Source organism: Naumannella halotolerans, assembly GCF_004364645.1.
Classification (GTDB): domain Bacteria; phylum Actinomycetota; class Actinomycetes; order Propionibacteriales; family Propionibacteriaceae; genus Naumannella; species Naumannella halotolerans.
The window spans coordinates 1,090,998-1,147,920 of the sequence record NZ_SOAW01000001.1; the positions used below are offsets into that span (position 1 = coordinate 1,090,998).

Annotated in this window: 52 protein-coding genes, 2 tRNA genes, 2 pseudogenes and 1 riboswitch (2 of these 57 only partly in view); of the genes and pseudogenes, 22 read left to right on the plus strand and 34 right to left on the minus strand. The window is 68.7% G+C overall.

Annotation, left to right across the window (positions count from 1 at the left end):
* Positions 1-990 carry the 5' portion of a site-specific integrase gene (locus tag CLV29_RS05095; protein ID WP_133753931.1) on the minus strand. The gene continues 258 nt to the left of window position 1, outside the view, so only the first 990 of its 1,248 coding nucleotides appear in the window; its start codon is at positions 988-990; its stop codon lies beyond the left edge, outside the window.
* A gap of 823 nt (positions 991-1,813) precedes the next feature.
* Between CLV29_RS05095 and CLV29_RS17185 the strand changes: the two genes are divergently transcribed.
* The 5 genes from CLV29_RS17185 (at position 1,814) to CLV29_RS05120 (ending at position 6,973) form a co-directional block, all read left to right on the plus strand.
* Positions 1,814-2,041 carry a helix-turn-helix transcriptional regulator gene (locus CLV29_RS17185; protein WP_133753932.1) on the plus strand — a complete coding sequence of 76 codons (228 nt, stop codon included), beginning with the start codon at positions 1,814-1,816 and terminating at the stop codon, positions 2,039-2,041.
* Positions 2,038-3,615 carry a DNA primase family protein gene (locus CLV29_RS05105; protein WP_133753933.1) on the plus strand — a complete coding sequence of 526 codons (1,578 nt, stop codon included), beginning with the start codon at positions 2,038-2,040 and terminating at the stop codon, positions 3,613-3,615. The genes CLV29_RS17185 and CLV29_RS05105 overlap by 4 nt, the downstream gene beginning before the upstream one ends.
* A 59-nt stretch (positions 3,616-3,674) precedes the next feature.
* Positions 3,675-4,157 carry a hypothetical protein gene (locus tag CLV29_RS05110; RefSeq protein ID WP_133753934.1) on the plus strand — a complete coding sequence of 161 codons (483 nt, stop codon included), beginning with the start codon at positions 3,675-3,677 and terminating at the stop codon, positions 4,155-4,157.
* Between the two features lie 394 nt (positions 4,158-4,551).
* Entirely contained in the window at positions 4,552-4,926 is a 375-nt protein-coding gene (locus CLV29_RS05115; RefSeq protein WP_133753935.1) for a MobC family plasmid mobilization relaxosome protein, read from the plus strand.
* A gap of 4 nt (positions 4,927-4,930) precedes the next feature.
* Positions 4,931-6,973 carry a relaxase/mobilization nuclease domain-containing protein gene (locus CLV29_RS05120; protein ID WP_166649132.1) on the plus strand — a complete coding sequence of 681 codons (2,043 nt, stop codon included), beginning with the start codon at positions 4,931-4,933 and terminating at the stop codon, positions 6,971-6,973.
* A gap of 49 nt (positions 6,974-7,022) precedes the next feature.
* Here CLV29_RS05120 and CLV29_RS05125 read toward each other — a convergent pair whose 3' ends face one another.
* Complete coding sequence (locus CLV29_RS05125; protein ID WP_133753937.1) at positions 7,023-8,009, minus strand: hypothetical protein; 987 nt, start codon at positions 8,007-8,009, stop codon at positions 7,023-7,025.
* A gap of 110 nt (positions 8,010-8,119) precedes the next feature.
* Between CLV29_RS05125 and CLV29_RS05130 the strand changes: the two genes are divergently transcribed.
* Entirely contained in the window at positions 8,120-8,386 is a 267-nt protein-coding gene (locus CLV29_RS05130) for a helix-turn-helix domain-containing protein (RefSeq protein WP_133753938.1), read from the plus strand.
* A gap of 5 nt (positions 8,387-8,391) precedes the next feature.
* Here CLV29_RS05130 and CLV29_RS05135 read toward each other — a convergent pair whose 3' ends face one another.
* The 4 genes from CLV29_RS05135 to cmtR form a co-directional block, all read right to left on the minus strand.
* Positions 8,392-8,958, minus strand: coding sequence for an antirestriction protein ArdA (locus CLV29_RS05135; RefSeq protein ID WP_133753939.1), 567 nt, complete (start codon positions 8,956-8,958; stop codon positions 8,392-8,394).
* On the minus strand, positions 8,955-9,278 hold the full coding sequence (locus tag CLV29_RS05140) for a hypothetical protein (RefSeq protein ID WP_133753940.1): 324 nt from the start codon (positions 9,276-9,278) through the stop codon (positions 8,955-8,957). Before CLV29_RS05140 ends, CLV29_RS05135 begins: the two co-directional genes overlap by 4 nt.
* A 282-nt stretch (positions 9,279-9,560) precedes the next feature.
* The gene (locus CLV29_RS05145) at positions 9,561-10,163 is read right to left on the minus strand and encodes a cadmium resistance transporter (protein WP_133753941.1); all 603 of its coding nucleotides are present in this window, start codon (positions 10,161-10,163) and stop codon (positions 9,561-9,563) included.
* Positions 10,160-10,519: a Cd(II)/Pb(II)-sensing metalloregulatory transcriptional regulator CmtR gene (gene cmtR, locus CLV29_RS05150; RefSeq protein WP_133755041.1), complete on the minus strand. Its 360-nt coding sequence runs from the start codon at positions 10,517-10,519 to the stop codon at positions 10,160-10,162. The genes CLV29_RS05145 and cmtR overlap by 4 nt, the downstream gene beginning before the upstream one ends.
* A gap of 1,021 nt (positions 10,520-11,540) precedes the next feature.
* A riboswitch (TPP riboswitch) is annotated at positions 11,541-11,637 on the plus strand.
* Here cmtR and thiM point away from each other — a divergent pair.
* The 4 genes from thiM (at position 11,629) to CLV29_RS05175 (ending at position 14,640) form a co-directional block, all read left to right on the plus strand.
* Positions 11,629-12,456 (plus strand): hydroxyethylthiazole kinase, encoded by an 828-nt coding sequence (gene thiM / locus CLV29_RS05160; RefSeq protein ID WP_072626064.1) that lies wholly within the window; start codon positions 11,629-11,631, stop codon positions 12,454-12,456. Its footprint overlaps the riboswitch before it by 9 nt.
* Positions 12,457-12,467: 11 nt before the next feature.
* A complete protein-coding gene (thiE, locus tag CLV29_RS05165; protein ID WP_243831734.1) occupies positions 12,468-13,100 on the plus strand; it encodes a thiamine phosphate synthase in 633 nt (210 codons plus the stop codon).
* Complete coding sequence (gene thiD, locus CLV29_RS05170; protein WP_166649133.1) at positions 13,097-13,942, plus strand: bifunctional hydroxymethylpyrimidine kinase/phosphomethylpyrimidine kinase; 846 nt, start codon at positions 13,097-13,099, stop codon at positions 13,940-13,942. The genes thiE and thiD overlap by 4 nt, the downstream gene beginning before the upstream one ends.
* Positions 13,939-14,640 carry a TenA family protein gene (locus CLV29_RS05175; protein ID WP_017824196.1) on the plus strand — a complete coding sequence of 234 codons (702 nt, stop codon included), beginning with the start codon at positions 13,939-13,941 and terminating at the stop codon, positions 14,638-14,640. Before thiD ends, CLV29_RS05175 begins: the two co-directional genes overlap by 4 nt.
* 219 nt (positions 14,641-14,859) lie before the next feature.
* Here the strand turns inward: CLV29_RS05175 and CLV29_RS05180 are convergent, their stop codons facing one another.
* Entirely contained in the window at positions 14,860-16,098 is a 1,239-nt protein-coding gene (locus CLV29_RS05180) for an HAD-IIA family hydrolase (protein WP_133753943.1), read from the minus strand.
* A gap of 290 nt (positions 16,099-16,388) precedes the next feature.
* A complete protein-coding gene (locus CLV29_RS05185; protein ID WP_133753944.1) occupies positions 16,389-17,021 on the minus strand; it encodes a recombinase family protein in 633 nt (210 codons plus the stop codon).
* 59 nt (positions 17,022-17,080) lie between these two features.
* Here CLV29_RS05185 and CLV29_RS05190 point away from each other — a divergent pair, with 59 nt between their 5' ends.
* The 4 genes from CLV29_RS05190 to CLV29_RS16690 are packed head-to-tail and all read left to right on the plus strand — an operon-like array spanning position 17,081 to position 21,273.
* Complete coding sequence (locus CLV29_RS05190) at positions 17,081-18,949, plus strand: HsdM family class I SAM-dependent methyltransferase (RefSeq protein WP_208292757.1); 1,869 nt, start codon at positions 17,081-17,083, stop codon at positions 18,947-18,949.
* Positions 18,946-19,920 (plus strand): restriction endonuclease subunit S, encoded by a 975-nt coding sequence (locus CLV29_RS05195; RefSeq protein WP_133753945.1) that lies wholly within the window; start codon positions 18,946-18,948, stop codon positions 19,918-19,920. The genes CLV29_RS05190 and CLV29_RS05195 overlap by 4 nt, the downstream gene beginning before the upstream one ends.
* A gap of 2 nt (positions 19,921-19,922) precedes the next feature.
* Positions 19,923-20,486: a recombinase family protein gene (locus CLV29_RS05200; protein WP_133753946.1), complete on the plus strand. Its 564-nt coding sequence runs from the start codon at positions 19,923-19,925 to the stop codon at positions 20,484-20,486.
* Positions 20,479-21,273, plus strand: a complete 795-nt coding sequence (locus CLV29_RS16690) for a hypothetical protein (protein WP_243831735.1) — start codon at positions 20,479-20,481, stop codon at positions 21,271-21,273. Before CLV29_RS05200 ends, CLV29_RS16690 begins: the two co-directional genes overlap by 8 nt.
* 107 nt (positions 21,274-21,380) lie before the next feature.
* Here CLV29_RS16690 and CLV29_RS05210 read toward each other — a convergent pair.
* The 10 genes from CLV29_RS05210 to CLV29_RS05255 form a co-directional block, all read right to left on the minus strand.
* Positions 21,381-21,454: transfer RNA gene (locus tag CLV29_RS05210), tRNA-Pro, on the minus strand.
* 107 nt (positions 21,455-21,561) lie between these two features.
* Complete coding sequence (locus tag CLV29_RS05215; protein ID WP_133753947.1) at positions 21,562-22,359, minus strand: MerR family transcriptional regulator; 798 nt, start codon at positions 22,357-22,359, stop codon at positions 21,562-21,564.
* A gap of 57 nt (positions 22,360-22,416) precedes the next feature.
* On the minus strand, positions 22,417-23,715 hold the full coding sequence (locus CLV29_RS05220; RefSeq protein WP_133753948.1) for an MFS transporter: 1,299 nt from the start codon (positions 23,713-23,715) through the stop codon (positions 22,417-22,419).
* An 88-nt stretch (positions 23,716-23,803) separates the two neighbouring features.
* Positions 23,804-25,144, minus strand: coding sequence for a ribosome biogenesis GTPase Der (der, locus tag CLV29_RS05225; RefSeq protein ID WP_243831736.1), 1,341 nt, complete (start codon positions 25,142-25,144; stop codon positions 23,804-23,806).
* Between the two features lie 66 nt (positions 25,145-25,210).
* A complete protein-coding gene (gene cmk, locus CLV29_RS05230; RefSeq protein ID WP_243831737.1) occupies positions 25,211-25,882 on the minus strand; it encodes a (d)CMP kinase in 672 nt (223 codons plus the stop codon).
* Between the two features lie 44 nt (positions 25,883-25,926).
* Complete coding sequence (locus CLV29_RS05235; RefSeq protein WP_133753950.1) at positions 25,927-27,243, minus strand: serpin family protein; 1,317 nt, start codon at positions 27,241-27,243, stop codon at positions 25,927-25,929.
* 102 nt (positions 27,244-27,345) lie between these two features.
* A complete protein-coding gene (locus CLV29_RS05240) occupies positions 27,346-28,440 on the minus strand; it encodes a prephenate dehydrogenase (protein WP_208292758.1) in 1,095 nt (364 codons plus the stop codon).
* Positions 28,437-29,150 (minus strand): proteasome subunit alpha, encoded by a 714-nt coding sequence (gene prcA, locus CLV29_RS05245; RefSeq protein ID WP_133753951.1) that lies wholly within the window; start codon positions 29,148-29,150, stop codon positions 28,437-28,439. Before prcA ends, CLV29_RS05240 begins: the two co-directional genes overlap by 4 nt.
* A 72-nt stretch (positions 29,151-29,222) precedes the next feature.
* A complete protein-coding gene (prcB, locus tag CLV29_RS05250; protein WP_243831869.1) occupies positions 29,223-29,969 on the minus strand; it encodes a proteasome subunit beta in 747 nt (248 codons plus the stop codon).
* A gap of 122 nt (positions 29,970-30,091) precedes the next feature.
* Positions 30,092-30,286, minus strand: a complete 195-nt coding sequence (locus CLV29_RS05255) for a ubiquitin-like protein Pup (protein WP_133753952.1) — start codon at positions 30,284-30,286, stop codon at positions 30,092-30,094.
* A gap of 319 nt (positions 30,287-30,605) precedes the next feature.
* Here CLV29_RS05255 and CLV29_RS05260 point away from each other — a divergent pair, with 319 nt between their 5' ends.
* Positions 30,606-32,090 carry a DEAD/DEAH box helicase gene (locus tag CLV29_RS05260; RefSeq protein WP_243831738.1) on the plus strand — a complete coding sequence of 495 codons (1,485 nt, stop codon included), beginning with the start codon at positions 30,606-30,608 and terminating at the stop codon, positions 32,088-32,090.
* A 183-nt stretch (positions 32,091-32,273) separates the two neighbouring features.
* Here the strand turns inward: CLV29_RS05260 and CLV29_RS16695 are convergent, their stop codons facing one another.
* The 7 genes and pseudogenes from CLV29_RS16695 to CLV29_RS05295 all read right to left on the minus strand — a co-directional run bounded on the left by CLV29_RS16695 (position 32,274) and on the right by CLV29_RS05295 (position 39,709).
* Positions 32,274-32,624, minus strand: coding sequence for a cupin domain-containing protein (locus tag CLV29_RS16695; RefSeq protein ID WP_133753953.1), 351 nt, complete (start codon positions 32,622-32,624; stop codon positions 32,274-32,276).
* 28 nt (positions 32,625-32,652) lie between these two features.
* Complete coding sequence (gene dop / locus CLV29_RS05270; protein WP_133755048.1) at positions 32,653-34,167, minus strand: depupylase/deamidase Dop; 1,515 nt, start codon at positions 34,165-34,167, stop codon at positions 32,653-32,655.
* 2 nt (positions 34,168-34,169) lie between these two features.
* Positions 34,170-34,541, minus strand: coding sequence for a DUF3054 domain-containing protein (locus CLV29_RS05275; protein ID WP_208292759.1), 372 nt, complete (start codon positions 34,539-34,541; stop codon positions 34,170-34,172).
* 61 nt (positions 34,542-34,602) lie between these two features.
* Positions 34,603-36,387, minus strand: coding sequence for a proteasome ATPase (gene arc / locus CLV29_RS05280; RefSeq protein ID WP_133753954.1), 1,785 nt, complete (start codon positions 36,385-36,387; stop codon positions 34,603-34,605).
* Positions 36,388-36,530: 143 nt separating this feature from the next.
* Positions 36,531-37,421: pseudogene (locus CLV29_RS05285) on the minus strand (tRNA (adenine-N1)-methyltransferase); the annotation flags it as partial.
* Positions 37,422-37,544: 123 nt separating this feature from the next.
* Positions 37,545-38,984, minus strand: coding sequence for an ABC transporter substrate-binding protein (locus CLV29_RS05290; protein ID WP_166649135.1), 1,440 nt, complete (start codon positions 38,982-38,984; stop codon positions 37,545-37,547).
* A 20-nt stretch (positions 38,985-39,004) separates the two neighbouring features.
* On the minus strand, positions 39,005-39,709 hold the full coding sequence (locus CLV29_RS05295) for an HAD family hydrolase (RefSeq protein WP_133753957.1): 705 nt from the start codon (positions 39,707-39,709) through the stop codon (positions 39,005-39,007).
* A gap of 75 nt (positions 39,710-39,784) precedes the next feature.
* On the opposite strand from CLV29_RS05295, the gene metH reads away from it, so the two are divergent.
* Positions 39,785-43,510, plus strand: coding sequence for a methionine synthase (metH, locus tag CLV29_RS05300; protein WP_208292760.1), 3,726 nt, complete (start codon positions 39,785-39,787; stop codon positions 43,508-43,510).
* Positions 43,511-43,667: 157 nt separating this feature from the next.
* The gene (locus CLV29_RS05305) at positions 43,668-44,531 is read left to right on the plus strand and encodes a PAC2 family protein (protein WP_133753959.1); all 864 of its coding nucleotides are present in this window, start codon (positions 43,668-43,670) and stop codon (positions 44,529-44,531) included.
* 24 nt (positions 44,532-44,555) lie between these two features.
* Here CLV29_RS05305 and CLV29_RS05310 read toward each other — a convergent pair whose 3' ends face one another.
* The 6 genes from CLV29_RS05310 to CLV29_RS05335 all read right to left on the minus strand — a co-directional run bounded on the left by CLV29_RS05310 (position 44,556) and on the right by CLV29_RS05335 (position 49,557).
* The gene (locus tag CLV29_RS05310) at positions 44,556-45,410 is read right to left on the minus strand and encodes an alpha/beta hydrolase (protein ID WP_166649136.1); all 855 of its coding nucleotides are present in this window, start codon (positions 45,408-45,410) and stop codon (positions 44,556-44,558) included.
* Between the two features lie 46 nt (positions 45,411-45,456).
* Positions 45,457-46,122: a ribulose-phosphate 3-epimerase gene (rpe, locus tag CLV29_RS05315; RefSeq protein WP_133753961.1), complete on the minus strand. Its 666-nt coding sequence runs from the start codon at positions 46,120-46,122 to the stop codon at positions 45,457-45,459.
* A 28-nt stretch (positions 46,123-46,150) separates the two neighbouring features.
* Complete coding sequence (locus CLV29_RS05320; RefSeq protein WP_133753962.1) at positions 46,151-47,566, minus strand: RsmB/NOP family class I SAM-dependent RNA methyltransferase; 1,416 nt, start codon at positions 47,564-47,566, stop codon at positions 46,151-46,153.
* The gene (gene fmt, locus CLV29_RS05325; protein WP_133753963.1) at positions 47,559-48,488 is read right to left on the minus strand and encodes a methionyl-tRNA formyltransferase; all 930 of its coding nucleotides are present in this window, start codon (positions 48,486-48,488) and stop codon (positions 47,559-47,561) included. Before fmt ends, CLV29_RS05320 begins: the two co-directional genes overlap by 8 nt.
* A 71-nt stretch (positions 48,489-48,559) precedes the next feature.
* Positions 48,560-49,063: a LacI family DNA-binding transcriptional regulator gene (locus CLV29_RS05330; RefSeq protein WP_166649137.1), complete on the minus strand. Its 504-nt coding sequence runs from the start codon at positions 49,061-49,063 to the stop codon at positions 48,560-48,562.
* A complete protein-coding gene (locus tag CLV29_RS05335; RefSeq protein ID WP_133753965.1) occupies positions 49,054-49,557 on the minus strand; it encodes a LacI family DNA-binding transcriptional regulator in 504 nt (167 codons plus the stop codon). The genes CLV29_RS05330 and CLV29_RS05335 overlap by 10 nt, the downstream gene beginning before the upstream one ends.
* A gap of 220 nt (positions 49,558-49,777) precedes the next feature.
* Here CLV29_RS05335 and CLV29_RS05340 point away from each other — a divergent pair, with 220 nt between their 5' ends.
* The 4 genes and pseudogenes from CLV29_RS05340 to CLV29_RS05355 all read left to right on the plus strand — a co-directional run.
* Entirely contained in the window at positions 49,778-50,686 is a 909-nt protein-coding gene (locus CLV29_RS05340; protein WP_208292761.1) for an alpha/beta hydrolase, read from the plus strand.
* A complete protein-coding gene (locus CLV29_RS16960) occupies positions 50,673-51,278 on the plus strand; it encodes an alpha/beta hydrolase fold domain-containing protein (protein WP_133753966.1) in 606 nt (201 codons plus the stop codon). Before CLV29_RS05340 ends, CLV29_RS16960 begins: the two co-directional genes overlap by 14 nt.
* Positions 51,275-51,637 carry an alpha/beta hydrolase fold domain-containing protein gene (locus CLV29_RS16965; RefSeq protein ID WP_133753967.1) on the plus strand — a complete coding sequence of 121 codons (363 nt, stop codon included), beginning with the start codon at positions 51,275-51,277 and terminating at the stop codon, positions 51,635-51,637. Before CLV29_RS16960 ends, CLV29_RS16965 begins: the two co-directional genes overlap by 4 nt.
* Before the next feature lie 140 nt (positions 51,638-51,777).
* A pseudogene (locus CLV29_RS05355) lies at positions 51,778-52,709 on the plus strand (MFS transporter); the annotation flags it as partial.
* A gap of 264 nt (positions 52,710-52,973) precedes the next feature.
* Here CLV29_RS05355 and CLV29_RS05360 read toward each other — a convergent pair.
* The 3 genes from CLV29_RS05360 to metK all read right to left on the minus strand — a co-directional run bounded on the left by CLV29_RS05360 (position 52,974) and on the right by metK (position 56,473).
* Positions 52,974-53,047 (minus strand) — tRNA-Gly (locus CLV29_RS05360).
* 153 nt (positions 53,048-53,200) lie between these two features.
* Entirely contained in the window at positions 53,201-55,261 is a 2,061-nt protein-coding gene (locus CLV29_RS05365; RefSeq protein ID WP_133753968.1) for a primosomal protein N', read from the minus strand.
* 21 nt (positions 55,262-55,282) lie between these two features.
* Positions 55,283-56,473, minus strand: a complete 1,191-nt coding sequence (gene metK / locus CLV29_RS05370; RefSeq protein WP_133753969.1) for a methionine adenosyltransferase — start codon at positions 56,471-56,473, stop codon at positions 55,283-55,285.
* A gap of 202 nt (positions 56,474-56,675) precedes the next feature.
* Here metK and CLV29_RS05375 point away from each other — a divergent pair, with 202 nt between their 5' ends.
* Positions 56,676-56,923, plus strand: partial view of a LuxR C-terminal-related transcriptional regulator gene (locus tag CLV29_RS05375; RefSeq protein WP_166649138.1) — the 5' portion only. 748 nt of this gene lie beyond the right edge of the window; only the first 248 of its 996 coding nucleotides appear in the window; the start codon lies at positions 56,676-56,678; the stop codon falls past the right edge of the window.

The following is a 56,923-nucleotide window of genomic DNA, read 5'->3' on the forward strand; positions in this document are numbered from 1 at the left end:
AGGATCCCATGCCTTGCTCGGGTCCGATGGAGCCGGGAAGAGCTGATCGCCCTTGGCGGTCTTCAGTCGAGCCGCGAGCCGGGCACTCACTCGGGGGTCGAGGACTGGGACCGGTCGGCCTCTGCGGGTCTTCACCGCCGTGTCGGGCAGCCAGAAGATGAAGGTCCCATCTTTGTCGATCGAGCACTCGGAAACCGGGCGCGTGGCCAGCTCGCTGGTTCGCAGGCCGGTGTTCGCTTGGGCCAGCACGACGTCGATCACCTGGGCGCGCTGCAAGATCTGAGTGTCGTGGCTCCAGCGCCCACGCTTGGGCCGGGGCACGTCCTCGGGGTCGGCCACGAGGAGATACTCGATGACGCGTTGGTACTCCTCCAAGGTCAGGGCGTGCCCTCCACGGCTGACCGCAGGCCGCTTCGCACGACTGAGGTCGACGTCGAGGTCGGCCAGCGGGTTGACCTCGATGAGCTCGTCGACGCGCAGAGGGCCAGCCAGATACTTCTTGGCCACGGTCTTTGCATGTTTGACGTTCTTCGCTCCGTGCAGCTCGCCGATCTCCTCCAGGCAGCGGGTCAGGTTGCGCGGCCGCATCGCGTCATGGATCGAGAGGCCCGCAAGCGAGTGGAGGTGCTTGTGCTTCTGGCGGCATTCCCCGCGCAGCAGCCGGTAGGCCAGCTCGTAGCGCCGGGTGGTGGCCTCGGCGAGCCGTTCGGCTCGGATGGCCGGGAGCGTGACAGCTTCCATGTAGGCGAGCACTGGGGACGTGGGGGTCCAGTCAGCGTTGCCGGGTGACTTGAGCAGCGAGTCGGCGGTGCGGCGCGCTCGGGCGCGGACCTCACCCTTCGTGGGGGCTTTGGTGGTCTTGTCCAGCAGTTTTCCGCCGGGGAGGCGCAGCCTCCAGCGCAGCGCCCAGCCGTCGCCGTGCGGGAACGGCTTGGCGCGGTCGATGGAGTGCTGGCCGGGTTCGAGGCGGGTGGTTGCTGCGCGAGCCATGCGGTGACTTCCTCTCAGGGTCAAGATGAACGGTACGGTGATCTGCACCCGGGTTCAAGTGGGTTGTGGGGCTGTCTTCTCAGGGCAGGACCCCTCCGGGCAGTCAGCAGGCCTGCTCGCTCGGGGAGGGCAATCGGTCAGGCCGGGTGGTCGATGGCGCTCGGTGCCGGCGCGGTGGCGCGGCTGTCTTCTCAGGGCAGGACCCCTCCGGGCAGTCAGCAGGCCTGCTCGCTCGGGCAGGGCAATCGGTCAGGCCGGGCCGCCACGTGCAGTGCTGTGTGAAGTTTGTGCAGTTTGCTGCACTACTTTCCCGCGCGCCCGGGAGGAAGTGCGGGGGTGAACTGCACAAACTTCACAACCCCTGGTCAGAACACATTTAGGCTCCAGGGGCTTCTGCCCACCCCATCGACCACCCCTGCTGACCGCCTCGTCTATTGAATGAGTGGGGTCCCTCCTGATGGGGAGGATCTCTCGACTGGAGAGGGCGGGCCCGCAGCGTCTCCTCGGCCGAGCGAGGCGCAGATGCCGCCGTCGCGCGAGGCCGAAGACCTGCGAGTTGCCAAGGTCTGGGGTAGCGCAGGGTTGACAGGAGTGATAGGCTCGTTCCCATACCGCCGACGAGCCCTGAGGGGTTGCGGCGGGCCGTCTGGCGTCCGACCTGGGCGGCACCACAGTAGATCTTCTGGTCCTCCTGTCGGCGTGAGGGGACTCGGGGCCTGAGCGCCCTGACGTGGAGCTTCCGAAGGCACCACGCGTGTATTCGTCTTGATCGGGATTCGGTGAGCCCGACGGTCCCCCGTCGCCTCCTGAAGGACTCACGATCATGTCCCTGTCACCGAATACTGTGGATTCCGGTCCCACCCTTCCCCCGGCCGCACTCGACACTGACGAAGCCGGGCGGTACATCGGCGTCGCTCCGAAGACTCTCGCCAACTGGCGTGGCCGCGGCCAGGGGCCCCGATACGTCCGTGCGGGTGCCCGGGTCGTCTATCGCGTCGCCGATCTGGACGCCTGGCTGGTGGAAAACCTCGTTGGAGGTGGACCGCGATGAGCGAACAAGAAAGCCGCCCCACCCAGGCAGGTGGAGCGGCTCCTGAAGAGTTTGCCGACTCTAGGGCCCAGATTAGCATTGCGGAGCAGCGCACGATATTGCTCGACGACGCCCGCAAGCACCGCAAGCACGTCAGGGCTGCGCATGAGTTCGCTGCCCAGTGGCTCGGCAAGTTGTTGTACGTGGTCGGCATCGGCTGGCACCACTGGGACGGCAAGCGCTGGGCCGAGGACAAGGGCGGTACGCGCGCCAAGGCTGCGGCGATGGAGACGCTCAAGGCCATGTGGGGGCTCGCCCTCGGCGACAAGGACCTGGCCTCCGACGTGATGGCGTGCAGCACGGCCTCCGGGGTTCGGGGGGTACTCGAACTCGCGGGGTCCCTGGAGGGCATGTGCGCCGCTGCTGCGGACATGGACGCCGACCCCTACCTGCTCAACTGCGCGAACGGGACGCTCGACCTGCATGGTCTGGAACTGCGACCCCACGACCCCGATGATCGGATCACGAAGGTCACCCGGGCCGCTTACGTCCCTGGGGCTCGTAGCGAGCTGTGGGAAGACTTCCTGGAGCAGGTACTGCCGGATGACCACGTTCGGTCCTACCTCGCGCGGTTCTTCGGGGTGGGTCTTGTGGGGAAGGTTTTGGAGCACGTGTTCCCCATCGCGACCGGGACGGGGCGCAATGGCAAGGGTGTGGCGTACACGTCGGTTCTCCACGCTCTGGGTGATTACGGCGGGGTGGCTGACCCGGCGCTGATGGAGGTCGTCAAGTCGAATCCGAACGCGCCGTCTCCGGCGTTCTTCGACCTGCGGGGGCGTCGGATGGTGGTGCTCTCGGAGACCGACACGAAGATCCGTTTGTCGGCGTCGGTCCTCAAGAGGTTGACCGGCGGCGATCCGATCAAGGCGCGTGCGCTGCGGAAGGACCCGATCGAGTTTCTCCCGTCGCACAGCTTCCTCATGGTGACCAACCATTTGCCCGAGCTGCCGTCTAAGGTCGCGGACCCTGCGGTGTGGTCGCGGGTGCGCGCGGTGCCTTTCAATGTCGTGATCCCGCCGGACGAGCAGGACCCCCGCCTTCCGGAGAAGTTGGAGCTCGCGGCCGACGCGATTCTGACATGGATGGTGGCTGGCCTCGGTGAGTACTGGGAGCGCGGCCTCGATGAGCCGGAGGCGGTTCAGGAGAGGACGAGCGAGTACGCCGAGGGCCAGGACGATGTGCGCAGGTTCGTGGCCGAGCAGTGCGAGACGGGGGGCATCGGCGACACGACGACGGTGCTGCACGAGGCGTACAAGGACTGGTGCACAGCGGAAGGGATCTACCGCCGCGACCAGCTCGGGCGGTCGGCGTTCGCCGATGCGCTGGCTCGGCTCGATTACCCGTCGGTGAAGGAGCGCCGCGGGATGGTGCACCAGGGGTTGAACGTCCTGCGCGAGGCGCTGACCGTGTCCAAGGAGCCGATGGTAGAGCTCCCTCCCGGGCAGCGCCCTGCTGCGGTACCGCAGCAATCTCCGAAACCCCAGACGTCGGTCTGGGACGAGGTCGCGGACGCCCCGGGGATCATGCTGCTCTGACTTACCGGCCCACCACCGGGGATGGGTTCCCGAACAACGACGCCTAAGGAGGCATCACTATGACCGACAACATGACCATGACTCGGCGCGAGCGGCGGGTTCAGCGGCTCGCCGATCTCGTCGCCGAGCGGAAGGCCTTCGAGGCCGAGCTGGCCGCGAAGAAGGCGGCCATCGAGGCCGAGGAGAGGGCCGACGCGAAGGCCGTCAAGGACGCGCTCAAGTACGCCGGTGAGGCGCGCTGTGCCGCTGTCGAGGAGTTGTACGAGCTGTTCGGTATCACCGAGGAGGTGACCGAGCGGATGACGAAGGACGGCACGGTGCGCCGGGTCCGCAAGGACCGCGGAGAGGCCAAGCGGGCCGCGCGCCTCGTCGAAGCCGTCGTCGCGCTGAAGGCGCGCGGGGTCGCGAGCGAGGCCGGCATCGAGCAGGCCGAGGAGCCCGTCCTCGAGGACGGGGAGACGGTCGCCTACGGTGCCATCCACGAGGGCGACGAGGAGCGTGAGGACGCGCACGAGCGGGGCTTCTCGGTCTACGGCGCGTAGGCGTCGTGGACGGTGACGAGGACCCCGGTTCCGCGCAGCGGGCCGGGGTCTTTCCGTGCCGTCGGGAGGGGCCCCACCGGAGCGCAGCAGAGGTGGGGAGGGCGGTAGCCCTGTCCCCCGAGGAGGCGGAGCCGACGAGGGGCGGGCAGCAACTGGGAGGGGGTTTGGCGGAGCCAAACACCCGTACAGTTGAACTGCTCGCCGTAATGCTGCAACCGGGTATAGTGAAGGGGGTGCGCAGCCCCCTGCCGGAGGGGGTACGCACCCCACCGGACAACCCGGTTGCAGCATTACCGAGGGGAGGTCGGCCGACGTGGTGACGATGCCGGACGAGGCGCAGCGGAGGCGGCGAGGAGGTAGGCGGGCGATCTACCCGAAGCGGGTCGAACTCAGGATGACGCAGTCATCGTTCGACCTCGCCGAGGAGTCCGCGAAGCGGGCGAGTGAGGCGACGGGCCGGGCCGTCACCGTCTCGGACATCATCCGCGAAGCGGTGGAGGACGGATGCCGACGGCTGGCCCGCGAGCAGGCCCAGGCATCGGCCCGAAGGGGCGGTGCCGATCCCGGGGTGGTGGACGGCCTGATCGACGACGTCCAGGAGCTGAGGACCGAGATGAGGAAGGTCGGTCACAACGTCAACCAGATGGCCAAGGTCGCCCACCAGACGGGTCAGGTGACCGGCGACCTCGACGACGTGAAGCGCCAGCTCGAAGCGATCGACGGCAGGCTGGTGGAGCTGGCCGGGCGCATCGCGGGAGTGGATGACTGAGGTCGTGGTGAAGCCCATCGCAGCGGTCGTGATGTCCAGCCCGACGAGGAACTCGGCGCGGCTGATTGCGTATGCGCTCACTGAGAAGGACGGTCAGGCCAAGGGCGACCGGTTCGTGGCTGCGAGCGGCATCAACGGCTGCGTCCCGGAGTTCGCCGAGGGGCAGTTCCGGGACAACCGGAAGCGCTGGCGCAAGGACGGGACGAGGACGGTCAAGGTGCAGTGGGGCACCGACAAGGCGACGGGCCAGCCGACCTACCGCGACGTCACCGAGGGCGCCTATGTGCAGGCGTACCATGTTATCCAGAGCTTCGCGCGGGACGGTGCGGGGGCGCTCGACCCCGACGATCCCGACGACTGGGAGGAGGGGCACCGGCTGGGCCAAGAGCTGGCCCGCTCGCTCGCCGGTGATCACCGCCGCGCGCTGGTCGTCACCCAGGTCGACGGGAAGACCGGCTGCGTCCACAACCACATCGTGATCGACTCGATCGACAAGGCGACGGGGAAGAGCTTCGCGTCGTCCAACGTGAAGCACTCGATTCTGTCCAAGACTCATGACGCCGTGCTCGCCGCGCAGGGGTACGAGCAGCGCAACGAGCTGACATCCACGGGCTGGGAGCTGAAGGAGAAGTCCGAGCGGCGGGGGCTGGACAAGCACCAGAAGTGGAGCGCCGGGGCCTCGTCGAGCGAGCCGGAGCCGTTCAGCTTCGCGGTGCTGAAGGACCGCATCCGGACTGCGCTCGAGGCCACGGGCTACACCGACTTCGACGGGTACGCCCAGGTGCTGGCCGAGGTCGGCGTCGTGGTCGAGCAGCGCGGCGAGAAGGGCCGCGGGCTCACCTACCAGATGAAGCGCCGCGGGGCGGACGGTGAGTACATCGAGCCGAGTCCCGGCGACCGGCGACGGGCCAGCAGGCTCGGCCGCTTCGCCATGCTCGACCAAGTCGAGGAGACGATCCAGCGCAACGCCCAGCTGGCTGCGCAGGCCGCGCCGAAACCGGCCATGTCGGCGGCGCAGATGCGCGCGGCGATGGCGAGCAGCCTCGACGACGCCCTGGCTGAGCGGCGCAGCGAGAGCGCCGCGGCGCTGGCGGCCCAGTGGGAGCAGGAGCGCCGCGCAGAGGAGATGATGGCCGAAGCCCGGCGGGCTGGGTTCGAGGCGGCCATGGCGCCCGCGGAGCCGTCGCCCGAGAGCGCAGACGACGGCGTCGCCGTGGCGGATGGATCCGATGCGGATGGACCGGACGCGAAGCTGGCCGACAAGGTCGTCCTCGACGCCTGGGACCTCCAGAAGCGGCGGCTGCGCACGCCCGATCGAGGTGCGATGCGCAGGGCCGGGATGGGCTACGCGGAGGTCGACGCCGCCATCGCCGCGTGGCGCGCGCTCGACGAGCCGAAGACCGCCTGGGAGCGCGAGCAGGAGGCCGAGCAGCAGCGTGCCGTCGAGACGGTCGAGGACGTGGCCGAGGTGAGCGCGTCGGCTGCCGCCGACACGACTCCGGCCCCAGCCCCGGCTACCGCCGGGTCCAGGGCCGAGGCGTCCTCGACCTCCGAGGTGAGGACCGCTGCGCCCCACGAGTCACCGCTGCGGAAGAGGAGGCCGACGCGCGAGCGCGAGGTGGCTGCCTGGGAGCAGATGGTCCAGATCGACGAGCGCTGGCACGTGCAGCTGGCCGCCGGGGAGCCGCTGGACGGCGCGCTGGCCAAGGGGCTCAGGAGCGCCACGCTGGAGCGCTACGAGGACGCACTGGACACCTCGGTGGCCTTCGAGCTGTGGCGCCGCGCGGCGAAGCTCGCCGAGGCCCGCAGGGCCGTCGAGGTGCACCAGGACAAGGCACTGGCCGACGCGATGCGCGCCGAGGTCGCTGCGGGCGACCACGCCTGGGACGGCGAGCCCTCGACGCTGGCCGAGCTGAGGCACGAGGCCACGAGGAGAGAGCTGACCAGCAGGGAGAAGGCACTCAAGTCGGTCCGTGAGGCCGACCTCGAGGTCAACCACGAGGACGGGCTGGAGCGCCCACCGAACGCCGGAGGGATGGAGCGGTGAAAGACGACAGGCCCGCTCCGACGGGAGCGGGCCTGCGGCTGCATACGGTCTACTTGGCGATCCAGTCGCCGTTGACATCGCGCTCGTAGTCCTCGACCTCGGCCTCGACCACGGTGATCGAGCCGTCGGACAGGACGGTGTAGTCGAACTCGGCGAAGTCGGCCCCCTCCCCGTCCTGGGAGGTCCGGAAGGTGAAGGTCTCGGTGGCGTCGTCGTCGGTCGGGTTGGCCGCGCAGCTGCCCACGTTGATGCCGGAGGCGAAGTCCGGGGCCAGGTACAGGCCAGTCTCGGGCGCGGACTCGTTCAGGTCGGCGAGCGGGTACACGCTGCCCGGAACGCCTAGGCCCTCGCGGGCGACGTTGGCCTCCTCCGACTCCTCTGCCGCCTCGTCGACGGGCTTGTTGGCGTCGGCGGCGATGAGCTCCTGCATCTTCTCGATGAACAGGCGGGGCTCGAACGCCAGGCCCTGCTCCCGCAGTTCGCGGGTGGCGTTGGCAGCGTAAGGATGGCTCTGGTCGGCTGCCTCCATCCCCTCGGCGATCGTCTGGCCCGCCTGTGCATCGCCGCCCTGGGCCCGCTCGGCCAGATCGATCCACTCCTCGGTGGTCTCGACGTCGAAGTAGTCCAGGAAGCTGTTGGTCCACTTCTCGATGTCGGCGTCGGCATCGGCCTGGGACGTGGCCGGCTTGTTGGCCAGCTCCAGGGCACCATCAGCCCACTCGATGGCGACATTCACCGCGCAGTGCTTCACGCCGTCAAGCTCGTGGGGCGTCAGGGTCACGCTGTCGACCAGGAGCCCCTCGGCATCGGGCCCTGCGGCTTCTCTGAGGTCGTCGGGGATGGCGACGGTCAGGGACGTGAGCATGCCCGGCGGTTCGCGGGTGAACTCGTAGACGGCCGAGCTCGACCCGTCGTCGGCGGGATCGCCTGCTCCGGGGTCGGGCTGCGTCGGGTCGCCCGACCCTCCCGCGCACCCCGCTAGGGCAAGCAGCGACAGCAGGACCGATGCAGTCAGGATCGTTGGTCTGTGGGACATGGTCGTTCACCTTCGTTCGGCAATGGTTCGGTTGAACTCCCGATCAGCGTACTGAAAACAGGCGCGTTTGGGTTACTGTGCAACGCACGCGCCTGCGGGAAGTTGGGTGGATGCCTGCTCCCGCTCCAGACCTGCGCGCCCTCGGCGTGGAGGTGGCGCGCCTGCGCAAGGAGTCCGGGTTCTCGATCGACCGGCTCGCGGAGGCCGCCGGGGTCCACCGCAAGACGATCATCGAGGTCGAGGCCGGGCGCGTGGCCGCGAAGATCTCCACGCTCCACGGCATCGCCCACGCGCTCGGCGTGCCCTTGACCGAGCTGGTGGCCCCGGCCTGCGCGCGGCATCCCAGGCAGGTGGGCGTGCCCTCTAAGCTCGTCTGAGCAGCTCAGAGGTCGCGGAACACGTACACGCCGTATCCCTCGCCCGCCGGTGCGTCGACGACGGTGAAGTCGAACGCGAGATCACGGGTCCAGCTCGCCCAGTCGAAGTACCGCACGGCCTCCTCCGGCCAGCCGGTCATCATCCCGGTGTCGTCGGCGAGCTGCTCGGCGTACTCCCGGAAGCCCTCCCAGTGCCCGCAGTAGCGCTCCTCGAAGTCGCCCAAGCTCGGGATGTCGCCGGTGCCCTCGACCACGTGCATCCCCGACCGGACCCACGCGCACACGGCTGTCCAGCGGTCGGAGCCGGCTTCCTCGTAGCACCGGCCCCACTGAGCGGCCTCCAGAGGCCCGAACTCGCCCTCGACGGGCACGAACTCGTGGTCGAGCACCCAGACCTCCTCACAGGCCGCGTACGGCCTCCCAGAGCCCGCGTGGAGGTCGGCGAGGGTGACGTCCTCGACGTCGGTGCAGTCGACCCACCGGCCCACCAGGGCCCCGTCGTTGCAGCAGCAGGCCAGGCACCCGAGCCATACCCGGGGAGCACCAGTGTCCGTGGGGGTCGCCGTGCTCATGCCGCATCCCCCGCGGTCAGCACGCGCACGCGGTGCGCCGTGGCGGCGAACGGCCCGACGGCGATGGCGTCGAGCAGCTCGACGACGCCTACCTCGGCCAGGGCGCGGGGGAGCCCGCTGTGCTCGGACCAGTCCTTGACGACGGCCTCGTCGGGCAGCAGCGGGAAGTCGGGCAAGCGGGTGGTCAGGACCTCGGACTCGCCGGTGGCGGGGTCCAGGGCCAGCAGGGCGTGCTGCGCGGGGTCGTGGTGGATCTCGACCGGCTCGGCGAAGGCGGGCAGGTCGAGCGTGACGGCGGTGCGGATCGTTGTCCAGGCCATGGTGGTCCTCCTCGGTGTCAGGGAGGACCCAGCGCACCCTCGCAGCCGTGCTCGGGTGAATCGGCGCTTGCGGGCGCAGCCGGGTCCTCGCCAGGAGGCCCGGCGCCGCGTCAGCGGCGCATGCAGGGTAGGTGTGGCTTCGTTCGCTTGGTGGCGGGGTTTTTGCAGCGCTCCGTGGCGGTCTTGTTGCCGCGATCACGCAGGACTGGCTGCAGGTAGGTGTCGCGGTCTGAACCGAGAGGGGTGCGCCCGGTCGGGGCCGTTTGGATCGCTGCCGCTACGTCAGAGTCCGAAGGCTCCGCCGCTGACGAGGATCACGATGCCGAGGCCGATGAGAACGATGGGGAAGAGGATGTGCTCCCAGCGTTCGAGCACTTCGGCGATCGGGGGGCGGGTGGCGACGAACTTTGCCAGGGCCACCAGGACCGCGACGAGCGCGAGGAAGACGATGCAGTAGGCGACTACTGCGAGAGGTTCCACGCTGAGGAAGACAGGGGTGTAGACGCCGATGTTGTCGCCGCCGTTGGCAAGGGTGACGCCTGCGACTGTCCACACGCCGACCTTCTTGCCGGCAACCTTGGCCTCGTCGTCATCGTCGTCATCGTCTCCGCGCCAGGCCTGCCATGCGGCCCAGAGGCCGAGGCCCAGAGGGATGAGACCGAAGTACGGGATGGCTGCCGAGGGCAGGAATGCTCCGGCACCGATGGTCACCAGGACCGCGGCACCGAGGATGCCGGCGAATCCGAGGTACTGGCCGGCCAGAATGCGGGCGGTAGTGCCGCGCTGGTCTGCCCCTCGCGCGAAGAAGAGGGAGAGCACGATGATGTCGTCGATGTTGGTCGCTGCGAACAGGCCCATCGCCTGCAAGACCGAGGTGAGGATCATGCGCCCTCCCCAGCTGCGTCGCATCCGGGAAGCGAGCAGGCGGGATCGATGCACGGGGCGTCTTCGTCCACTGCCAGGGTGGCATCGACCAGTGCCGTCAGCGCCCGCGCCAGGTGCGAATCGGCGATCTCATATCGTGTCCGACGACCCTCGGGCTCGGAGACGACGATCCCGCAATCGCGCAGGCATGCCAGGTGGTTGGACACGTTCGGGCGTGTCAGGTCCAGATCTCGGGCCAGTTCCGCCGGGTAAGTGGGATGGTCGAGCAGGGTCAAGATGATCCGGGATCGAGTGGGGTCGGCCAGTGCACGACCCAGGCGGTTCATCACGTCGAGACGCGAAGCAATAGTCAGCATGGACTGAACTATACAGCGCGCACTGAACACTCGGTCACAGGCGTCAGCCCAGATCGCATGCCCGTAAGGGGAACCTTCACCGTACGTCGAGAGAGCTTCCTCCTCGATGTGAATGTTCGAAGTCGCCTGCACAGCTGACCTGGGCATTCGACGTTGTGTGCACAGGAGTGTGATCTCCCGACTTGTCCGTACCCGTGTGCACGACCGGCACGTTGTTCCATAGTCCTGTGCACGACGAAGCGGTCGACGATGACCTGATTCCTGAGCGCGGTCTGCTAACCGTCTCCGATGAGGTGTGGGCGCTGGCGGCCCGCCGAGCCGAGGTGATCGGCCCGCTGGCCGAAGCCGGGACGGTCGGCGGGGAGGCAGTGGAAGCGGCGGCCGAGCAGCTGGGTGTCCCTGCGGCAGATCTATGTCCTGCTGCGTCGGTGGCGCGAGGGCCAGGGGTTGTGGTCTCGGACCTGGTCCCGCGTCGCTCCAGCGGCCGGCCGCGGCGGGGAGCGACTGCCGGGCGAGCAGACCGTGACGCGCAAGCCACCTGTCACATTCGCACGAGAGGAGGGGGTCTGCGCCACGTAGAATAGGTGACTGGTTGAGTGACAGTGTGAGCCTGCGGCCGGATCTCGGCTGCGGGTGTCACCTAATCGGTCGATCTCGGACACCTGTCCAGCTCGGAGCCGTTCGGCCTGCCGGAGCCTCCACCAGTGTCTCATAATCCCTGTCCAGATCAGTAGGTGTACCAAGCCGTGCCTCGTGGCCATTTCGGACACCTACCCTGTGGATGTGATGGCTTGGTTGTCAGTTTTCGAAGTCCACTGCACGAGTGTCCGAAGTCGACTGCACATTTTAAGGTTGCGCAGCCGTTGTCTGGTGAGGCGCCATGGTGAGGGCTGCGGCGGCCAAGGAACGCCGTAGCGCAGCCGGGCACTGGTGACAGCACGCCCGGACGGTCCGAGGCGCGACCCTTTTGCGATCGCTGAAGCGAGGGCACGGTGCTGGGAACGGTGCGGATGTTAAGCTGGTGAATGACGCGGGGTGCCGTGCTGGTACGGCTGAGATCACACCCGTTGAACCTGATCTAGTTCGTACTAGCGAAGGGAACGTCGCCGATGTCGGCACCTTCTTCCGTCCCTACTGTCCCACTCGATGCTGCCGCTGTGGGCGAGGCCTTGGCTGCGATGCGCGGGCATGCCCCGCTGGTGCAGTGCCTGACCAACGTCGTCGTCGCTCAGTGGACAGCGAACGTCCTGCTCGCGGTCGGCGCCAGTCCGTCGATGGTGGACAACCCGGAGGAAGCCGGGCCGTTCGCCGCCGTCGCCGACGGGGTCCTGGTCAACCTCGGCACGCCCCAAGAGGCGACGGTGGCTGCGATGCACGGCGCGGTCAGTGCCGCCGCGGCGGCCGGCACCCCGTGGGTGCTCGACCCGGTCGGGGTGGGTGGGCTCGCCTGGCGCAGCCGGGTTGTCGTCGACCTGCTCGCCCACGCCTCCCCGGCACTCGTCCGTGGCAACCCCTCAGAGATTCTCGCTTTCGCCGGTGGGGGCAGCGGTGGGCGGGGTCCGGAGAGCGTCGACGCCGCCGAGGATGCCCTCGACGCCGGCCGGGCGCTGGCCCGGGAGCACGGCACCATCGTCGCGGTCTCCGGGGAGGTCGACCACCTCACCGACGGCACCCGGCTGGTGCGGGTGGCCAACGGCCATCGATGGTTGACCCAGGTCACTGGCGGTGGGTGCGCGCTGGGCGCGCTCATGGCTGCCTTCGCCGCCACCACCGACGACCCGCTCCTGGCCGCCACGGCCGCGACCGCGACGTACACCGTGGCCGCCGAGGTCGCGGCCGAGCGTGCCGCCGGGCCGGGGAGCTTCGCCGTTGCGCTGCTGGACTCTCTCGCCACCCTCAACCCGCAGGAGCTGACCGAGAAGGTGGTGCTCCGGTGACCCGCCGACCGGTGAACCTCAGCCTCTACCTGGTCACCGACACCGGTTTGTGCGGCCCACGGGGGGTGCCCGCGACCGTGCAGGCTGCGGTCGCGGGCGGAGTCACCGTGGTGCAGTTGCGTGACCCGGGCGCCACCGACGCCCACTTCGTCGCCCTCGGCGTGGCGGTCCGCGAGGTGCTGGCGGGGACCGGGGTGCCGCTGATTATCGATGACCGGGTCCACCTCGTTCAGGACATCGGCGCCGACGGCGTCCACGTCGGTCAGCGCGACATGCCGCCTGCTCAGGCCCGGCAGTTGCTCGGGCCGGACGCCATGGTCGGGCTGTCGGTCAGCACGATCGAGCAGGTTCGCACAGCACGCGGGCTCGGTGACGGCGTCTTGGACTACCTCGGCGTTGGACCGGTGTGGCCGACGGCGACCAAGCCTGACCACGGCACTCCGATCGGCCCGGGCGGGGTGGCTGCGGTGGCCGCCGCGAGCCCGTGGCCGGTCGTCGCCATCGGCGGCATCACCACGAAACGCACCGGCATGCTGCGCCACAGCGGCGCCGCCGGCGTGGCGGTCGTCTCGACGGTGTGCGCCGCGGAGGAACCAGCCGTGGCGGCCGCGAGCCTGCGGGCCGCGTGGGACGGGCAACCGTGAACCCCCGCCCACCGATCGCGCTGACGATCGCCGGCTCCGATCCCTCCGGCGGGGCCGGTATTCAAGGCGACCTCAAGACCTTCTCCGCACTGGGTGCCTACGGCACCGCGGTGCTCACCTCACTGACCGCCCAGTCCACCCAGGGAGTCACCGGTGTCCAGGTCGTCCCCGCGGACTTCGTCCGCGCCCAGCTGGACACCCTCGTAGACGACGTGGCGGTTGACGCCGCCAAGATCGGGATGCTCGCCTCCGCGGCCACCATCGAGACCGTCCTCGCCTTCCTCGACAAGCGCTCCGACGCGGTGCCGGTTGTGGTCCTCGACCCCGTCATGGTGTCCACCGCCGGTTCCCGGCTGCTGGCCGAGGACGCCGTCGAGCCGATGCGCCAACTCCTGCCGTACGTCTCCCTCATCACGCCGAACGTCCCCGAGGCCGCCGTGCTGCTCGACGCCGACCCCGCCGAAGACCTCGACACCATGCGCGCCCAGGCCATCGCGCTCCGGGAGCTGGGCGCCGCGCGGGTGCTGGTCAAGGGGGGCCACCTCGGCGGCGACGCACACGCCACCGACCTGTGGCTCGACGACGCGGGCGAGCAGCTGCTGACCGGCCCGCGGGTAGCCACGGTCAACACCCACGGCACCGGGTGCGCCCTGTCCTCCGCGATCGCCGCACTCGCCCCGCGCACCGGGTCCCTGCTAGAGGCCACCCGCCAGGCCAAGACTTGGCTCACCGGCACCCTGCGGGCCGCCGACGCGCTCCACATCGGCCACGGACCCGGCCCCGTGCACCACTGCCACGACATCTGGAAAGACGAGAACGACTGGAAGGACAGCGACCGATGACCAGCCCACACACCTCCATGCCCGAGACGATTCGCGACCACGACGACACTGGCGTGTTCAGCACCGTGGCGTGGCATCGCACGGCCAGGGTCCGCGAGGCGATCGACGCGCTGCCCTTGTTGCACCAGCTGAGCGACGCGACCCTGGCGGAAGAGACGTTCCGGCACTACCTCGCCCAGGACGCGCTCTACCTGGCCGACTACGGCCGGGTCCTGGCCGCGGCCGCCGCTCAGGCCCAGGCGTCGGAGGAAATGGCATTCTGGGCGCAGGCCGCGCGGGAGGTGGTCGAGGTCGAGCGGCAGCTGCACGCCACCCACGTCACCGACCTCACCGCCGCCGAGCCCTCACCGACCACGGTTGCCTACACCTCCTACCTGCTGAGCCTCGCGACAGCGGGAAACTACCCGGTCCTCGCGGCCGGCATCCTGCCCTGCTTCTGGGTCTACGACGACGTCGGCACCCGTTTGAAGGCCGCCGTCGGTGACCTGAGCACGCACCCGTACGGGGACTGGATCGCCACCTACGGCGATCCAGACTTCACCGCCGCCACCGACACTGCCCGGGACATCGTGGACCACCTCGCCGACCAGGCCAGCCCCGGCACACTGGCGCGCATGCACACCGCGTTCCACCGCGCCACCCAGTACGAGTGGATGTTCTGGGACGCCGCCCACCGGCAGGAGACCTGGCCCATCTGAGGTCATTCTCCGGTGCGCCCTTGGGCACGCACTCGGCTCATCATGATCCTTCAAGAGCTGGTCGCCGACCAGGAGCTCCTACCGGCCCGGCGGTGTTGCCCCGCACGGTCGTGTACCCCGGACCCGGGCTGATCAAGCTGCACGGCGCGCTGGCAGGTGCTCCGGATGAGAACCGCCAGCGTTCAGGCACCACCCGCGCCCCGAAGGAGACGCGTCCTATCAGTCAATATGGCCAGTGTCCCCCGAGAGGGCGTCGGTGAGCCACCGCGGGTGCATGGGGAGCAACGGTGCCGGAAGCTCATCCGGGGAGAAGAAACCCGCCTGTGAGGTCTCCACACCATCAGGGTGCATCTGACCGCCGCGCGGGAGGCAGGCGAAGGTGGTGGTGACGAACTGGGTCACTCTCCCGTCGGGATAGGCGAAAACCTGCGAGGCGGGGTCCGAGTACACCCCCACCAGCCGCTGCACTTGCACCTGCAAGCCGGTCTCTTCGGCGACCTCCCGCACCGCCGCCTGGGCGGCAGTCTCGCCCACCTCGACGTGTCCCGAAGGCAGTCCCCACAGCCCGTTGTCCAGCCTGCGCCCCAGCAGCACGCGCCCGGCCTCGTCGAAGACCACCGCGGCCACACCCGCCCGCACCTCGTCCGGCCACGGGTACGGCGACGGCCGCACCGGACCCATGTCAAGGGCCGGATCAAACAGCCCGGCCAGACCCGTGACCGTGGCCTCCGCAACGGTGGGATCACAGTGCCCACGGTCGCCGCTCGGCGTCGCGGGAGCGACCAGGATCGCCGGCAGGCCCGCACGGTGCGCCCCGACGACATCCGTGGCCGGAGTATCACCCACGACCACCACTCTCGTGGCAGCAGGGAGCCCGCGCTGAGCCAGGCGGAACATCTCCGGTCCCGGCTTGCCCACCACGACCGGTCGGCGCCCACTGGCGGTCTGGATCGCTGCGACGACCGCGCCGGTGGCCGGCCACGGGCCGCTCGCTGTGGGGAACGTGGCGTCCACGTTCGTGGCCACGAACGGCACGCCGGTACGCAGGAGAGCGGTGGCCTGGGCGAGGTCCCGGTAGGTCACCGTCTCGTCGCAACCGACCACCACCGCCTCGGCCCCAGACCCCTCCACGGATTCCACGCCTTGGGCCGCGAGTTCGCCGCGGAGGCCATCACTGCCCACCACATAGGCGCGGGTAATGCCCTGCTGGCGCAGCCAGCACGCCGTAGCCCACCCGGAAGATACGATCTCCTCGACGGTGGCCCTCACGCCCAGGCGGCCCAGACGGTGGACGACGTCTTTGCGGGACGGGCGGGGATCGTTGGTCACGAACCGGACCACCCGGCCCCGACTCCGCAGGCTGGCCAAGGCTTCGGTCACGCCGGAAAGCAAGGTGTCTCCGACGTAAACCACGCCGTCAAGATCAAGCAGAAAAACATCGAACTGGTCAACGAGCACAACAACCTCCGAGGTCAAGGGACAGTCAGCGCGCATGCTGGCGCTGAGCCATCCCCCTCGGGCATTTTGTGCCAATAGGTGCCCTCCCGCCTGTTCGGCGAAAGCTGCAGCGCTCGGTCACAGACCCCCAGCCGGCTGGGGCGGAACCCTAGCTGCCTTCTCCCGGCTCGCCCACAATCCTAACCGACCCGACACGAAGTAGCTGAGCGGTGGAAGTCCCCCCGCGGGCGTGCGAGAGTCGCGGGAACGTACCCCGCTCATTGACGTTCGTAGGTTCCGGACAACAGAGGTTACCTGGCTACCTTGCTGCGGTCCTTGGCCAGGAGCTTGCGTCCGTCCTCGCGGAGTTCGCCGGTGGGTGAGACGTGGCGGTAGAGGGTCTGGCGGGTGATGCCGAGTTCCTTGCAGAGGTCACCGACGTTGGTACCGGGCTTTCCCATGGAGGCCATGGCGAGGCGGAGCTTGGCGGGGGTCATCTTGTAGGGGCGTCCGCCTTTGCGGCCGCGGGCCCGGGCGGCGGCTAGGCCGGCGATCGTGCGTTCGGAGATGAGTTCGCGTTCAAACTCGGCCAGGGCGGCGAAGATGCCGAAGACGAGCTTGCCGGATGCGGTGGTGGTGTCGAGGGCCGCGCCTTGCCCGGTGAGGACCTTCAGGCCGATGCCGCGTTGGGTGAGGTCGTGGACGATGTTGACCAGGTGACGCAGGTCGCGGCCGAGCCGGTCCAACTTCCACACCACCAGGGTGTCCCCGTGACGTAGGGACTTCACGCACGCCGCAAGCTCGGGACGGTCCTCCTTCTTGCCCGAGGCCCTGTCCTCATACAGAGCCTCCGGGTCGACGCCCTCAGCTAGGAGCGCATCCCGCTGCAGGTTCGTGGTCTGCGATCCGTCGGCCTTCGAGACGCGCATGTAGCCGACCAGCACGAGGTGCCTCCCATCTATCACTTATACGACCGATCCTGGACGGGATCGAGATGGAAGGTGTGGCCGTGGCGAACGAGCGAATCACAGAGGACATGGTGGACGCCCGGCTACGGTTTCTGGGGTACTACGACGATGACGAGACGATCATCGTCGAGAAGCAGCAGTCGGCCGTCGCGGCCATCCGGACGGCGTTGGCCAAGGCCTCGAAAGCTGGGAAGGGCGGCGCGGGATACCCCGAGCACATCATCACCGCGCCGGCCACTCCCGACATGGTCGTCCTGATCGAGTGCAAGGCTGATGTGAGGAAGCACGAGTCGCCTGGCCGCGATCGCGCCGCAGATTTCGCGGTCGACGGCGTCTTGCACTACGCGAGGTTTCTCTCGCCGAACTACACCGTGATCGCCGTCGCAGTGTCAGGCGACGAGAAGACGAACGAGTGGTCCTTCTTCGTGATGCCGAAGGGCAGCATCGAGCCGGAGCAACTGGTTTCTCCTCAGGGTGCGCCGATCGCCGAGCTCGTCAGCATGGAGGACCTGATCCGTGCCGCCTCGTTCGATCGCAAAGTCCAGGCCCAGCGCACCGAGGACTTGATCCAGTTCTCGCAGCAGATGCACGAGTTCATGCGCGACGAGGCCGAGCTGGAGGAGAAGGAGAAGCCTCTCGCCGTGGCAGGCACGCTGATCGCACTCAAGGACGAGGTGTTCGCCAAGACCTACGATGCCTACCCGGCCAGCCAACTCGCAGGATTCTGGATGGACTCCATTAAGAAGGTGATGTTGGCGGCGAAGTTGCCAAACGCCAAGATCACGAACATGACCCAGCCCTTCTCGGGGATCGAGGTCCATCCTGAGTTGAGCAAGTCGATGAAGGCGTTCCCGAAGGGCCTGCTCAACGAGATCGTGAGGATGCTCGCGGAGAAGGTCATGCCGTTCATCACCGTATATCACGACTTCGACGTGGTTGGTGCCTTCTACGGGGAGTTTCTAAAGTACACCGGCGGGGACGGTAAGGGGCTGGGCATCGTTCTCACGCCCAAGCACGTGACTGAGTTGTTCAGCCTCCTGGCCAACGTAGACAAGGACTCGATCGTGCTGGATCCGTGCGCGGGCACTGGCGGATTCCTAATCTCGGCGATGAACCAGATGATGCGCTCGGCCACCACGGAGGCCGAGGTCGAGTCGATCAAGAAGAAGCAGCTCGTGGGCGTGGAGCAGCAGCCCTCCATGTATGCCCTCGCGGCGTCAAACATGATCTTGCGGGGCGACGGCAAAGCGAACCTGTACCAGGGATCGTGCTTCGACACCGCTATCACCGCTGGCATGAAGGGCCATAAGGCGACAGTGGGGATGGTAAATCCGCCCTACGCCAAGTCCAAAGCCGACCTGCATGAGTTGCGGTTCGTCGAGCACATGCTGGACAACTTGGCCCCCGGCGCGACGGGTATCGCTATTGTGCCCATCTCGTGCGCGACGGCCCCGAGCGAGCACAAGCGGAACCTGTTGAAGAAGCACACCTTGGAAGCCGTGATGTCGATGCCGCCAGAGGTGTTCTATCCCGTGGGGGTCGTCACCTGCGTGATGGTTTTCACGGCGAAGAAGCCGCACGCTACTTCTAACAGGAAGACGTGGTTCGGGTATTGGCGTGAGGATGGATTCATCAAGGTGAAGAACCTGGGGCGCGTGGACCGAAACCATGTTCACACGACGATCCGGGACCGTTGGGTCGAGACGTTCCGGAACCGTGAAGTCCATCCAGGCGAGTCGGTCATGCAGATGGTGACGGCTGGCGACGAGTGGGTGGCTGAGGCCTACATGGAGACGGACTACTCCTCGATCACCCAAGAAGATTTCAAGCAAGTGCTGATGGACTACGCGTTGTTCACGCTGCGCAGTTCGTCAGAAGCTGTGGCTGGCGGTGAGAAGGAGTGAAGGCACTGTCGGAGCTGTTCGTCGTTGCGTATGGCAACAAGCTCGACATGAACAAGATGACCCCCGCTATGCCGGGTACTGGGGTCGCGTTCGTGGGCCGAATCGGCGGGTTGAACGGAAAGGCGGGGGTCGCTGGTTGTGTCCGGCCTGTACCTGGCCTGGAGCCGTTTCCTTCTGGCTGGCTCACAGTGGCGCTGGGTGGGTCCAGGCTCTTGTCAAGCTATGTTCAGCAGCGGCCGTTCTACACGGCGCAGAACGTCGCTGTCCTGGAGCCCCGGGACCCCGGCATGCCGCTGGTGCAGAAGCTCTACTACGCGATGTGCATCCGAGCCAATGCGTTCAGGTATAGCGCCTTCGGCCGGGAGGCGAATAGGACGTTGGGAGCCGTGCTCTTGCCCAGCGAAATACCGCAGTGGGTCGATGAAGCCGAAATCCCCGCCTTGTCCTTGTCAGGGACGGCTGACCTTGGCACTGTAATGGGCCAGTATCCCGGTTCGTCGGATGAAATGGTTCCGATCACCGATCATTTCGATATTGAGTATGGCCATGGGCTATCGATGAGCACACTGACCACGGTGAGCGCGCCCGAAGGTGTCAACTTCGTCAGCCGGAAAACTCGAGACAACGGAGTGGCGGGTCGAGTGCTTGTGCCCGATGGAGTCACGCTGGCTCCCGCGGGGACCCTGTCAGTTGCGCTGAGCGCAACACCCCTCGCCACCTTCTTCCAAAGTGAGCCCTACGTCACTGGCTACCATGTGGCCATCTTGCGCCCGAAGACCCAGATGTCCATCGGCGAGCTGCTCTGGTGGAAGATGGCGGTCGAGGCGAATAAATACCGGTACTCCTACGGCCGACAGGCGAACAGAACCCTTTCGTCACTGCTTGTCCCCGCGGCCCCCGCGGCTTGTGTGGCCGAGGTCCTTCGGGAGTTGAGTGTCGGAGGCCGCGAGATCGAGGCGATCGGGGCCTGACCGTGAAGATCGGTTACGCGAGGGTCTCGACCAAGGGCCAGAGCGAGTCGCTGGAAGTCCAGCGAGCGGCCCTGGAGGCTGCTGGGTGCGCTCGCGTGTTCAGCGACACCATGAGCGGCGCCAAGGCCGCCAGGCCCGGTCTGAAGGACGCATTGGACTACATGCGGGACGACGATGTGCTGGTGGTCACCCGCCTTGATCGGCTCGGCCGCACGGCCCTGGACACGCTGCGCACGATCGAGAGCTTGGCCAAGCAGGACGTCGCGGTCGTCGTGATGAAGCCCGAGCTGGACACCCGCACCAAGGAGGGCCGGCTCATGGTCACGATCATGTCCGGCCTCGCCGAGTTCGAGCGTGACCTGTTGATCGAGCGCACCAAGGAGGGCGTGGCCCATGCCCGGGCGGAGGGGCGGGTGGCTGGCCCCAAGCCGAAGTTGTCCGCTGAGCAGGTCCGGCTGGCCGGCAAGGCCGTCGCCGGTGGAGAGTCGGTCTCATCTGTGGCCCGATCGCTGGGGGTGTCGCGTCAGACCCTCTACCGCGCGCTGGATAGGCCCGAGGGTGACTGAGGACGAACAGGATGCTCTGGCCTCGATCCGCCTGGCCTACGAGGATCTCGATCGGTGGCGGGCACGGTCCCGCGGGGTGGAGCGCCCTGAGCCCGGAAGCGAGCTGGCCGGCGACGAGGCGGTGTGGCCGTACCTCGACCCTGCCGAAGTCGCCCGCCAATCCCTGGTGTCGGCGACCCAGCACCTGAACCTGGCCCGGGCCGCGATTGAGGCTGGGGAGGTGTTCCCGACAGCGCACTTCTCGGTGCTCCGAGGCGCCCTGGTGGGCAGCAGCATGGCTGTTTGGGTGCTCGGGCCCGACTCCGCGGTGGACCGACAGCAGCGGGCGCTGAGGGTAGTCGAGGAGTTCTACAAGCGGGCACTGCAGTACCACGACGACATTCGGCCTCACGTAGACGTGTCGCACCCGGATGCCGCCCAGTGGCTGGACGCCGGGGAGCACATGCGTCGTCGACGGGCTGAGGCCCGTGCGCGTTGGAGCGCTGCTGACGGACTGAAGGAGGGCCAGGCGCTGGAGATGACCAGCATCGTGCGGGTTGTCTCGGAGTTCGTGTTCGCCCCGCAGGAGGCCCTCAACGTCCGTCTGCTGTGGCGGCAGCTCAGCGGGGATGCCCATGCGCTAACGTGGCAGCTGGTGGGCCGGAGCAGCCATGCGCAGCACGTCGGCGGTGGCATGGCCGAGTTCGCTGCGGGAGGTGACCTCGTCGAGTTGGCAGACGTCTTCGGCAAGGTCTTCAGCCTCACTAAGCGTGGCTGGTCCCTGTTTGACCGCCGCTGCGAGGGGTAACGGCCGGTCCTGGGGGGTCACTGCGTGTTTGCGGTGACTTTAGCGGTCACTTTGAGTTTGGAAACGACGATGGCCTGGTCAGAACATCGTTCTGACCAGGCCTTTCGTCGGGCTGACAGGATTTGAACCTGCGACCCCTTGACCCCCAGTCAAGTGCGCTACCAAGCTGCGCCACAGCCCGTGGCAATCGATCGACGGCATCTGCTGTGTCGATCAGCAAGCGGATGCACTCTACCAAGCCGGCACGGTATCGGCACAAATCCAGTCGGGGGCCGCTTCCGAAACTGTCTATTCCGGGCCGAGGTCCCAGCCGGCGTCGATCCCCCGCTCTTGCAGTTCCTCGGTCACCCGGAGGGCGATCCGGCGCCAGGCCGGGGTGGTCAGGCTTTGGGTGTTCAACAGCTCGTTCAGCTCCGGATTGGCGAACACCCCCTGCCAGTCACTGTCCTGTTCGGGATCATCCGGTTCCCAGGTCGAGAGGACCCACTCGACAGTCCTGGCGACGTGGGCCTCCACCCGCGGATCGTCGGGGTCGGTATCGGCCAGCGCCAGGTTCGCGATCGTCATCCGGATGCTCTCCTCGGTGAACAGCACCTGCCCCGACTCCGAATCGAGCCAGGCCACCAGCTTCGGCCCGTACAAGGCATGGGCCAGCACCCACGAATCGCGCAGGTAGTCGACCAGCTGCGGCGGCACCTCGGGCTGCTCGCGCATCAGCTCGATGAACCCGGCCAGCCGTGGCGGCAGCGCCACCCGATCGGCGGAATCGAGGGTGCGCAACGACTCCTGCACCCGCTGCAGACCGGCGATCTGCTCACTCACCTGCTGCTGGATCTCGGTGATCGCGGTACGAAAACCCGCCTCCGGCCCGTCCAGCACCTCATCCACCCGGGACAACGGGACACCGGCCCGGGCCAGGGCGACGATCCGTACCAGCCGGATCACGTCCTCGGCGCCGTAGCGGCGATACCCCGCACTGTCCCGCTCGGGCTCGGGCAACAGCCCGCGCTGATGATAGAAGCGGACGGTCCGCGTGCTCACCCCGGCGAAGGCCGCAAGATCACCGATCTGCAGCGAGACGCTCATCGCTCCTCCGCCCCGGCACTCGGCCGAGACCGGCCACCACCGAAACCGGGCCGAGCCTCAACTCTGCGAACCATGTGCCTCATGATGCCCGTCCGCTCCCCCACCCTCGGCGACCGGCTCGGCAGCATCACCCTCGGCTCCACCCGAGCCCGGTGCCGGCGCGGTGGCCACCGCGCGGGCATCACGACTGATCACAGCCAGCACCGCGACGAACACCCAGAAGATCCCAAGGGCCAGCGCCGCGGTCTGCATTTCGGTCAAGGTCAGCGCGAGCGTCAGACCGCCCAGACCGATCGGCCCGGCGACCATCGTCGCGGCGGTGAACCAACCCAGCACCCTGCCCCGCGTACCGGTCGGCAGTTGTTCGGCGATGAACACATTCCAGACCGGGCCGAACAGTCCCCCGCCCAGGCCCAACAGCAGCATCCCGACCATGATCAACGGCACCGAGGCCAGCAGCGCCACCGCCACCATGCCGAGGGTCATCAAGATCATCGCCGCCAGGTACGCCGGCAGCCGAGAACGCTTCGAGAGCAGGGCATACAGCACCGCACCCAGCAACGACCCGACGGCAAAGGCCGACAGTGTGAACCCTAACAGCTCGGGCCGCTCGATACCGGCGTAGAAGGCGGGCAGGACGACGGCCAGCAGCGGCGGAGTGATCAAGGTCGCAGCGAAGCTGATGATCAACACCGCCAGCAACCGCCGGTCGCCGATGATCAACTGCCAACCGCCCCGACCCGTCGCCTGATGATCCGCGCCGATCGACGGTGAGACCGGCAGCAACCAGGTCAACACCCCGGCCAGGGCCGAACACATCGCGGTCACCCAGACCACCGTCACCGGGTCGAACCAGCCCAGCAGCAGACCGGCCAGCGCCGGCCCGGCGAGGAACGCCAGCGAGAACGAGGCCTGGAACACCCCGGCCACGGTGTCCACCTTCGTACCCGAGGTCTCCGCCACCTCGGCCATCAACGCCTGCCTGGCCGTCATCCCTGGTACGTCGAACAGCGCCCCGACCGCGCCCAGGATCACGAACCACATCAGGTCCAGCCCCCACACGGCATCCACCACCGGCAGCGCCGCCACCGAGACGGCCGAGCCGATATCGGCCAGCACGGCCACCCGCCGGGCCCCGAATCGGTCGGCCAGCCGACCGCCCAACAAGGTCGCCGGCACCGTCGCGATCCCGGACACCGTGGCCACGGTGGCGGTGATCGTCACGTCACCGGTACGCGCCAGTACCAACCACGGCAGGACGATCGCGATCGCCGAGTTGCCGAACAGCGACAGAGCCGCACCACCGACATACAGCGGTACGGCGAAGCGGCTCCGAATCCCCACAGTTGTGACCATGGGACAAGCGAAACCGGTTGACGCTAGGTCAAGGTCAAGCCGGGCTCGGGGACACCAGTCCCCTGGGCGTCAACGACAGCACCGGCCCTCAGCGGTTGCGGCGCTTCTCCCGGGCCCGTACCTGCAGATGGATCGGCGTACCGGGGAAGCCGAACTCCTCCCGCAGCCGACGCTCGACGTAGCGCAGGTAGGTGGCATCCAGGTCGCCGCTGGTGAACAGGATGAAGGTCGGCGGTCCGGACTGGGCCTGGGTGCCGAAGAGGATCCGCGGCTGTTTGCCGCCGCGAACCGGGTGCGGATGGGAGGCCACCAGCCGACCCAGGAAGGCGTTCAGCTTGCCGGTGGAGATCCGCTGCTCCCAGCCGGAGACGGCGGTCTCGATGACCTTGCCGAGCCGGTTGAGGTGGCTGCCGGTGAGTGCCGACATGTTCACCCGCGGCGCCCAGGCATAGGCCCGCAGATCCCGCTCGATCTCGCGCTCGAGGTAGTAGCGGCGCTCCTCATCGGTCAGATCCCACTTGTTGAAGACCAGCACCAGACCGCGACCGGCCTCGGCGACACTGGTCAGGATCCGCATGTCCTGATCACTGACGGTCTCATTGGAGTCGATCACCATGACGCAGATCTCGGCCCGCTCGATCGCGCCCTGGGTCCGCAGACTGGCGTAGTACTCGTGGCCCGAGGCCTCCCGTACCCGCTTGCGCAGGCCGGCGGTGTCGACGAACTGGTACACCTGCCCGTCCAGCTCGACCAGCTCGTCGACCGGGTCGACTGTGGTGCCCGAGGCGTCGTCGACGACCGAGCGCTCGGATCCGGCCAGCTTGTTCAACAGCGACGACTTGCCGACATTCGGCTTGCCGACGATCGCCACCCGGCGGGGTCCGCGTACCTCCTCGAAGGTCCCCCGCGGCGCCTCGGGCAAGGCCTCCAGCACCGCATCGAGCAGGTCACCGGTCCCCCGGCCGTGCATGGCCGAGACGGCATAGGGCTCACCCAGGCCGAGATTCCACATGGCCGCAGCCTCGGCCTCGGCACGGGCGTCGTCGACCTTGTTCGCGGCCAGCACCACCGGTTTCCTCGACTCCCGCAGCACCCGGACCACGGCCTCGTCCTCGTCCAGGGTGCCGACCGTCGCATCGACGACGAAGAGCACCGCATCGGCGGCACTGATCGCCAGCTCGGCCTGTTCGGCGATCCGGGCGGCCATCCCCTCGGCATCGGAGGCCCAGCCGCCGGTGTCGACGACGACGAACTCCCGGCCGTTCCAGATCGCGTCATAGCTGACCCGGTCACGGGTCACCCCGGGTACGTCCTGGACCACCGCTTCGCGGCGGCCGAGGATCCGGTTCACCAGGGTGGACTTGCCCACATTCGGTCGGCCGACCACAGCCACCACGGGCTTGGCGATCGACTGCTCGGGTACGGTCACGGGGTCCTCCTGGATCGGCTACAGCCGCTCAACGATACATGAGCCGGCGAACGCCCGCCCGGCGATTCAGCGGTGGGCGGCGGTGGCCAGCTCGACGATGGTGTCGATCACCTGTGACAGGTCGAGCTCGGTGGAATCGATCACGGTGACCCCGTCGGCGGCCTCGGTGAAGGCGGCCACGGTGCTGTCCTCGGCATCACGACGGACCACCTGATCGGTGACGGCGGCCTCATCGGCCTTCCCCTCGAGTTCGCTGAACCGGCGGCGTACCCGGGCGTCCGGGTCGGCGACCAGCAGCACCCGTACCGGGGCATCGGGTACGACCACCGTGGTCAGGTCACGCCCTTCGGCGACGATGCCACCGGTCTCGGTGATGATCTGCCGCTGCCGGGCGATCAGCGCCTCCCGTACGGCCAGGTTGGTCGCCACCTTCGAGACCACCGCAGAGATGCCGGGCTCCCGGATCGGCGCGGTCACCTCGGTGCCGTCGATGGTGATCCAGAACTGCCGCGGATCGGTGCTGACCTCGATCACCGCGGTCCGCGCGAGTTCGGCGACGACCTCGACATCGTCCAGGGGAATCCGCCGGTCCAGTGCGGCCCAGGTCACCGCCCGATACATCGAACCGGTGTCGAGGAAGCCGAGGCCGAGCCGCTCGGCGACCCCCCGGGAGGCGCTGGACTTGCCGGACCCCGAGGGCCCGTCGATCGCGATCACCAGGGGTACGTCGTCAGTCACCGGCCCATCATGGCCCAGCCGGCCGGTACGGCGTCAATCGCGCCTCAGCCGGCGGTCGGATCGGCGACCCAGCCGGCCAGCAGCGCGACCCGGGTACCGGTGTCCACGACCGCATAGGCGAAGGGACGATCGAGCACCAACTCCACCCCGCCCTCGGGTGCCGGAGCGGCCCCTGCGCCCTGCATCGCGGCCGTTGCCGCGGCCGCCTCGGTCCCCTCGGCATCGACGGCGATCCAGCCACCGTGCAGCACCTGTTCGATCCAGATCGGCACCGCCCCACCGGTCATCGGACCGAAATCGGCGACCACCGGCTCGAAGGCGGCCTCGACCCCGAGCGCCTGCAGCACCTCCTTCAGCGCGAACCTGCTGCCGGACGTCCACGCCGGCATGGTCAGGTCCACCGCCACGGGCTCCTGCACCGCCAGTGCGTCGGCCAACTCACCGGCGGCGAACCCGTCGAGCATCTGCTGCTCGGCGCCGGTATGCGGCAGCGCAACCATCATCGCCAGGTCACCGCCGAGGTAGGGAATGCTGACCGCCGTGTAGTGATCACCCACCGCGGCCGTCCAACGGCCCTTGGCATGCAGCATCGGCGCCTGCACCGTTTCCCCGGCGGCGGTCGTGAACGGCACCGGACCGTCCTCGGAGAACGGCTCGGCCCACGGTGCGGCCAGGTACAGCGCATTCACCAGGGCAATGGCCGTGTCGGGGGTGATCGAACCCGGCCCGAGCAGATCCTCGATCTTGCCCTCGGTGTGATCGCTGACCCAGTCGTTGATCACCCCGGCGGCACCGTCGGCGTCGGTGAAGTCGGTCTCGGCGATTCCGGTGCCGTACCACCGGGAGAGCACGTTCAGGTACTCCTCCGACCACGCGATCTCCGGGCGGGCGAAGATCTGACCGGCCAGGTCGATCCGGATCTCACCCGATCGGCGGCCCTCCTGGAGCTTTCCGCTGCGGGCGGGGACGGTCGCCAACAGGTACGCCATCCCCTCGTTCAGCTCCTCCAGCGGCGGCAGCCCGAGCGCGGCATCCAGCTCGGCCGCGGTCTCTGCGGCGGCACCGTTGCGGGCCATCGCCAGCACCGCCATCAACGACAGCGGTGAGCAGATCCGGTTCTCGGCGCCGCCGAGTTGAGCCAGCAACCGTCCCCCCAGGGTGGTGACCGACCGGTTCAGCGATTCGACCGAGTTCGTGCCGGTCTGCTCGGGAACGTCCGCCCGGATCATCGTCGGTCCGCCACAGCCGGCCAGTGTCAGTGCACCGGCGGCCGCCAGCAGTCCGAGGAAATCACGTCTGCCCAACGCCACCGACGGCCCGGTCGATTCGGATCCTCGCACCGGCAGCGCTCCCAGTTCCATGCCGTGACGCTAGCCCGCCGGCGGATCAGGAGGATCTCGCGAGGGATCGCCGATGCAGTGACGACACCGGATCGTGACCTGCCACGCCGCCGGAAGCGGCCCTCACAGAGGCGGTGCTGCGGTGCTCACCCGCCACCCGGCGTCGGTCATCGCCCGGGTCAGCGCCTGCTCCCGGTCGGGATGGACGTAGATCCGCAGATGACCGACCAGCCGCATCGGGTCGTGTTCGATCGCCACATCCTCGACGTTCACCCCGGCCGCATCCACATCGCCGAACAACCGGGCCAGCGAACCCGGGGCGTCGGGGATCTCGATCACGATCGAGGCATAGTCCACCGCCGAGGCACCGTGCTTGCCCGGCAGTTTGCGGACCCCGGCATTGGCCTGCGCCAACAGCGGGCGGACATCGGGTTCGGTCCGCTCCAGCCGCTGCGTCAGCTCCGACAGCCGGTCGGCCAACGCCTGCAGCTCCGGCACCAGCACCCGGGCATTGGCCGAGACGATCTGCTCCCACAACCCCGGATCACCGCCGGCGATCCGGGTCACATCGCGTACCCCCTGACCGGCCAGGGCCAGATCGTCCGGACTCATCTGCGCCAACTGTCCGGCCATCAGCACCGAGACCAGATGCGGCAGATGGGAGACCCGGCCGACGGCTCGGTCGTGATCGGCCGGCGCCATCGTGATCAACCGCGCATCACACAACCGGGCCAGCGCCTCCACGGTGGCAATCGCCTCCGGTGCGGAGTCCTCGTGCGGGGTGATCACCCAGGTCCGCTCGCTGAACAGGTCGGCGCTGGCGGCCAGTGGCCCGGCCAGATGCGAACCGGCCATCGGATGCGAACCGACATAACGCGACAGGCTGCGGTGATCGATCAGCTCCCGCAACTGCGGTTCCTTCACCGACCCGACATCGGTGACCACGGCATTGCGGTACACATCCAGCGCCTCGTCCACCACCGCGGCGATCGCCCGCGGCGGTACGGCGACGACCACCAGTGCCACCTCGGCGGGATCGACCGGAGTCTGCGTCCCGGCACCACGACCGACCGCCACCCGGGCATGGGAGGGATTGGCATCGCGTACCTCGACCTGCACCCCGGCCGCGGTCAGGGCCTGGCCGATCGAGGTGCCGATCAGCCCGGCACCGATCAGCACCACCGGCCCCAACGGTGGTGCCGGCAATTCGGGGCTCAACTGGAACTGCCGAGCAACTCTGCCAACACCGGTGCGGTCAGTCGGCGGAACTTGCGGTGGCTGGCACGGGTACGGTCCAGCACCGCCGCCTCCAACGCCTCCGGCGCCAACACCGGGGCCGGGGTGTCGGCGGCCGGGTCGGCCGGCGGGGTGAGCCCCTTCACCAGCAGCTTCACCGCCGTGGCCAGGGGCAGGTCCGGGCGCCAGTCGGGGATGATCGCCTTCGACACCGATTCGGCCGAACCGCCCATGATCGCGAAGGTCGGCTCATCGGTGACCGACCCGTCGTAGCTGAGCCGGTAGATCACATCGGCGCCCGGGCTGTCCCCGACCTCGGCGACGGCGAGCTCGACCTCGTAGGGCTTGTCCCCACCGCTGGAGAAGATCGACCCCAGCAACTGGGCGTACATATTGGCCAGGCCGATCCCGGTGACATCGGCCCGGTCGTAGGAGTACCCGCGCAGATCGGCCTGCCGGATGCCGAGCACCCGCAGCTGCTCGAACTCGTTGTAGCGCCCGACCGCGGCGAACCCGATCCGGTCATAGACCTCGGAGATCTTGTGCAGGGTGGAACGGTTCTCGGCCACGAAGACGATGCCGTCGGCATAGCGGCTGACCGCGACCGAACGGCCGCGGGCGATCCCCTTCCGGGCGAAATCGGCCCGGTCCTTCATCAACTGTTCGGGTGCCACATACATCGGCATGCTCATGGCTTGCTCCTAGCTCTGTTCCGGGATGCCCGGATCGACTGAACGTATCGCACGCTGCTGCGTCGGCGCCGCTCAGAGCAGCGGTGCCGCCGGGCCGTCGGGACGTCCCATCCGGCCGGCCACCACCTGGTCGACGATCGCTGCGACCTCGGAGTCGGGGAGACGTCGCACACCGTCGGCGGTGGCCACCATCACCACCGGGAAGATTCGCCGGCTGAGATCCGGCCCGCCGGTGGCCGAGTCGTCATCGGCGGCGTCGTAGAGCGATTGCACCAGCGCGGTCACACAGCCGGTCTCGTCCAGATCCTCGTGGTAGAGCTTCTTCAACGATCCCCGGGCGAAGACCGAACCGGAACCGACCGAGTGGAAGGCCGTCTCCTCGTACCGGCCACCGGTCGGGTCGTAGGAGAAGATCCGGCCGAGCTCGCGCTGGGTGTCCCAGCCGGCGAACAGCGGTACGACGGTGAGCCCTTGCAGCGCCATGCCCAGGTTGCCCCGGACCATTGCCGCCAGGTGGTTCGCCTTGCCCGACAGCGACAGCGGCGCCCCCTCGATCTTCTCGTAGTGCTCCAGCTCCACCCGGAACAGGCGCACCATCTCCACCGCGATACCGGCACTGCCGGCGATCCCGATCATCGAGTACTCGTCGGTGGCGAAAACCTTCTCGATGTCGCGCTGGGCGATCATGTTGCCCATCGTGGCCCGGCGGTCACCGGCCATCGCGACACCGCCGGGGAAGCCGGCGGCGACGATCGTCGTCCCGTGCGGGGCCAGCTCGGAGACCCGTACCGCATCGGCCACCGCCGGCGAGTGGGGCAGGGCATTCGGCACCACCTGTGAGGCCAGCTCCGCGATCGTCACCCGGCGGCCGGGATCCCCAAGCTCAGACCGTGGGAAGTCCGACCGGGAGAAACCACCTGTTCCTGCCCCCAGACCGTGTCTCACTGCCCACCCTTCTGCACGAACGAACGGACGAACTCGGCGGCATTGGTCTCCAGCACGCCGTCGATCTCGTCGAGCAGGTCGTCGAAATCGTCGGTCTGCGGTTGCGGCTGGTCCTGGGCCACCGGCGTGCTGTCGGCATCCTCGCCGGGATCACCCTTGGAGCGATTCGAGTGCTGTTGCGACTCGGCCATGTCTGCACCTCCGTCTCGGCCCCGGTCGGGTTCCGGGGTTCCTACCCTACCCAGCGGCTCCGACGATGGGAGTCGGCTCAGGTAACGGATTGCTCACCGTCGGCGGGTCCGCGGCGCCAGTGAGCCGGCTCACTTCCGACACCCCGGCGGGAGGAGATTCGTCACCCGTGCCGCCCAGCCACTACAGTGGTCACCGCAGCCCGCCGAGTCTCACCCCGGGCTGTTGGTGATGTAGAGCGACCTGCTCCTCCCCTCCCACTCGATTGTTCGACCCTGATGTGGTCGCGCTGTTGTCCAGCCATGGTGAGACGACGAAAGAGTGAAACCCACTTTGACCAATGACTTTTCTGCCTTCGGCCTGCCCAAGGCACTGATCACCGTCCTCGACGAGCGTCGGATCACCGAGCCCACCCCGATCCAGGCGGCGACGCTGCCGGACTCGGTGCAAGGCCGCGACGTGCTCGGCCGGGGACGTACCGGCTCGGGCAAGACCTACGGCTTCGCCCTTCCCCTGGTCGCCCGGCTCGCCGAGTCCTCGCGGGGTCGGCAGCCGAAACGCCCCCGGGCGATGATCCTGGCCCCGACCCGGGAACTGGCCACCCAGATCGACGAGACGGTGAAACCGCTCGCCGAAGCGGTCGGCCTGCGTACCCAGACGATCTTCGGCGGCGTCGGCCAGGGCCCGCAGGTGAAGGCCCTGCAGGCCGGTGTGGAGATCATCATCGCCTGCCCCGGACGGCTGGAGGACCTGGTCGACCAGGGCCATGCCGTGCTCGACCGGGTGGAGATCACCGTCCTCGACGAGGCCGACCACATGGCCGACCTCGGCTTCCTGCCCGGTGTCACCCGGTTGCTGCAGAAGACGCCGGCCAATGGCCAGCGGATGTTCTTCTCCGCCACCCTCGACCGCGGTGTCGACTCGCTGGTGAAGAAGTTCCTGCGAGATCCGGCGGTGCACCATGCCGACTCCCCGCAGGCCTCGGCGGCCGACATCGACCACCACGTGCTGCAGCTGCGCCCCGACGCCCGCCTGGATGTGCTGGTCGACCTGGCCGCAGCACCGGGTCGCCGGGTGATCTTCACCCGGACCAAGTTCCGCGCCAAGAGCCTCACCCGGCAGTTGAACGCCCGCGGTGTGGCGGCGGTGGAGTTGCACGGCAACCTCAGCCAGAACGCCCGTACCCGCAGTATGGATGCCTTCCACTCCGGCCGGGTGGAGACCCTGGTCGCCACCGACATCGCCGCCCGCGGGATCCACGTCGACGACGTCGAGCTGGTGATCCATGCCGATCCGCCGGTGGAGCACAAGGCCTATGTGCACCGCTCCGGTCGTACCGCCCGCGCCGGGCGCCACGGCACCGTGGTCACGCTGATGCTGCCCGACCAGGTCTCCGACGTCCGTTCGCTGACCAAGGCCGCAGGCATCCGGCCGACCATCACCAAGGTCGACGGCACCGACGCGCCGATCCTGCGCGACATCGCCCCCGGTGACCGGGTGGTCGCCGACCGTCCGGTGGTCGTGGAGCATCCGGGCAATCCGTCCGGTCAGGCGACCTCGGCCGGCGGTCAGGGTGCTCGCCGCAGCAGCGGCGGCGGCAACCGTCGTCGCCGTGGCGGACAGGGCGGATCCCGCAACGGCGGCCCGCAGAAGTCCGGTGCCGCCTCCTCCGGTCAGCGCTCGAGCGGCGGGCAGTCGGCCGGTGGCCAGCGTGGCCGTCGGCGTTCCGGGAACGACCGGCCGAAGGTCGGTGCCGGTTCCGGCCACAGCGCGGCATCGTTCAGCCGCAGCTCACGGTCCCGTTGAGTTCCTGATCAACGTCTGCTGATCAACCGAGCCGAAGGACGAGGGCGTTGCTCTCGTCCTTCGGCTCGTCCAGTATCTGGCCGCATGCGGTGCCCGACTGCGCTCCCGTGGGGTCGTCCCCCGGGGGTCCTCCCCCGGGCCGGATCGCCGGGGATCGGGCCACCCTGATCAGCTCGGGTCGGCTCAGGTCAGGTACAGCTTGCGCAGCGGGCCGTCGGTGATCGTCCAGGTAGTGTGCATACCGTCGGCGAGCCGGACCACCGAACCCGGCCCGATCTGCAGCGGCGGCAACCCCGGATCGTCGAAGTCGATCACGCCCGCACCGGTCAGGACGACGAAGAACTCATCGGCCTCGACGTCGCGCATCGTACCGCCCGACATCTCCCACAGGCCGATCTCGAGCTCGCCGAGGGATCCCAATGGCGCACTCGCCGTGGTCGGGTCACCCGTGACGCGCTGCCAATCCTCGACCGCCGTGTGCTGCAGGGCGACATCCGATGCATCGACGCCCTGTCCGGCTGCAAGTTCGCTCACCCCGGTCAGCCTAGCCCTGCACAGCGGGTCACAGGCTCATCCGGTCGACCAGGTCGGCCAGGGATTTCGAGGCGTCCATCAGCTCGCCGACATGGGCCTTGGTGCCTCGTAGCGGGTCGGGGGTCGGCAGTCGCAGCAAGGCTGCCCGTCCCGGCACCTCCAGGATCAACGAATCCCAGGAGGCTGCGACCACCGAACGCCCGAAGTCGCCGACACACCGGCCGCGGAAATAGGCACGGGTGTCCTCCGGCGGCTCGGTGATCGCCCGATCGACCTCCTCGGGGCTGACCAACCGCTGGATCCGTCCCCGGTCCAGCAGTTTGCGGTACAGCGAACGACGAGGGTCCAGATCGGCGTACTGAAGATCGATCAGCGCCAGCTTCGGATCATCCCAGCCCAGCCCGTCGCGCCGCCGATAGGACTCGGTCAGCCGCCACTTGGCCACCCAGTCCAGCCGATCGGCCAACTGCAGCGGGTCGGTCCGCAACTGATCGATCGTCGCCTGCCAGACATCCAGCACCTGGTGGGCCTCGGAGTCGGGATCCTCCCCCACCTCCTTCAGATGCCGCCGACAGCTTTCGGCATAGGCCTCCTGCAGGTCCAGCCCACTGAGCCGGCGACCGTCGGTCAGGGCAACGGTGGTCTGCAGTGCGCCGGAGGCGAGATCGGCATCGTGGCTGATCGTCCGGAAGGCATGCACCGGGTCGGCCAGCACCAGCCCCGGGTCGAGGTCACCGGCCTCCAGGGCCCGCAGCACCAGCGCTGCCGTACCGACCTTCAACCAGGTGGAGGTCTGCGAACAGTTCGCATCACCGGTGATCACATGCAGCCGCCGGTGCTTGGTGGAGTCGGCATGCGGTTCGTCACGGGTGTTGATGATCGGCCGGTTCATCGTGGTCTCCAACCCCACCTCGGCCTCGAAGAAGTCGGCGCGCTGGCTCAGCTGGAACCCCGGCACCTCGCTGTGCTGGCCGATCCCGATCCGGCCCGCGCCGGTGATCACCGAACGGGACGCCAGGAATCCGGTGAACTGCACCACCACCCGGTGGAACGGGGTCCGCCGGGACAGCAGGTAGTTCTCGTGGGTGCCGTAGGAGGCGCCCTTGCCGTCGGTGTTGTTCTTCCAGATCCGCAGACCGGTACCGATCCGACGGGCTGCCGCTGCCGCAGCCCGCAGTAGGATCTCGTCCCCGGCGGCGTCGAACTTCACCGCATCCCGGGCGCTGCGTACCTCCGGACCGGAGTACTCGGGGTGGGCATGATCGACGTAGAAGCGCGCACCGTTGGACAGCACGACATTGGCCAGCCCGTCCTCCACATCGGTCAGCATGTCCGGACTGGCACCGGTGCGGTCGACGTCGAAACCACGCAGGTCCCGCAACGGAGACTCGGTCTCGTAGTCCCAGCGCATCTTCGCCTCCGACACCTGGTCGGAGTAGGCGCGCACCACATGGTTCGACAGGTACATCTCGTGCAACCGCAGGTCTGAGCCCGGTTCCACGGTGATCCCGTACTCGGTTTCCAGACCGAAGACCTGTTCCATGATCAACCCACCGTCCTCGTGCGTGCGAATCGGCCCACCACCGCGGCCAGCACGCGCCAGCCGAGCAACAGCACGGTCAGGCTGAGCGTGGCGACCACCAGGAACGACGGCGCCCAGGCCCCGATCGCGATCCGGTACCCCAGGCCGATCACCACCGTGCCGGCCAGGACCACCGCACCGGCACCGATCGATGCGGTACGCCGCCAGCCCCGGAAACCCAGCGCCAGCCAGCCGAGGGCGGCACCGACCAGGAAGGGGGCGGCGACACCGAGCACCTGGGCGGCGCCCTCGGCGCCGCCATGGCTGCTGCGTCCGATGGTGGCGAAGACCACGATCATCACCACGTCCAGCACGGCCGAGAGGAATCTGCTCACACGTCAGTATCCCCCACCGTCACCCGAGCGAAGCCAACCGGTGCCCCGGGTGGCGGCAGCCTCACAGGTAGTGGCCGGTGGTGGTGGCGTTCTCCACCACCCGGTCGGTCGACTGCTTGGAGGTGAAGAGGGTACGCACATGCACGATCCGCTCCCCCTTCTTGCCCGAGATCCGCGCCCAGTCGTCGGGATTGGTGGTGTTCGGCAGGTCCTCGTTCTCGGCGAACTCCTCGGTGCAGGCTTGCAACAGGTGCTGCACCCGGACGCCGCCGATCCCGGTCGCCAGCCGTTCCTTGATCGCGTGCTTCTTCGCCCGGCCGACGATGTTGTTGATCATCGCACCGGAGTTGAAGTCCTTGAAGTAAAGCACCTCGGTGTCACCACCGGCGTAGGTGACCTCGAGGAACTTGTTCTCCTCCGATTCGGCGTACATGAACTCGACGGTCCGGTCGATCATCGCCCGACGGCAGGTCTCGGTGTCACCGTCGAACTCGGCCAGATCCTCGGGGTTCAGCGGCAGTGAGTTGGCCAGATACTTGTTGAAGATCTCCCGGGCGGCCTCGGCATCCGGGCGTTCGATCTTCACCTTGACGTCGAGCCGTCCCGGACGAAGGATCGCCGGGTCGATCATGTCCTCCCGGTTCGAGGCGCCGACGATGATCACATTGTCCAGACCCTCCACACCATCGATCTCGGCCAGCAACTGCGGCACGATCGTGTTCTCCACATCGGAGGAGACGCCGCTGCCGCGGGTACGGAACAGCGAGTCCATCTCGTCGAAGAAGACGATCACCGGCATCCCCTCCGAGGCCTTGTCCCGGGCCCGGGTGAAGATCAACCGGATGTGCCGTTCGGTCTCCCCGACGTACTTGTTCAGCAGTTCCGGGCCCTTGATGTTGAGGAACCAGCTGCGTCCCTCCCGGCCGGTCGCCTCGGTGACCTTCTTCGCCAGCGAGTTGGCGACGGCCTTGGCGATCATGGTCTTGCCACAACCGGGCGGACCGTAGAGCAGGATGCCCTTCGGCGGCGCCAGCTCGAACTCGGCGAACAGGTCGCGGTGCAGGAACGGCAGCTCGACGGCGTCCTGGATCTGCTCGATCTGCCGTCCGAGGCCGCCGATCGCCGAGTAGTCGACATCGGGCACCTCCTCCAGCACCAGATCCTCGACGTCGACCTTCGGCACCACGTCGAAGGCGTACAGCACCCGACGGTCGACCAACATCGAGTCACCAGGACGCAGGGTCTTGCCCCGCAACGACTCCGAGAGGCGCACGACATGTTCCTCATCGGCCTGGGCGACGACCACTGCCCGGATGCCGTCCTCCAAGACATCCTTCAGCACCACCACGTCACCGACATTGGTCGGGGCGAAGGCATCGACCACCACATGGGCCTCGTTCAGCACGACCTCGCCACCGGGCAGGAGCTTGCTCGTGTCCACCTCCGGGGCGACACTCACCCGCAGCTTCCGATTGCCCAGCCAGACATCGGCATGGTGCAGCGGCTCGGTCTCGGTGCCGGCGTCGACGACCTGGTCGAGGACCCCGAAGCTGACCGGCGGCTGGGCCATCTGCTCCACCTCGGCGCGTACCTGGGACAACCGTTCGCGGGCCTGGCCGAGGGTCGCCGACAACCGCTCGTTCTGTGCCAGCAGGTCGCTGACCTCGGTGCGGTAGTCGTCGAGCCGCTGCCGCAGCCGGACAAGTTCGAGATTCTGCCGCTCGCGTTGGGGGTCGGCCTCGGCTCCGGGTCCGGACCCCTGCGGGCCCGGAACGGTACCGAGATCATCGGGGCGGGGGCCGAAATCGTCGCGATCAGCCGGTCCGCCGGTGATGTTGTGGCTCATGATCCCTCCTGGGTGAGGATCGGGCTTTTCTTGAGGTTACCCACCACCGCGGACAAAACCGGAGTGTTTCACCGGCGTCGACATCACTCGGTAACACAGGCTCAGTCCGGCGACCTCACTCCGGCGACCTCACTCCGGCGACCTCACTCCGGCGACTCGTCGGGCGGCGCCTCCTCCACACCGGGGGGCCGGGGTCCGACGTAGTCCGGTCCGTAGGCACCCGGTGCCGGGCGGCGCTTGCGCCGCGGGGCCCGTACCCCCGGCGCGAGCCGTCGCGCATGGACCAGGAATCCGGTGTGCCCGGTGGCGGTGTGCCCGGGACGGATCGCCAGTCCCTGGGCATGCCAGGGACGGATGGTGATCTCATTGGCCTCCGGCTCGGTGAATCCGGTGTGGGTACGCAGGGTCTCCACGAACCGTCCGAGCTGGGTGGTGGTGGCCACATAGGCCAGCAGCACACCACCGGGCTGCAGGGTCTCGGCGAGAGCGTCCACACACTCCCACGGGGCCAACATGTCGAGGATCGCGGCATCCAACGGTTCGGGACCGAGATCCTCGGGCAGCGAGCCCACCCGCAATTGCCAGTTCGCCGGCGCGGCCCCGTAGAAGGCCACCACGTTCTTGCGGGCGATCTCGGCGAAGTCCTCGCGCCGCTCGTAGGAGTAGAGCCGGCCGGTGTGGCCCAATGCGCGCAGCAGGCTCAGGGTGAGCGCACCGGAGCCGACCCCGGCCTCGGCCACCCGGGCTCCGGGGAAGACATCGGCGAACTGCACGATCTGCGCGGCATCCTTCGGGTAGATCACCGCAGCACCGCGTTTCATGGTGACGCTGAACTCGGCCAGCTGCGGGCGCAGGACCAGGAAGGACACGCCCATGGTGGTCTCGGCGACCACCCCCTCGGGTCCGCCGATCAGGTCGTCGTGGGCGATGTAGCCCTTCGCGCTGTGGAAGGCCTTGCCCTGCTCCAGCAGGACCGAATGGCGACGCCCCTTGGGATCGTGCAGGGTCACCCGTTCGCCGGGCCGCAGCGGGCCCCGACGGGCGGCCAGCAGTTCGGGGTCGCCATCACCGTGCACATCGTCTCCTGTCGTCTTCCGGCCTTGGCGCCGGTGGTCGAGTTCGGCCCGCAGGCCCTTGGTGGTCCGGTCCGGCGTCGCTCACCAGTGGAATCCCCAGACCGCGAGCTGCCCGCCCGGTCCCAGGTACTCACGGTCGGAGGTGCTGATACCCGGGCCCATCCAGGTCACCCGGTCCTCCCGCCACAGCGGCAGCACGGTCAGGTCCACGGCCGCCAGTTCCTGCAAGGTGCCCAGGGTCTCGTCCTTCTCGGCCTGTTCGTCGGCCGACTCATAGGCGGCCAGTGCCTCGGCGTTGCGCTCCTCGGTGCCCGGCAGCGGGTTCTCCAGCCAGTTCATCAGCCATCCCGTGGCACTGTCGGTGGGCGGTCGGTTCTCTCCCAGCCAGAGATCGGTGCTGATGCCGTCGGGCACCAGTTCGACCTCGATCCCGGCACCGCCCAGGGCCGCGCGCAGGCGCTCGGCCCGGATCGGTTCGTCGGCGACGCTGGCGTCGAAGCCGATGCTCAACCGCAGCGGTTCCCCGGTCTCGACCTGGGCCGTGTCGGCGAAGGCCGGCACCCACCCAGGTTCGCCCGGTGGGATCAGTGAGCGGTCAGTACGGACGCGGGCGATCGCGGCGGCCACCCGCTCGCGTACCCCGTCATCGGTGAACCAGCGCGATTCGGCCGACCAGTTCAGCTGCCAGGCCCGGCCGCCGGGATCGGTCAACCGCCGGAATCCGTCCCGGGTGGTGCCCAGGGCACTGGCCTCGACCTGCACGTCCAGGGCCGCCACCTGTTGGCTGTCCAATCCGCCCCAGGCGATGTCGACCTCCCGGTTCGACATGGCGGTACGCACGATCTCCGGGCTGTCGTAGCGCTGGATGTTGAGTCGTTGCTGCCCGGGATCGGCGAAACCGTCGTACTCGGAGTAGGCGGTGAAGCCGACCCGGGTCTCGGTGATGATCTGCATCTCGTACGGACCGCTGCCCACCGCCAACTGGCTGGCCGGCCGGATCCGGTCCGGCGAGTAGGCGTTGGGGCTGACGATCGAGGCCAGCGGCGCGGCCAGGGCGTAGCCGAACTGGTTGTCCACCCGATCCAGGTGGAACAGCAGCATCGAGTCGTCGAGCACCTCGATCTCGTCCAGGGCGCCGAACAGGACAGCCGCCTCCCCGCTGCGATCGAGTGCGATCGCACGATCGATGCTGAACTTCACCGAGGGTGCGGTGACCGCTGCGCCGTCGGTGAAGTACAACTCGTCGCTGACCTCGCACTGATAGGTGAGCTCGTCGAGGAACATGCAACTGCCGGCGTCGGGTTTGAGCAGACCGTCGACGGGGTCCAGGGCCAGCAACCGCTGGAAACTGGCCAGCACCATCGCATCGGACAGGCCGCTGCCGTCGGCGGCCGGGTCGAGCCGGTTGAACTTCTCCGTCACGCCGACGGTGAATGCCTTGCGTTCGGGATGGTCGGGCTGGTTCTGCGCCCAGGTGCAGGAGCTCGCCAGGACCAGCAGCAACGCGGCACAGGCTGCCACCAGCCCACGCCGGAGCGGTCTCATCCGACCTCGGCCCCGGCCACCAGTGCAGCCACCCGGGCGATGTCGACACCCGACAGGGTGGGGATGACGACCCGGTTCGGGTGCTCGGGCAGGACGACCAGATGCTGGATGCCGATCACCGTGGCACCGGCGGCATTGCCCGAAGCGGTACCCGGGAGGGAGTCCTCGAAGACCACGCAGTCGGTGATGTCGACCCCCAGTCGCTGCGCGGCCAGCAGGTACGGTGCCGGATCCGGTTTGCCCTTCTCGGTGTCCTCACCGGCGACCACGGTGGTGAAGGTCCCCTCCGGCAGGCGGGTCAGCACACAGTCCAACACCTGCCGGTACGACGCCGAGACCAGGGCGGTCGGGATCCCCGCAGCACGGAACTCCTCGAGCAGTTCCCGCGCACCCGGTCGCCACGGGATCTCACCGGCGGCGAGTTCGGTGCTCACCTGCTCCACCAGCGCCTCCAGCACCGCCTCGGGGGTCCAGCCGTGGTCCGGGCCGAGCTGGCTGTCGAAGACCTGCACCATGTAGCGCCCGGAGTCGATCAGGGCATTGCCGACCAGACGCTCGGCGTCGGTGGCGGTCCACTGCACGCCGATCCGCCCGGTGAGTGCGTACTGCGCCCGTACCCAGACCGGCTCGGAGTCGACCAGGGTCCCGTCGAAGTCCCACAGCGCGGCCGCGATCGGGGCCGTCGGGGCGAAAGTGTTCATCGCCCACCATCATTCCAAACCCCGCGAGCGATGGACAAAGTCGGCACGCGGCCACCGAAGGGTGACAATGGGGCGATGACCCACCAGCCCGACCGGACCGACGAGATCGCTGCGACCCTGCGTCGACGGGTGATGTTGTTCGACGGTGCGATGGGGGTCACGATCCAGGGCCACGGGTTGTCGGAGGCGGACTTCCGGGGCGAGCGATTCGCCGACTGGGACAGCGACCTGAGCGGCAACAACGATCTGCTGTCGCTCACCCGCCCGGACCTGATCGGCCGGATCCATCGGGACTTCCTGGCCGCCGGTGCCGACTTCATCTCCACCAACACCTTCAACGCCCAGAGCATCTCGCTGGCCGACTACCGGATGTCGGATCTGGCCCACGAGCTGAACGTGGCCGCGGCCGGGCTGGCCCGGCAGGCTGCCGATGAGTACAGCACTGCCGAACATCCGCGCTATGTCCTGGGTGCGATCGGCCCGACGAACCGGACGGCCTCGATCTCCCCCGATGTGAACGATCCCGGTGCCCGCAACATCGACTTCCAGACCCTGGTCGCCGCCTACACCGAACAGGCCGAGGGACTGCTCAGCGGCGGCGCCGATGCCCTGGTGATCGAGACGATCTTCGACACGCTGAATGCGAAGGCGGCGATCTTCGCCCTGGAGGAGCTCTTCGCCGCCCACGGCCGCCGCTGGCCGTTGATCATCTCCGGGACCATCACCGATGCCTCCGGCCGTACCCTCTCCGGGCAGACGGTGGAGGCTTTCTGGAACTCGGTACGCCATGCCCAGCCGCTGGTCGTCGGGCTGAACTGCGCCCTCGGGGCGGCCGAGGTACGACCGTGGCTGGCCGAGCTGTCCCGGGTGGCGGACTGCTTCCTCTCGGTCTACCCCAATGCCGGGCTGCCGAATGCCTTCGGCGAGTACGACGAGTCACCCGAGCAGATGGCCACGGTGATCGGTGAGTTCGCCGCCGACGGGTTGGTGAACATCGTCGGCGGCTGTTGCGGGACCACCGACGAGCACATCGCGCGATTCGCCGAGGTGATCGGCGACGCCGAGCCGCGGCCGGTGCCGACCGTCGCTCCCGCGCTACGGCTGTCGGGTCTGGAACCGTTCAACGTCGATGCCGATTCGCTGTTCGTCAACATCGGCGAGCGGACCAACGTCACCGGATCGGCCCGGTTCCGCAATTTGATCTCCACCGGCGACTACGACACCGCCTTGGAGGTGGCCCGGCAGCAGGTGGAGGCCGGTGCACAGGTGATCGACCTGAACATGGACGAGGGCATGCTCGACGGTGTCGAGGCGATGGATCGCTTCTGCAAGCTGATCGCCTCCGAACCCGACATCTCCCGGGTGCCGATCATGATCGACTCCTCGAAGTTCGAGGTGATCGAGGCCGGTCTGCGATGTGTCCAGGGCCGCTCGATCGTGAACTCGATCTCCCTCAAGGAGGGTGAGCAGAAGTTCGTCGAACAGGCGCTGCTGTGCCGCCGCTACGGGGCCGCGGTGGTGGTGATGTGCTTCGACGAACAGGGACAGGCCGACAACTATCAGCGGCGGATCGAGATCGCCGAGCGTGCCTACCGGATCCTGATCGACCTCGGGTTCGACGGTGACGACATCATTATCGATCCGAACGTCTTCGCCGTGGCCACCGGGATCGAGGAACACGCCAACTACGGGATGGACTTCATCGAGGCGGTCCGCTGGATCAAGCAGAACCTGCCCGGTGCCCGTACCTCCGGCGGCATCTCGAACGTGTCCTTCTCCTTCCGGGGCAACAATCCCGTCCGCGAGGCCATCCACGCGGTCTTCCTCTTTCACGCGATCGAGGCCGGTCTGGACGCCGGGATCGTCAACGCCGGACAGCTCGCGGTCTATGACGAGATCGACGCCGAACTGCGGGAGCGGATCACCGATGTGATCTGCAACCGTCGGCCGGATTCCACCGAACGCCTGTTGGAGATCGCCGGTGACTACAGCGGTACGGGCGAGCGCGTCGAGCAGCGCAATGACGAATGGCGCGGGTTGCCGCTCGCCGAACGGATCACCCACGCCCTGGTCAAGGGGATCGACGCACATATCGAGGCCGACACCGAAGCGCTGCGACAGGAGCTGGCCGACCGGGGGCGTCGCCCGATCGAGGTGATCGAGGGCCCGTTGATGGACGGGATGAACGTCGTCGGCGATCTCTTCGGTGCGGGGAAGATGTTCCTGCCGCAGGTGGTGAAGTCGGCGCGGGTGATGAAGAAGGCCGTGGCCCACCTGATCCCGTTCATCGAGGCCGAGAGCGATGCCGACACCCCCAGCAAGGGCAAGATCGTCCTGGCGACGGTGAAGGGCGATGTCCACGACATCGGCAAGAACATCGTCGGTGTGGTGCTGCAGTGCAACAACTACGACGTGGTGGACCTGGGGGTGATGGTCCCGGCCGAGCGGATCCTGGAGACCGCCGCCGCCGAACGTGCCGATGTGATCGGACTGTCCGGCCTGATCACGCCCTCGCTGGACGAGATGGTGCGCTTCGCCGCCGAGCTCGAACGGCGAGGTCTGCAGACGCCGCTGCTGATCGGCGGTGCCACCACCTCCCGGGCGCACACCGCGGTGAAGATCGACCCGGAGTACTCCGGCCCGGTGGTCTGGGTGAAGGATGCCTCACGTTCGGTGCCGACGGTCTCCCGGCTGCTGTCGGCCGAGCAACGTGGCGGCCTGCTGAGCGAGGTACGCGCCGACTACGACTCGCTGCGGGAGCGTCACGCCGCGAAGGGCGAGCGGCCCTTGCTGGACTACGACGCGGCACTGGCCGATGCACCACCGATCGACTGGTCCGATTTCACCCCGGTCACCCCGGCCCTGGCCCGCGACGGCGGACCGGTGGTCAAGGAGTTGATCGACTATCCGCTGGCCGAACTGGCCGAGTACATCGACTGGTCACCGTTCTTCGCCGCCTGGGAGCTGCGCGGCCGGTTCCCCGACATCCTGCACAACCCGGCCTCCGGGGAGGCGGCCCGCAAACTGTATGCCGATGCCCGGCAGATGCTGGACCGGCTGATCGCCGAGCACACACTGCAGGCGAACGGGGTGATCGGCTTCTTCCCGGCCCATTCCGTCGGCGACGACCTGCAGCTCTACACCGGCGTCGACCGGCAGCAGGTGGGGACCGTGCTGCACCACCTGCGACAACAAGGTGAGCACCGCCCCGGCGTACCTCACCGCAGCCTGGCCGACTTCGTCGCTCCCCGCTCGAGTGGTCTGGCCGACTGGGTCGGCGGGTTCGCCGTCAGTGCCGGTTTCGGTGCCGCCGAGGCGGCAGCCCGGTACAAGGCGCAGTTGGACGACTACAACGCGATCCTGCTCGAATCCCTTGCCGACCGGCTGGCCGAGGCCTTCGCCGAGAGGCTGCACCAGCGGGTACGGACGCAGTGGTGGGGATATGCCGGCGACGAGTCCCTGGACAACGAGGCGCTGATCGCCGAACGGTACCGCGGGATCCGTCCGGCACCGGGCTACCCTGCCTGTCCCGACCACACCGAGAAGGCCACCCTGTGGGAGCTGCTCGACGTGCGCCGACGGACCGGCATCGAGTTGACCGAGTCGATGGCCATGTGGCCGGCTGCAGCGGTCTCCGGCTGGTACTTCGCCCACCCCGAGAGCCAGTACTTCGTGGTCGGCCGGCTCGGCGCCGACCAGGTCGCCGACTACGCCCGCCGCAAGGGCTGGACGGTCGCGCAGGCCGAGACCTGGCTGGCGCCGAACCTGGGTTACCGACCCTCGGCCACCGTGGGCGTCTGAGGGCCACCGACCGGCCCGTCCGGGCCCCTCACCGGCGGGCCCGAGCCGTGTCGCCACGCGGCGGAACCGCCGCGGTCCGGAGCCCCTTCGGCCGGTCGGGCAACAGCAACGCTCCGGTATCGCCTGGAGTTCCCCGAACAGCAACTACAGTGGCGACATGGCAGTGAACCGTCCGACCCGCGAACTGCGGGACCTGGTGGATCCGGTGGTGCTGATGGCCTTCAGCGGGTGGAACGATGCGGCCAGTGCCGCCACGTCGTGTCTGGACCACATCGCCGAGACCCTGGGGGCCGAGCGTTTCTTCACGATCGACAGCGAGGACTACTACGACTTCCAGGTGAATCGGCCGGTGATCCGACGCGACTCCCCCACCAGCGCGGTCCACGAGTGGCCGGAGACCACCGTGTCGGTGGCCTCGATCCTCGGCCGCGACGGTGAGGTCGCCCGGGACCTGGTGCTGATCACCGGGCCGGAGCCCAATCTGCGCTGGCGCAGTTTCACCCAGTTGGTCGTCTCCGCCCTGCGCAGCGCGCAGCCGTCACTGGTGATCATGCTCGGTGCGCTGCTCTCGGACTGCCCGCACACCCGCCCGGTGCCGGTCTCGGGTTCCAGCATCGACCCCCGGTTGCTGGACGAGATGAGTGAGCTGGACCTGCCCGACTACGAAGGGCCGACCGGCATCGTCGGCCTGCTGAGCGAGGCCTCGTCGGAGGCCGGGCTGCCGACGGTCAACCTGTGGGCCTCGGTACCGCACTACGTGGCCCATCCGCCGAACCCGAAGGCCACCTTGGCACTGCTGGCGAAGGTGGAGGATGTGATCGACCTGCCATTGGATCCCGGTGAACTGACCGAGCTGGCGAAGGCCTGGGAACGCGGGGTCGACGAACTGGCGGCCGAGGACTCCGAGATCGCCGAGTACGTCAGCCAGCTCGAGGAGAGCCAGGACGAGCAGGGGATCCCCGAGGCCAGCGGGGACGCGATCGCCGCCGAGTTCCAGCGCTATCTGCGCCGCCGGGACTGATCGGGGCGGTTCGGACGACCGGGCTCAGGCCCGCTCGTCGATGCCCAGCCAGTGCGCGAACCTGACCAGGGTGCGCCGGTAGGCGGGATCTTTGGGGCGGGCCAGGAAGCCGTGGCTGGTCAGCGGAACCACGAGCTGCTCCACCTCGGTGCCGAGTGTCCGCAGCTCCTCGGCGAAGGCCTCGGCCGAGGAACGGATCCGGTCCCGGTCGGCATCGACGAACAGTGTCGGCGGCAGCGGTGCCGCCAATAGTCCCCCGGGCAGTGCTGTCGGATCGTCGGGCAGGGCGTCACGCCCCAGGTAGTTGCGGTTCATCAGGTCCACCATGAACGGCCGGTACTGCCACAGCCGGTAGCGGCCGCGGAGCCGGTCGCGCAGCGCCGGTGACGGATCGGGCAGGGCGGAATGGAAGGTGCCGTAGGCCAGCACCAGCCGGGACGGGGCATGAGCGGTCGGGCCGAACCGCGGGTCGGTCAACCGGGCGGCGGCGGCAGCGGCCAGACAGGCCCCGGCGCTCGCGCCGGTGTAGCCCGGGCGGCGACGGCCGATCTCGGCCAGTGCGTCCAGCGCCGACTCGACCGGCACCGGGTGCCGTACCCCCGGCAAGGGCAACCGGGTGCCGGCCAGCGGCATGCTGACCGTCGGCACCATCGGTGGGGTGAGGGCGATCACCTCCAGTCCGTGCCCGGCGAGCCCGCGGGCGACCGCCCGGGACTCGGGTCCGTCCAAGGTTCCCTGGCAGAACGCACCACCGTGGATCCAGACGAACGTGCCCACCGGTTCCGGCGGCCGGTACCAGCGGATCCGAACGGGCCGATGCCTGGTGGGCAGCTCCTCGTCGGTGGTCTGCACACCGTCGGAGGTCGTGGTGGTCACCACCGCCGCGCTCCCGCCGGGAACGACGGCCGCCGCCACCCGTTGCTGATCATCCGCGGCTGCCGCAGACCGCAGATGCCTTCTCCCGCAGGGTTGTGATCATCGCATCCGGGTCGTCGGCACCGAAGACGGCCGAGCCGGCGACGAAGACGTTCGCCCCGGCCTCGGCGCAGCGTTCGATGGTCTCGGTGCTCACTCCCCCGTCGACCTGCACCCAGATGTCGCGGTCGCCGATCAGTGTGCGGGTCCGTTCGATCTTGGACAGGCACAGGTCAAGGAACTTCTGACCACCGAAACCGGGTTCGACGGTCATGATCAAGATCATGTCGACCTCGTCCAGCACATCGCGCAACGAATCGATGTCGGTGGCCGGGTTGAGCCCCAGTCCTGCCCGGGCGCCGAGCCGGCGCAGTTCCCGGGCGAGCCGGATCGGTGCCTTCGCCGCCTCCACATGGAAGGTGACCGACTGCGCACCGGCCTCGGCATACGACGGTGCCCAGCGGTCCGGATCGTCGATCATCAGGTGGATGTCGAGGAACTGGTCGGTGACCTTGCGGATCGACTGCACCACCGGCAACCCCAGGGTGAGATTGGGTACGAAGTGGTAGTCCATGACATCGATGTGCAGGCCGTCGGCAGAGCCGATCGCCTCGATGTCGCGTTGCAGGTTCGCGAAGTCGGCACTCAACAGGCTCGGGGTGATCTTGATCTCCACCCCGAAAGGCTATCCCACCCGGTTCACCTCAACGGGTGCGCCGGAGCAACGCCAGGAACATCGCATCGGTGCCGTGACGGTGTGGCCACAACTGCACGCGGCCGTGCTCGTCCACCGCATCCGGTGCCGACCTGACCACCGCGGGCACGGACTCGACGTCGCCACGCGTGGCCAGTACCGCATCCACCACCCCGGCGGTCTCGGCCCGGTGCGGTGAACAGGTGACATAACCGACCAGTCCACCGGGCTCGACCAGGTCGAGGGCGGAGTTCAGCAGCGCGGTCTGCAGGGGAACCAGTGCGGCGAGGTCCTGCGGGATGCGACGCCAGCGGGCCTCCGGGCGACGCCGCAATGCCCCCAGACCGGTGCAGGGCACATCGGCCAGCACCCGGGCGAACGAACCCGCGGACCATGGTGGCTGCGTGCCGTCGGCGACCACCACCTCCGGCGGCGGCTGGTAGGCCCGCACCGCCTGGCGTACCAACTCCGCGCGATGCGGTGCCACCTCGGCGGCGACCAGGTCGTCACCGTGCTCACGGGCCAGACCCGTCAGCAAGGCGGTCTTGCCGCCCGGTCCGGCGCACAGATCGAGCCAGCGCCCGGCCGGCGCCGGGGCGGCGGCGAGGGTGGCGGCGACGAGCTGGGAACCGGGGTCCTGCACCCCGACCAGACCTTGCCGCAGGCCCGGCGCCTCGGCCGGATCACCCGGCCAGGCCACCGCGTACTCGCTGATCCCCGACGGTTCACCACCGGCCTCGATCAGCTCGGCGACCTCGGCCAGGCCCGGTCGAACCGCCAACCAGGTCCGGGGCGGGAGATTGTTCGCCGCCAGGGCCGCTGGGAGTTCGTCGGCCGGCAGGAGTTCGGCATAGGCGTCGACGATCCACCGCGGATGGGCGGTACGCAGGGCCAGCGTGTCGAGCTCGTCGAGGCCGGCGCAGAGCCGGTCCAGCCACTCCTGCTCCGATCGGCGGGTGAGCTTGCGGGTGACGGCATTGGTCAGCCCGGTGACCTTCTCCCCGATCATCGACCGCGCCAGTTCGACACTGGCCGCGACCGTGGCATGGTCGGGCACCCGCATGGCCAGCCCCTGATGGGTGGCCAGCCGGAGCACGTCGAGCAGTTCGGGGTCCAGGCCGTCGATCGGTCGGCCGGAGGCCTCGGCGATGATCGCGTCGTAGGTGCCGAGGTGTCGGGCGGTGCCGTTGACCAGTTCGGTGACGAAGGCGGCATCCCGACCGCTCAATCCGGCCTCGGCCAGGTTGCCCGGCAGCACCAGATTGGCATAGGCGTCGTCACCGGTCACCTGCCGCAGCGTCTGGTACGCCACCCGCCGGGGTGTGTCGATCCGTCCGCGCGAGCGCGGGGAACCGCCCTTGCGTGGACCGCCGCGGCGGGTCGAGCGACGCCCTGCCGGAGCACCCCGGTCCGCCGGCTCACTCATCGTCGTCGAAGCGTTGGTCGTCGGCGAGCTGTGCCCCGCGCGCCCAGTCCGCAGCAGCCATCGGCTTCTTGCCGGGGGGTTGGACCTGCAGCAGTTCCAGGGCACGATCGGCGGTACCGACGAGCACCTGTCTGCCGGTGTTCCGCAACTGTCCGGGCGGCAGCTCCTGCTCCGGCGCCGGCCGGGCGAGGCCGATCTTGAACCGCTGGCCGCGCAGCGTGGTCCAGGCACCGGGGGCCGGGTTGCAGCCGCGGATCAACCGGTCGATCACCAGCTGTGAGGTGTCCCAGTCGATCCGGGCGTCGTCACTGGTCAGCTTCGGCGCCGAGGTGACCCCCTCGTCCGGTTGCGGCCGGGGTACGGCACCGGCGGCGATCTCGTCGAGTGTCCGTACCAGCAGTCCCGCCCCGTCGCGCGCGAGCCGGTCGAGCAGGTCACCGGCGGTGTCGCCGGGGCCGATCGGTGTCCGGATCTGCCCATACACCGGGCCGGCGTCGAGTTCGCGGACCAGGGAGAAGGTGCAGGCACCGGTTTCGGCGTCGCCCCCGAGGATCGCGTGCTGTACCGGGGCGGCTCCGCGCCAGCGCGGCAGCAGCGAGAAGTGCAGGTTGACCCAGCCGTGTGCGGGGATGTCGATCACCCGCTGCGGCACCAGCGCACCGTAGGCGACCACCGGTACGCAGTCGGGTGCCAGTTCGGTCAGCATCGCTGCGAAGTCGGGATCCTTCGGATGCTCCGGTTTGTGCACGGGCAGTCCGAGCTCCTCGGCCCGGACGGCCACCGGTGAGGGGCGAAGCTTCTTCCCCCGGCCGGCCGGGGCGTCGGGGCGGGTGATCACCCCGAGTACCTGGTGATCGGAGTCGACCAGGGCATCGAGGGAGGCCACGGCGACCTCGGGGGTTCCGGCAAGCAAGACGCGCACCGGTCGAGTTTAGTGCCCCGGTTCGGTGCCCCGGTGCGACCGGTGGCCGGCCGGCGCGAGGTGTCGCCGGTTCAGCCCGTACCGCGAAGGACCAGGGTCGGGTTCAGCACCACCCGGCTCACCGGCACCGAGCTGCCGGCAACCATCGACAGCACCATCTCCAGCGCCATCCGGCCGGATTCGGCGAACGGCTGAGCGACCGTGGTCAGCCCCGACATCTCTGCCAGTTCTCCGTCGTCGTACCCGATCACTGCCAGGTCGTCAGGAACCCGGCGTCCGTTGCTGGTCAGCACCCGCAGTGCCCGGGCGGCCAGTCCGTCGTGGTTGGCCACCACCGCGGTGAGTGACGGATCGGCATCCAAGCACGGCAACCGGCCGTCGACCGAGCCGTCGGGCTCGGCCGGTACGGCAACCAGCTCGAGGTGCTCGGCCAGCCCGTCGGAGCGCAACATACCGGCCGAGACGTAGTCGGGTGATTGCTGCGGTTCGTGCAGGAAGACCACCCGGCGATGTCCGGCCGCGGCCAGGTGCTCCCCGATCAACCGCCCCCCGTGCAGATCGTCGATCAGCACCACCGGCGGATCCGCGGCCCGTGGCAGGGAGCGCCGGATGTCCAGGCCGACGACCGGGAAGCTGGCTCCCGGCTCGCCCGCAGCGCGGTGATGCCGAGCGGTACGCCCATCACGATCAACCCGTCGACACCCCGCCGGGCGGGCAGGGACTCCAGCAACGGTTCGGTTGCCGCAGCTGCCGAGGCCAGGTCGTAGGGGATCAGGTCCACGGCGGCCTGCCGTGCCCGGTGCAACATCCCGGTGAGCCGCCGGTAGTAGCTGTTGTAGCTGGAATAGGGCGCCGCCACGGCGATCCTCAGCGCGGTGGTGCGGCGGGAGCCGCGCTCACCCTCACCGCCGACCCGGTAGCCCAGTTCGGAGGCCGCCCGGATCACCCGCTCCCGGGTCTGCGGGCTCACCCGGTGCGGTGAGTTCATCACCAGCGAGACCGTGGAGATCGAGACCTGGGCGCGCTCGGCCACGGTGTAGATGTTCACCGCCTTCGGTTTTCCCTTCATCGCTGATCACCGTAGCGAAGCCCTTCATCGAAGTGCTTCGATTCCGCAGGCTGATGTCCGCATCCAACGAAGGAGACCCGCAGCATGCCCGGTAGGAATCGACTCGACGCCTTCGTCGCCGCGCACGAGCGACGGCTGGCACCGTTCCGCCGACCCGAACCAGCCGATCCCGGTCGCCCGCCGCGAACAGGCCGCACAACTCGACCTCGATTCGGCCGCTGTGTTGGGTCTGCGCCCGCCGCCGACCGCGGCCGCGGAGTACACGCTCGGTTCCTCCAGACATCCCGACGTTCCGGTCCGGGTGCACTGGCCGACCGCGCAACGTCCGGCGCCGGCCGAGACCGGCGGGCTGCCGGTCCTGATCTACTTCTACGGCGGCGCCTGGACCTTGGCCGGGATCGACTGGCTGGGCTGGGACCGGTCGTACCGCGAGCGCGCCGCCGACGCCGGGGTGATCGTGATCGCCGTCGACTACTCCCATGCCCCGGAGGTGCAGTTCCCCGCCCAACCCGAGCAGGGGTGGACCGTCCTCGAGTGGGCCCACGGCGCGGCCCGGGAGTTGGGTGGCGATCCGGACAGGCTGGCGATCGGCGGTGCCTCCTCCGGCGGCAATCTGGCCGCGGCGGTGACCCTGATGAACCGCGATCGTCACCAACGTCCGATCCGATTGCAGTTGTTGGAGGCCCCCGCCCTTGACCTGACCCTCGGCCACGTCGACGCCGGTGGGGTGAACAAGGCGATTCCCGACGTGATCCTGCGACAGATGGCCGCCCGGTTGGTGACCCAGTACCTGGGGACGGACCGCGGTCTGCGTCGACACCCCTACGCCTCGCCGATGCTGGCGCGGTCCCACGCAGGTCTGCCACCGGCCGTGGTCTGGACCGCCGAGCTGGATCCGCTGCGCGGCGACGGGGAGGCCTATGTGACCACGCTGACCCGGGCCGGTGTGCCCGCCGTCGGGGTACGGATGATCGGGCAGACCCACACCTCGGGCGGTCTGCGGTCGGTGGTACCGGCAGCCGAGCACCTGCACCGCGATGTGGTGAGCACTTGCGTACCCTCCACGCACCGGCGCTGGACTATCCGGATCCGTTGCGCACCGAGGACGACCGGGTATGAGCCCGCGTGATCTCCAGCTCGATCCGGCGGTCCTACGGTGGCTGAAGCGGATCGACGAACACTCCGCGACGCTGCCGGACCTGCGGCACCCGGGAACCCCTTCGGGCAGGCTGGCCGCAGCGCGCCTGTCGGATCTGCTGGCCCTCGAGTTCACCGCCGACGAGGCCCCGGAGGTGCGGATCGACGAGATCAGCCTGCCGGGGCCGGCCGGTCCGCTGCGGGTGCGCCGCTACCGCCCGCCGGCCGACGCCGGAGCCCTGCCCACCCAGCTGTTCCTGCACGGTGGCGGGTTCATCCACGGAACCGTCGACGAGCTGCTGAACGACCGGTTGTGTGCCCGTCGGGCGCGCAGCAGCGAGCTGCAGGTCCTCTCCCTGGACTACCGACTCGCCCCCGAGGACCGCTTCCCGGCGGGGGTCGAGGATGCGGTGGCCGCCATCGGGGAGCTGGCCGCCAACCCGGCGCAGCATGGGGTGGATCCCGAACGGCTGGGGATCGGCGGGAACTCCGCCGGTGCCTCGATCGCCGCCGGTGCGGCCATCGTGCTCCGCGATCGCGGCGGTCCGGCGCTTCGCCATCAGCTGCTGGAGGTCCCCCGATGACGCTGCCTCCGGTGGGGGAATCGGCGCGGCTGTTCGCCGAGGGGTTCGGGCTGGGACAGGATCAGGCGCTGATGACTGCCTACCTCGGCCCGGGACCGGTACCGCCCCTGGCCTCCCCCGTCGACCTGCCGGACCTTTCCGGGCGGCCGGACGCCTTGATCATGGTCGCCGAGTACGACCCGCTGCGTGACTCCGGACTGGCCTATGCCGAGCGGCTGCGGCAGGCCGGCATACCGACCACGACCGTCGTCGGCACCGGCCATCTGCACGGTACGCCCGGGCTGACCGCCGCCTGGGCCGGAGCCCGTCGATGGCAGGACGAGCAGGCCGCAGCGCTGAGCGAGGCCTACCACCAGTGATCCGGCATCCGGTCGATGCCCCAGCCCACCTGGAAGGACGATGATGTCACCCCAACTCCCCCACGAGCCGAACCCCGAGCCGGCCGTCGCCGACGCCGACGCAGTACCCGGTGAGCCCCAGCGGCGGCGGATTCCTGGCGATGTTCATCGCCTCCTGGTTCGGCATCAACCTGGTGTTGGGGACGACCATCGGCGCGTCGATCCCGAAGTTCTTCGCCTACTTCGACGACGCCTCGAAGGGCACCAACCTCTCGATCACCGCCGGCGTCGGCGGCATCGTGGTGACGCTGATCACCCCGCTCTTCGGGCGCCTCAGCGACCGGTCCATGTCCCGGCTGGGCAAGCGACGGCCGTGGATCCTCGGTGGAGCAGTGGCGGGCCTGCTGGGGGTCGGGTTGCTCGCCGGGGCGGGTTCGTTGGGGCAGGTGGTCCTCGGCTGGGCGATCGTGCAGACCGGTTTCGGCGCCGCCAATGCTGCGGTGCACGCCCTGTTGGCCGACCAGATCCCGAAACGGATCCGCGCCCGGGTGGCCGCGGCCGCCGGTGCCAGCGGTGGACTGGCGTTGATCCTGGGGGCGCAGCTGGTGGCGTTGCTGCCCGAGGACGCCCAGTGGACCTGGTTCGTCGTCCCCGGCGTGATCGGGGCCGGGTTGAACCTCGGCCTGTTCGTCGTCCTGCGCGACATCGTCCGTACCGAACGCCCCTCGCCGTGGCGGATGTGTTGTCCACCTACTGGTTGGATCCGCGGCGACACCCCGACTTCTTCTGGGCCTGGACCTGCCGGTTGTTCGTCACCATGTCGATCGTCTCAGTCTCGGCCTACCTGTTGTTCTTCATCATCGACCACCTCGGAATTCCCCGGGAGCAGGCCAGTCAGGTGCAGGCGAACACCTTGATCGCCTTCACGCTCGGCAACATCGCGATGACCTTGTTGTTCGGCTGGATCTCCGATCGCACCGGTCGCCGCAAGCCGATCGTCTGGGCTGCCAGCATGTTGTCGGTGGTCGGGCTGGTGGTCGCCATCCTGGCCTCGGACACGACCACCTTCATGATCGGCATCGTGATCGTCGGCGCCGCCCAGGGCGCCTATGTCTCGGTGGACGTGGCGCTGATGACCGAGGTGCTGCGACCTTCACCGATGCCGGCAAGGATCTCGGCATCGTCGCCCTGTCCTATCAGGTGCCGCAACTGCTGGTGCCGATCGTGGCGGTACCGTTGCTGGCCATCGGCGGTGGGGAGACTACACCGCGCTGTACGTGGCGGCGATCGTCTTCGGCGTGCTCGGCGGGCTAGCCGTACTGCCGGTGCGTTCGGTCAGGTGAGCCGGCCGATGTGCTGGAGCGGATGGCCTGAATCGAACAAGCGTCCCCGACGTGGAACGCCGGTGTTCTGCCACTGAACTACATCCGCAAGGCCGTGAGGCCTCGGTCACCGTAGCCGACGGATCTGCCCGGTTCAAACGCGGGCCGCGCGGGGATCGGACCGGTACGCGAGGCGCAATCGGTCGTTCGGGCCTCAGTCCATCACCACCTCAGTCCATCACCACCTCAGTCCATCACCACCTCAGTCCATCACCACCGGGTCGACCCGGACCCGGATCGCTCCGTCGACCTTCTTCGCGCTGCGCACCCCCTGGGCCTGCTGCAGCAGTCGGCTCAGTCTCACCCGGTCCCGACGGGGTACGCGTACGGTAAGCCGCTGCAGTTCCTCACCGGGTTTGGATGCGAACGGTACCGGTCCGAGCACCTCGGCCTCGGTCGGCAACTCGTCCAGCACCGGGGTGAGGAAGTCGGCCACCGAGGCGGGTCCGCCCTCGATCGTGGCCACGGCCGCGGCCGGCGGGAAGTGCGCGGCCGCCCGGTCAGCGAGTTCACGGCGGGCGAACCCGCCCGGATCGGTACGCACCAGCGCCTGGATCGCCCGCGCATCGGGGGCACCGACCACCATCACCGTGCCACCGGCAGGGGCGGGACGAACCAGCGCCGTGACGTTCAACCAGCGCCGCAGCGCCTCCTCGCCCGCCCGCAGAGCCGCCCGCGCCAGCAAGGCATCGGCGTCGACCAGCAGGGCCGCCGCATACCCACCTTCGGCGACGGGTTCGGCCCCGGGTGTGGCGACCACCAGGGCGGGTTTGGCCGAGACCTCCGGGAGCACCCGATTGCCGGCCGACCGGATCACCACCGTGCCGGGGAAGGCCCGTCCCAGTTCCTCGGCCAGCCTGGTGGCACCGACCACGGGGGCCCGGTGCCGGTCGCTGCCGCACTCCGGACAGCGCCAGCCGGCGAGCAGGGAACCGCACCAGGCGCAGTCCAGGCCGCCGTCGGGCTGTTCGCGGGCCGGGCCGTTGCAACGCGGACAGCGGATCGGGGTCCGGCACCGGGCGCAGGCCAAGGCCAGCCGATAACCGGCCCGTGGGATCTGCACCAGTACCGGGCCCTGGGGCAAGGACCGGCGGACGAGTTCGAAGGTGTCGTGGGGCAGCCGGGAGGTACGGGCCGCGGGGTCGCGGGCCATCGACTCGTCGGTGTCGGAAGCCACCCGAACCACCGGCGCCTCCCGCCTGACCTCGGCGGTCGGAAGTGCCAGCGGGGTCAGCCATTGGGCGTTGATCAACTGTTCGATCTCGGTGCTCCGGGCGTACCCGGCGAAGAGCACCGCACAGTCCTGGTCCGCGGCGCGGATCGCCAGTACCTCGCGGGCATGCGGGTACGGGGCGCGCGGCTCCGACAGCAGGTCGTCCCCGTCATCCCACAACGCCACCAGACCAAGATCATGTACCGGTGCATAGGCGGCCGCGCGGGTACCGATCACCACCTTCACCTGGCCCCGGGAGATCCGCAGGAACTGCCGATAGCGGGCAGAGGGGCCGAGTTCGGCACTCAGCCGGGCGAACCCTGCGGCCCCGAACCGTTGGGTACAGGCCTGGGCGAGGCGATCAAGATCACGATGGTCCGGGACGATGATCAACACACCCCGCCCGCCGGCCACCGTGGCAGCCGCCGCCTGCGCCAGACCGGCCGTCCAGTCGGCATACTCCCCCGCCCCCGGGCAGACCTGCCAGTAGGCGCGGGGACGACCACCGGTGGCCAGGGCGTTGATCAACTCCGGTCCGGTCGGATAGCGGTCCAGCGGCCCGGCCGACCGGTCGGGTGCGGGCAGTTCGACCGGACGTGGGGTGGCCTTCTCGGTGGCGGCATGGCGTGGGGGGACCGCCAGCCGCAGGACATCGGCAAAGGTGCCGGCGTAATGATCGGCAACCCGCCGGATCAGGCTGACGATCTCCGGTGCGAGCACCGGTTCGGCGGACAGCACGGTGTGCAGGGGTGCGAGAGTGCCGGTGTGCTCGGTCGTGTCGGGCAGATCGACGATGAAACCGTCGCGCAGGCGGCCGGCGAACCGTACCCGCACCCGGGCGCCCGGGACCGCGGCCTCGGCCTGGGCCTCGGTCACCGCGTAGTCGAAGAAGCGGTCCAGGTGAGGCAGGGAGACGTCGACCGCCACCCGGGCGATCCGCAGCGGCGAGCTCTCCGCATCCGCGGACTCCGGGACGGTCGTCGTTGCCGACTTGCCCGCCTCGGCCGGGAGCAAGGCGTCGTCGGCCGCCGGCGGTCTGCTGTCGGTCACCGACCCATCGTAGAGGCGAGGTCAGCCACGTACCGCGGCTGCCAATGCCTCGGCCCGGGAGGCCTGTTCCCAGGTGAAATCGGGCAGTTCCCGACCGAAATGGCCGTAGGCGGCGGTCTGGGCGTAGATCGGGCGCTTCAGGTCCAGGGCCTCGATGATCGCCGCCGGCCGCAGGTCGAAGGTGGCCAGTACGGCAGCCTCGATCTGTTCGGTCGGCACCTTCTCGGTGCCGAAGCAGTCGAGGTAGAAGCCGACCGGGTGGGCGCGTCCGATCGCATAGGCGATCTGCACCTCGCAACGCTCGGCCAGACCGGCCGCGACGACGTTCTTCGCCACCCATCGCATGGCATAAGCCGCGGAGCGGTCGACCTTCGACGGATCCTTGCCGGAGAAGGCGCCACCGCCGTGACGGGCCATACCGCCGTAGGTGTCGACGATGATCTTCCGGCCGGTCAGTCCGGCATCTCCCATCGGTCCGCCGATCTCGAAGCGGCCGGTCGGGTTCACATGCAGCGTGTAGTCGTCGTGCTCCAGGTCGAAGGCGGCCAGGACGGGCTTCACCACCTGTTCCCGCAGGTCCGGGGTGAGCAGATTCGCCAGGTCGATGTCGGCGGCGTGCTGCGAACTGATCACCACGGTGTCCAGCCGGACCGGTCGATCGCCGTCGTACTCCACGGTGACCTGGGTCTTGCCGTCCGGGCGCAGGTACGGCACCTCGCCGTTCTTACGCACCGCCGCCAGCCGTTCGGACAACCGGTGCGCCAGTGTGATCGGCAGCGGCATCAGCTCGGGGGTCTCCGAACAGGCGTAGCCGAACATCAGGCCCTGGTCGCCGGCGCCGAGCAGGTCATAGGACTCCACACTGCCGTCGCGGGCCTCCTCGGCATTGTCCACACCCTGGGCGATGTCCGGGGACTGGGCGCCGATGCTGACCTGGACACCGCAGGAGGCGCCGTCGAAGGACTTGTGCGAGGAGTCGTAGCCGATCTCCAGGATGCGTTCGCGGACGATCCGCGGGATCTCGGCGTAGGCCTCGGTGGTCACCTCACCGGCGACCACGACCAGGCCCGTGGTGACCAGGGTCTCGACTGCCACCCGGCTGTTCGGGTCGTGGGTCAGCAACTCGTCCAGTACCGAGTCGCTGATCTGGTCAGCGATCTTGTCCGGGTGCCCCTCGGTCACGGATTCGGAGGTGAACAGTCGACGGCTCATGGGCTCGACCTTAATGTGCCCGGGCAATCGGTGGACGCCGTGCCGCCATGCGGTCGGCGTCGGGTCGATCGTCACCGGGGCCGCATACTGTCGACACCGGCAGATCTCCGGCCGGGATCGCCATTCATCCGCACCGGGCCACTGCATGCGCAAGGATGTGAACTCGGACAATTTGCCGACCACCGATGAACTGGGGAACCGAGTGTCGACACTGGATCCGACGGCGACGGCCGTCATCAACGAGGCCTACTCGAGGATGCGGACGTTCACCGGGAGAGATCGTTACGAGCTGTACGACTATCTGCGCTACACCGCGTCCCGGCTCGGGAAGGTCGATGCCTTCTACGTCGGGCTGTTCCAGCCCGGCGGGCATCAGATCCGCTATCCGTATGCGGTGGAGGACGGGGTCTACGATCAGACCGCCTCCTATCAGGTCGCGGCCGGCGCCAC

What these genes read in the sequence shown, in the direction of transcription:
- cmtR (WP_133755041.1), bottom strand. Translation starts at nt 10,519, where the DNA reads ATGCTGACTATTGCTTCGCGTCTCGACGTGATGAACCGCCTGGGTCGT.
- CLV29_RS05295 (WP_133753957.1), bottom strand. Translation starts at nt 39,709, where the DNA reads ATGAACACTTTCGCCCCGACGGCCCCGATCGCGGCCGCGCTGTGGGAC.
- CLV29_RS05135 (WP_133753939.1), bottom strand. Translation starts at nt 8,958, where the DNA reads ATGAGCACGGCGACCCCCACGGACACTGGTGCTCCCCGGGTATGGCTC.
- CLV29_RS05305 (WP_133753959.1), top strand. Translation starts at nt 43,668, where the DNA reads ATGGCAGTGAACCGTCCGACCCGCGAACTGCGGGACCTGGTGGATCCG.
- CLV29_RS05235 (WP_133753950.1), bottom strand. Translation starts at nt 27,243, where the DNA reads ATGGAACTGGGAGCGCTGCCGGTGCGAGGATCCGAATCGACCGGGCCG.
- CLV29_RS05115 (WP_133753935.1), top strand. Translation starts at nt 4,552, where the DNA reads ATGACGCAGTCATCGTTCGACCTCGCCGAGGAGTCCGCGAAGCGGGCG.
- CLV29_RS05175 (WP_017824196.1), top strand. Translation starts at nt 13,939, where the DNA reads ATGACCAGCCCACACACCTCCATGCCCGAGACGATTCGCGACCACGAC.
- prcA (WP_133753951.1), bottom strand. Translation starts at nt 29,150, where the DNA reads ATGAGCATGCCGATGTATGTGGCACCCGAACAGTTGATGAAGGACCGG.
- metH (WP_208292760.1), top strand. Translation starts at nt 39,785, where the DNA reads ATGACCCACCAGCCCGACCGGACCGACGAGATCGCTGCGACCCTGCGT.
- CLV29_RS05130 (WP_133753938.1), top strand. Translation starts at nt 8,120, where the DNA reads ATGCCTGCTCCCGCTCCAGACCTGCGCGCCCTCGGCGTGGAGGTGGCG.
- CLV29_RS05255 (WP_133753952.1), bottom strand. Translation starts at nt 30,286, where the DNA reads ATGGCCGAGTCGCAACAGCACTCGAATCGCTCCAAGGGTGATCCCGGC.
- dop (WP_133755048.1), bottom strand. Translation starts at nt 34,167, where the DNA reads ATGGAACAGGTCTTCGGTCTGGAAACCGAGTACGGGATCACCGTGGAA.
- metK (WP_133753969.1), bottom strand. Translation starts at nt 56,473, where the DNA reads ATGAGCCGTCGACTGTTCACCTCCGAATCCGTGACCGAGGGGCACCCG.
- CLV29_RS17185 (WP_133753932.1), top strand. Translation starts at nt 1,814, where the DNA reads ATGTCCCTGTCACCGAATACTGTGGATTCCGGTCCCACCCTTCCCCCG.
- arc (WP_133753954.1), bottom strand. Translation starts at nt 36,387, where the DNA reads ATGAGCCACAACATCACCGGCGGACCGGCTGATCGCGACGATTTCGGC.
- CLV29_RS05105 (WP_133753933.1), top strand. Translation starts at nt 2,038, where the DNA reads ATGAGCGAACAAGAAAGCCGCCCCACCCAGGCAGGTGGAGCGGCTCCT.
- CLV29_RS16960 (WP_133753966.1), top strand. Translation starts at nt 50,673, where the DNA reads ATGAGCCCGCGTGATCTCCAGCTCGATCCGGCGGTCCTACGGTGGCTG.
- CLV29_RS05220 (WP_133753948.1), bottom strand. Translation starts at nt 23,715, where the DNA reads ATGGTCACAACTGTGGGGATTCGGAGCCGCTTCGCCGTACCGCTGTAT.
- CLV29_RS05215 (WP_133753947.1), bottom strand. Translation starts at nt 22,359, where the DNA reads ATGAGCGTCTCGCTGCAGATCGGTGATCTTGCGGCCTTCGCCGGGGTG.
- CLV29_RS05145 (WP_133753941.1), bottom strand. Translation starts at nt 10,163, where the DNA reads ATGATCCTCACCTCGGTCTTGCAGGCGATGGGCCTGTTCGCAGCGACC.
- CLV29_RS05110 (WP_133753934.1), top strand. Translation starts at nt 3,675, where the DNA reads ATGACCGACAACATGACCATGACTCGGCGCGAGCGGCGGGTTCAGCGG.
- CLV29_RS16965 (WP_133753967.1), top strand. Translation starts at nt 51,275, where the DNA reads ATGACGCTGCCTCCGGTGGGGGAATCGGCGCGGCTGTTCGCCGAGGGG.
- CLV29_RS05320 (WP_133753962.1), bottom strand. Translation starts at nt 47,566, where the DNA reads ATGAGTGAGCCGGCGGACCGGGGTGCTCCGGCAGGGCGTCGCTCGACC.
- thiM (WP_072626064.1), top strand. Translation starts at nt 11,629, where the DNA reads ATGTCGGCACCTTCTTCCGTCCCTACTGTCCCACTCGATGCTGCCGCT.
- CLV29_RS05125 (WP_133753937.1), bottom strand. Translation starts at nt 8,009, where the DNA reads ATGTCCCACAGACCAACGATCCTGACTGCATCGGTCCTGCTGTCGCTG.
- CLV29_RS05335 (WP_133753965.1), bottom strand. Translation starts at nt 49,557, where the DNA reads ATGAAGGGAAAACCGAAGGCGGTGAACATCTACACCGTGGCCGAGCGC.
- CLV29_RS05140 (WP_133753940.1), bottom strand. Translation starts at nt 9,278, where the DNA reads ATGGCCTGGACAACGATCCGCACCGCCGTCACGCTCGACCTGCCCGCC.